Annotated in this window: 47 protein-coding genes (1 of these 47 only partly in view); 29 read left to right on the plus strand and 18 right to left on the minus strand. The window is 55.0% G+C overall.

Translation table 11 applies throughout. The features are described from left to right. The 6 genes in view from ATG98_RS13720 to ATG98_RS13745 are tightly spaced (at most 7 nt apart) and all read right to left on the minus strand, a layout consistent with a single transcriptional unit that may run on beyond the window. Positions 1 to 270 carry the 5' end (the start) of a BatD family protein gene (locus ATG98_RS13720; RefSeq protein ID WP_098423473.1) on the minus strand. It extends 1,209 nt beyond the left edge of the window, so the window shows 270 of its 1,479 coding nt (coding positions 1-270); it begins with the start codon at positions 268 to 270; the stop codon falls past the left edge of the window. Beyond that, positions 264 to 2,141 carry a VWA domain-containing protein gene (locus ATG98_RS13725; protein WP_098417752.1) on the minus strand — a complete coding sequence of 626 codons (1,878 nt, stop codon included), beginning with the start codon at positions 2,139 to 2,141 and terminating at the stop codon, positions 264 to 266. The genes ATG98_RS13720 and ATG98_RS13725 overlap by 7 nt, the downstream gene beginning before the upstream one ends. After that, positions 2,134 to 3,159 (minus strand): vWA domain-containing protein, encoded by a 1,026-nt coding sequence (locus ATG98_RS13730; protein WP_098423475.1) that lies wholly within the window; start codon positions 3,157 to 3,159, stop codon positions 2,134 to 2,136. The genes ATG98_RS13725 and ATG98_RS13730 overlap by 8 nt, the downstream gene beginning before the upstream one ends. Beyond that, positions 3,156 to 3,698, minus strand: coding sequence for a DUF4381 domain-containing protein (locus ATG98_RS13735; RefSeq protein WP_098423477.1), 543 nt, complete (start codon positions 3,696 to 3,698; stop codon positions 3,156 to 3,158). Before ATG98_RS13735 ends, ATG98_RS13730 begins: the two co-directional genes overlap by 4 nt. Continuing rightward, positions 3,695 to 4,684 carry a DUF58 domain-containing protein gene (locus ATG98_RS13740; RefSeq protein ID WP_098417755.1) on the minus strand — a complete coding sequence of 330 codons (990 nt, stop codon included), beginning with the start codon at positions 4,682 to 4,684 and terminating at the stop codon, positions 3,695 to 3,697. Before ATG98_RS13740 ends, ATG98_RS13735 begins: the two co-directional genes overlap by 4 nt. Before the next feature lie 7 nt (positions 4,685 to 4,691). Then, positions 4,692 to 5,666 carry an AAA family ATPase gene (locus ATG98_RS13745; protein ID WP_098417756.1) on the minus strand — a complete coding sequence of 325 codons (975 nt, stop codon included), beginning with the start codon at positions 5,664 to 5,666 and terminating at the stop codon, positions 4,692 to 4,694. Positions 5,667 to 5,877: 211 nt separating this feature from the next. On the opposite strand from ATG98_RS13745, the gene ATG98_RS13750 reads away from it, so the two are divergent. The 4 genes from ATG98_RS13750 (at position 5,878) to ATG98_RS13765 (ending at position 13,959) form a co-directional block, all read left to right on the plus strand. After that, positions 5,878 to 10,824: an NAD-glutamate dehydrogenase gene (locus ATG98_RS13750; RefSeq protein ID WP_098423479.1), complete on the plus strand. Its 4,947-nt coding sequence runs from the start codon at positions 5,878 to 5,880 to the stop codon at positions 10,822 to 10,824. 65 nt (positions 10,825 to 10,889) lie between these two features. Beyond that, complete coding sequence (gene can / locus ATG98_RS13755) at positions 10,890 to 11,570, plus strand: carbonate dehydratase (RefSeq protein ID WP_098417758.1); 681 nt, start codon at positions 10,890 to 10,892, stop codon at positions 11,568 to 11,570. A 14-nt stretch (positions 11,571 to 11,584) separates the two neighbouring features. Continuing rightward, positions 11,585 to 12,691, plus strand: coding sequence for a class I SAM-dependent methyltransferase (locus ATG98_RS13760; protein WP_098423481.1), 1,107 nt, complete (start codon positions 11,585 to 11,587; stop codon positions 12,689 to 12,691). Then, on the plus strand, positions 12,688 to 13,959 hold the full coding sequence (locus ATG98_RS13765; RefSeq protein WP_098423484.1) for a class I SAM-dependent methyltransferase: 1,272 nt from the start codon (positions 12,688 to 12,690) through the stop codon (positions 13,957 to 13,959). Before ATG98_RS13760 ends, ATG98_RS13765 begins: the two co-directional genes overlap by 4 nt. A gap of 75 nt (positions 13,960 to 14,034) precedes the next feature. Here ATG98_RS13765 and ATG98_RS13770 read toward each other — a convergent pair whose 3' ends face one another. After that, complete coding sequence (locus ATG98_RS13770) at positions 14,035 to 14,649, minus strand: riboflavin synthase subunit alpha (RefSeq protein WP_098423486.1); 615 nt, start codon at positions 14,647 to 14,649, stop codon at positions 14,035 to 14,037. A gap of 146 nt (positions 14,650 to 14,795) precedes the next feature. Here ATG98_RS13770 and ATG98_RS13775 point away from each other — a divergent pair, with 146 nt between their 5' ends. The 5 genes from ATG98_RS13775 to ATG98_RS13795 all read left to right on the plus strand — a co-directional run bounded on the left by ATG98_RS13775 (position 14,796) and on the right by ATG98_RS13795 (position 19,334). Continuing rightward, on the plus strand, positions 14,796 to 15,707 hold the full coding sequence (locus ATG98_RS13775) for a hypothetical protein (RefSeq protein WP_323807752.1): 912 nt from the start codon (positions 14,796 to 14,798) through the stop codon (positions 15,705 to 15,707). A gap of 111 nt (positions 15,708 to 15,818) precedes the next feature. Beyond that, entirely contained in the window at positions 15,819 to 16,502 is a 684-nt protein-coding gene (locus ATG98_RS13780; RefSeq protein WP_098417763.1) for a TetR/AcrR family transcriptional regulator, read from the plus strand. Between the two features lie 38 nt (positions 16,503 to 16,540). Beyond that, positions 16,541 to 17,041, plus strand: a complete 501-nt coding sequence (locus ATG98_RS13785; RefSeq protein ID WP_098423488.1) for a L,D-transpeptidase — start codon at positions 16,541 to 16,543, stop codon at positions 17,039 to 17,041. Positions 17,042 to 17,143: 102 nt separating this feature from the next. Then, the gene (locus ATG98_RS13790) at positions 17,144 to 18,574 is read left to right on the plus strand and encodes a mechanosensitive ion channel family protein (protein WP_228706141.1); all 1,431 of its coding nucleotides are present in this window, start codon (positions 17,144 to 17,146) and stop codon (positions 18,572 to 18,574) included. Further along, a complete protein-coding gene (locus ATG98_RS13795) occupies positions 18,558 to 19,334 on the plus strand; it encodes an S-methyl-5'-thioinosine phosphorylase (RefSeq protein ID WP_098423490.1) in 777 nt (258 codons plus the stop codon). The genes ATG98_RS13790 and ATG98_RS13795 overlap by 17 nt, the downstream gene beginning before the upstream one ends. A gap of 22 nt (positions 19,335 to 19,356) precedes the next feature. On the opposite strand, the gene ATG98_RS13800 is transcribed toward ATG98_RS13795, so the two are convergent. Together ATG98_RS13800 and mfd are read right to left on the minus strand one after the other, a co-directional pair. Then, positions 19,357 to 20,010, minus strand: a complete 654-nt coding sequence (locus ATG98_RS13800) for a CsiV family protein (RefSeq protein WP_098417766.1) — start codon at positions 20,008 to 20,010, stop codon at positions 19,357 to 19,359. Further along, entirely contained in the window at positions 20,007 to 23,516 is a 3,510-nt protein-coding gene (gene mfd, locus ATG98_RS13805; RefSeq protein ID WP_098423492.1) for a transcription-repair coupling factor, read from the minus strand. The genes ATG98_RS13800 and mfd overlap by 4 nt, the downstream gene beginning before the upstream one ends. A 267-nt stretch (positions 23,517 to 23,783) precedes the next feature. On the opposite strand from mfd, the gene ATG98_RS13810 reads away from it, so the two are divergent. The 10 genes from ATG98_RS13810 to sthA all read left to right on the plus strand — a co-directional run bounded on the left by ATG98_RS13810 (position 23,784) and on the right by sthA (position 34,211). Next, on the plus strand, positions 23,784 to 25,187 hold the full coding sequence (locus ATG98_RS13810; protein WP_416376599.1) for a glyceraldehyde-3-phosphate dehydrogenase: 1,404 nt from the start codon (positions 23,784 to 23,786) through the stop codon (positions 25,185 to 25,187). Positions 25,188 to 25,544: 357 nt separating this feature from the next. Further along, a complete protein-coding gene (locus tag ATG98_RS13815; RefSeq protein ID WP_098417769.1) occupies positions 25,545 to 26,891 on the plus strand; it encodes a Na(+)-translocating NADH-quinone reductase subunit A in 1,347 nt (448 codons plus the stop codon). A 3-nt stretch (positions 26,892 to 26,894) separates the two neighbouring features. After that, positions 26,895 to 28,103 (plus strand): NADH:ubiquinone reductase (Na(+)-transporting) subunit B, encoded by a 1,209-nt coding sequence (locus tag ATG98_RS13820; RefSeq protein WP_098423494.1) that lies wholly within the window; start codon positions 26,895 to 26,897, stop codon positions 28,101 to 28,103. Then, positions 28,096 to 28,899 (plus strand): Na(+)-translocating NADH-quinone reductase subunit C, encoded by an 804-nt coding sequence (locus ATG98_RS13825; RefSeq protein WP_098423495.1) that lies wholly within the window; start codon positions 28,096 to 28,098, stop codon positions 28,897 to 28,899. The genes ATG98_RS13820 and ATG98_RS13825 overlap by 8 nt, the downstream gene beginning before the upstream one ends. Before the next feature lie 2 nt (positions 28,900 to 28,901). Beyond that, a complete protein-coding gene (locus ATG98_RS13830) occupies positions 28,902 to 29,567 on the plus strand; it encodes an NADH:ubiquinone reductase (Na(+)-transporting) subunit D (RefSeq protein WP_018402966.1) in 666 nt (221 codons plus the stop codon). After that, on the plus strand, positions 29,567 to 30,175 hold the full coding sequence (nqrE, locus tag ATG98_RS13835; protein WP_007348651.1) for an NADH:ubiquinone reductase (Na(+)-transporting) subunit E: 609 nt from the start codon (positions 29,567 to 29,569) through the stop codon (positions 30,173 to 30,175). The genes ATG98_RS13830 and nqrE overlap by 1 nt, the downstream gene beginning before the upstream one ends. A gap of 37 nt (positions 30,176 to 30,212) precedes the next feature. Next, positions 30,213 to 31,439 (plus strand): NADH:ubiquinone reductase (Na(+)-transporting) subunit F, encoded by a 1,227-nt coding sequence (nqrF, locus tag ATG98_RS13840; protein ID WP_098417772.1) that lies wholly within the window; start codon positions 30,213 to 30,215, stop codon positions 31,437 to 31,439. Between the two features lie 23 nt (positions 31,440 to 31,462). Continuing rightward, complete coding sequence (locus ATG98_RS13845; protein ID WP_098417773.1) at positions 31,463 to 32,512, plus strand: FAD:protein FMN transferase; 1,050 nt, start codon at positions 31,463 to 31,465, stop codon at positions 32,510 to 32,512. Positions 32,513 to 32,524: 12 nt separating this feature from the next. Continuing rightward, positions 32,525 to 32,764, plus strand: coding sequence for a (Na+)-NQR maturation NqrM (nqrM, locus tag ATG98_RS13850; protein ID WP_098417774.1), 240 nt, complete (start codon positions 32,525 to 32,527; stop codon positions 32,762 to 32,764). Between the two features lie 55 nt (positions 32,765 to 32,819). Beyond that, entirely contained in the window at positions 32,820 to 34,211 is a 1,392-nt protein-coding gene (gene sthA, locus ATG98_RS13855) for a Si-specific NAD(P)(+) transhydrogenase (RefSeq protein ID WP_098417775.1), read from the plus strand. A 5-nt stretch (positions 34,212 to 34,216) separates the two neighbouring features. On the opposite strand, the gene ATG98_RS13860 is transcribed toward sthA, so the two are convergent. The 4 genes from ATG98_RS13860 to dusA form a co-directional block, all read right to left on the minus strand. Then, positions 34,217 to 35,014 (minus strand): glycerophosphodiester phosphodiesterase, encoded by a 798-nt coding sequence (locus tag ATG98_RS13860; protein ID WP_098417776.1) that lies wholly within the window; start codon positions 35,012 to 35,014, stop codon positions 34,217 to 34,219. Beyond that, positions 35,011 to 36,138 carry a 3-deoxy-7-phosphoheptulonate synthase gene (locus tag ATG98_RS13865; RefSeq protein WP_098417777.1) on the minus strand — a complete coding sequence of 376 codons (1,128 nt, stop codon included), beginning with the start codon at positions 36,136 to 36,138 and terminating at the stop codon, positions 35,011 to 35,013. The genes ATG98_RS13860 and ATG98_RS13865 overlap by 4 nt, the downstream gene beginning before the upstream one ends. Positions 36,139 to 36,205: 67 nt before the next feature. Further along, positions 36,206 to 37,174 (minus strand): transaldolase, encoded by a 969-nt coding sequence (gene tal, locus ATG98_RS13870; RefSeq protein ID WP_098417778.1) that lies wholly within the window; start codon positions 37,172 to 37,174, stop codon positions 36,206 to 36,208. Between the two features lie 118 nt (positions 37,175 to 37,292). Then, positions 37,293 to 38,258, minus strand: a complete 966-nt coding sequence (gene dusA / locus ATG98_RS13875) for a tRNA dihydrouridine(20/20a) synthase DusA (protein WP_267283864.1) — start codon at positions 38,256 to 38,258, stop codon at positions 37,293 to 37,295. A 409-nt stretch (positions 38,259 to 38,667) separates the two neighbouring features. On the opposite strand from dusA, the gene ATG98_RS13880 reads away from it, so the two are divergent. The 6 genes from ATG98_RS13880 to ATG98_RS13910 all read left to right on the plus strand — a co-directional run bounded on the left by ATG98_RS13880 (position 38,668) and on the right by ATG98_RS13910 (position 46,745). Beyond that, the gene (locus ATG98_RS13880) at positions 38,668 to 38,865 is read left to right on the plus strand and encodes a helix-turn-helix domain-containing protein (protein WP_018405284.1); all 198 of its coding nucleotides are present in this window, start codon (positions 38,668 to 38,670) and stop codon (positions 38,863 to 38,865) included. 2 nt (positions 38,866 to 38,867) lie between these two features. Further along, positions 38,868 to 41,693, plus strand: coding sequence for an SNF2-related protein (locus ATG98_RS13885; protein ID WP_098423497.1), 2,826 nt, complete (start codon positions 38,868 to 38,870; stop codon positions 41,691 to 41,693). A 19-nt stretch (positions 41,694 to 41,712) separates the two neighbouring features. Beyond that, positions 41,713 to 42,957 carry an RNA-binding domain-containing protein gene (locus ATG98_RS13890; protein WP_098423499.1) on the plus strand — a complete coding sequence of 415 codons (1,245 nt, stop codon included), beginning with the start codon at positions 41,713 to 41,715 and terminating at the stop codon, positions 42,955 to 42,957. A gap of 74 nt (positions 42,958 to 43,031) precedes the next feature. After that, positions 43,032 to 44,441: a DUF6880 family protein gene (locus ATG98_RS13895; protein ID WP_098423501.1), complete on the plus strand. Its 1,410-nt coding sequence runs from the start codon at positions 43,032 to 43,034 to the stop codon at positions 44,439 to 44,441. Between the two features lie 442 nt (positions 44,442 to 44,883). Further along, a complete protein-coding gene (gene tnpA / locus ATG98_RS13905) occupies positions 44,884 to 45,291 on the plus strand; it encodes an IS200/IS605 family transposase (RefSeq protein ID WP_036185953.1) in 408 nt (135 codons plus the stop codon). Beyond that, complete coding sequence (locus ATG98_RS13910; protein ID WP_098423503.1) at positions 45,288 to 46,745, plus strand: transposase; 1,458 nt, start codon at positions 45,288 to 45,290, stop codon at positions 46,743 to 46,745. Before tnpA ends, ATG98_RS13910 begins: the two co-directional genes overlap by 4 nt. Before the next feature lie 16 nt (positions 46,746 to 46,761). On the opposite strand, the gene ATG98_RS13915 is transcribed toward ATG98_RS13910, so the two are convergent. From ATG98_RS13915 to ATG98_RS13925, 3 genes are all read right to left on the minus strand, one after another. Further along, positions 46,762 to 47,079: a YkoF family thiamine/hydroxymethylpyrimidine-binding protein gene (locus tag ATG98_RS13915; protein ID WP_098417783.1), complete on the minus strand. Its 318-nt coding sequence runs from the start codon at positions 47,077 to 47,079 to the stop codon at positions 46,762 to 46,764. Between the two features lie 116 nt (positions 47,080 to 47,195). Then, entirely contained in the window at positions 47,196 to 48,629 is a 1,434-nt protein-coding gene (locus ATG98_RS13920) for a phospholipase D family protein (protein ID WP_228706143.1), read from the minus strand. After that, on the minus strand, positions 48,626 to 48,901 hold the full coding sequence (locus ATG98_RS13925; protein WP_179888154.1) for a hypothetical protein: 276 nt from the start codon (positions 48,899 to 48,901) through the stop codon (positions 48,626 to 48,628). The genes ATG98_RS13920 and ATG98_RS13925 overlap by 4 nt, the downstream gene beginning before the upstream one ends. 373 nt (positions 48,902 to 49,274) lie before the next feature. Here ATG98_RS13925 and ATG98_RS13930 point away from each other — a divergent pair, with 373 nt between their 5' ends. Then, complete coding sequence (locus ATG98_RS13930; protein WP_098417784.1) at positions 49,275 to 49,826, plus strand: hemerythrin domain-containing protein; 552 nt, start codon at positions 49,275 to 49,277, stop codon at positions 49,824 to 49,826. 43 nt (positions 49,827 to 49,869) lie between these two features. On the opposite strand, the gene ATG98_RS13935 is transcribed toward ATG98_RS13930, so the two are convergent. Both ATG98_RS13935 and ATG98_RS13940 read right to left on the minus strand, forming a co-directional pair. Then, positions 49,870 to 51,081, minus strand: coding sequence for a DUF4236 domain-containing protein (locus ATG98_RS13935; RefSeq protein WP_098423505.1), 1,212 nt, complete (start codon positions 51,079 to 51,081; stop codon positions 49,870 to 49,872). An 8-nt stretch (positions 51,082 to 51,089) separates the two neighbouring features. Next, the gene (locus ATG98_RS13940) at positions 51,090 to 52,034 is read right to left on the minus strand and encodes a 5'-nucleotidase (RefSeq protein WP_098423507.1); all 945 of its coding nucleotides are present in this window, start codon (positions 52,032 to 52,034) and stop codon (positions 51,090 to 51,092) included. Positions 52,035 to 52,197: 163 nt separating this feature from the next. Here ATG98_RS13940 and ATG98_RS13945 point away from each other — a divergent pair, with 163 nt between their 5' ends. From ATG98_RS13945 to ATG98_RS13955, 3 genes are all read left to right on the plus strand, one after another. Further along, positions 52,198 to 52,659 (plus strand): hypothetical protein, encoded by a 462-nt coding sequence (locus ATG98_RS13945; protein ID WP_179888156.1) that lies wholly within the window; start codon positions 52,198 to 52,200, stop codon positions 52,657 to 52,659. 139 nt (positions 52,660 to 52,798) lie between these two features. After that, on the plus strand, positions 52,799 to 55,930 hold the full coding sequence (locus ATG98_RS13950) for a DUF3427 domain-containing protein (protein WP_098424453.1): 3,132 nt from the start codon (positions 52,799 to 52,801) through the stop codon (positions 55,928 to 55,930). Beyond that, a complete protein-coding gene (locus ATG98_RS13955) occupies positions 55,864 to 57,609 on the plus strand; it encodes a class I SAM-dependent methyltransferase (protein WP_228706145.1) in 1,746 nt (581 codons plus the stop codon). The genes ATG98_RS13950 and ATG98_RS13955 overlap by 67 nt, the downstream gene beginning before the upstream one ends. The last annotated feature ends 62 nt before the right edge of the window (positions 57,610 to 57,671 follow it).

Below are 57,671 nucleotides of genomic sequence, written 5' to 3' on the forward strand. Positions count from 1 at the left end.
CGGTTCCGACAGTTCGCCGCGGATGAGCTCATTGTTAAAGTACAGTTGTACCGTTAGCAGCAGCTGCTCCTGCACATAAAGTTCGGCTTTGTCGGTGGAGAGCTCTATAAAGCTCTTCCGCGCATCTGCAGTTGGGTTTTGAGCCCACGCCGGTAATGCCAGCAGGCAAAAGGTGATGATGAAGAGCCGACCAAAGCCCCGGTAATCCCTGTAACCGCCATAATCGTGCCGCCGCAACGGCGTCGAGAAGTTACTGTGTTGCTCTACCATGGCGTATCGCCTCTGTCTGCTGGTGTCTGCCGTTGCCGGTATTGCTGAAGGAATTTCTGCTGCAATAGACCGCCAGGGTCGTCTGGCACCCGCCTTAAATACTGCTCTTGGCTCTGGCTCAGCGGTGCTTCACGGGTATCTGCCGGGGCCTGTTCCGGGCCAGGCTCACTCTCGAGCTCATTCTCGGGCCCACTCTCGGGCTCGTTCCCTGATTTTTTATCAAGTTCGGCATCGAGCTCTGAGCTATCGCCGTTGTTGTCAGATTGCTGATCGCGCCCGTTTTCACCTTTTTCCGGACTCTTGGAGCTCCCGGAATCTTCGGAGTTCTCTGCATTCTCGGGATTTTCGCTGTTCTGTGGCTGCCCGTCCTGGCTGTCAGAGCCCGAATTCTGCTCGGATGACGGATCTTGCTGTTGACCTTGTTCTTGCTGCTGCTCCTGTTGTTGTTTCTGTTGCTGGAGCAAGTCGGCAACCAAGGCTCGGTTGGCAAGGGCGTCCGGGTGTTGGGGCTGTAGGGTGAGTGCCTGGTCGTAGGCGGCAATGGCCTGCTCCAGCTTGCCCGCTTGGGCTAAGGCGTTACCCCGGTTGTAGGCGCCGTCGGCTCCGGGCGCTTCGGCGAAGCGCTCACCGGCGGCCTCGAACTCGCCGTTGCGATAGAGCGCTGTGCCTTGCCATTCGGGCGCTTGCAACTTCTCTGCGGCCTGCTTTGGGTTCTGCTCGATCAGCGCTGGTGCGCGCTGATCTTCACGCTGCCACAGCTCGCCCCAGCTAAAGGCTTGCGCAGGCTGCGGCAGGGTAGGCAGCAAGGCCAGGGCGAACAATGCTAAAGCGCCGCGGCGCCAGATCAGCAGCAACAAGGGGAGCGCCAGCCAAAGTAGCCAGTAGCCGTCTTCCTGCCACTGTGACTGTTGGCGTGTTTTTGCAGGATCAAGCTGTGCTGTATCGGCTTTGGTGAAAGCCCCGTTTAAGCCACTGACTGCCAGCTCGCTCAGGTCACGGCCATCCAGCGTCAGGGTCGCGCTTCTGCCGCCATTGGCGCCCGCCAGCTCGGCCAATGCCCGGGGCGCTGCCTGACTGATCACAATGCGGTCGCCGTCGCGTATAAAACCGCGCTCGGCCAGGGGGATCGGGCCACCGGCGCGGGTACCAACAGTGAGGGTGTCGAGTTGGAAACGGCTGCCCGCTAACAGCTCGGTAATAGCCTGGCGGTAACGGGGCTGCACGTCGTCTGTGATTAACAAAATACGGCCGTTGCCCGGTGCTCCGCGGTCGAGCAGCTCCATGGCTTTGCCCACGGCCAGATCGGCGCGGTTGCCTGCGGCCGGCATCATCAGCGGGTCCAGAACGGCGAGCATGGATTCGGTCGTGGCGCTGTCGTCACTTAAGGGCGTTACGCTGTGAGCATCTGCGGCGTAAACCACCAGAGCTGTAAGGCTGCCTTGGCGCGCGGCAAGAATGTCGCGAATTTTGCGTTTGGCCAGGGTCAGTCGGTTGGGCTGCACGTCGGTAGCCAGCATCGACAGTGACAGGTCCAGCACAATCACCAGGCTGCTAGTGGGCGGCGCCGCGGGGCTTGGCGCCTGGCGCCACACCGGGCCGGCCAGGGACAGGCTGACCAGCGAAAACGCCAGCACGGCTGCCAGCGGGCTGGCGATCCGTGGCATTCTTCTTCGCACTTTTTGCTGGCCATCGGCACTGTGTGTTGGCTCTGGCAGCAGCGGTGCCAGAAGATGCCGGGGTATCAGTGCCGACCAGCCGCTGTCTCCGTCACCGCGATGCCGGGCAAGCCAGTACACCAGTGGTGTGGCCAACAACAGCAACAGCCACCAGGGCCGCAGCCACTGTAACTGCAAAATCATCAGCTCAGACATAGGGCTGTTTCTCTGTTTCGGAGCCGTGGCGAAGCGGTTGTTGGCGTCGCTTTTGATAGCGGCGAAACAAAAGTGCAAACAGCCATAGCATTATGGCCAGCGCCGCCGGCCAGACATAATGTTCGCGCACCGGTCGGTAAAACTGGCCTTCTTGAACGGCCGGTTCAAGCTGATTGATACTGGCGTAAATACCGGAAAGCTCGGCCAGATTACGGGCGCGAAAATATTGGCCGCCGGTTTGCTGCGCCATGCGCGTTAGCAGGGCTTCGTCCAGATCCCGCGATGGATTGCGCTGCAGCAGTCCGGTTATGGCGCTATCCGCTCCGGCGCCAATGCCGATGGTGTAAAGCCGCACAGCACTGGCCTGTGCCAGCTCACTGGCTTTGTCAGGGGTTATTTCGCCGGCGGTGTTGGCGCCGTCGGTCAGCACAATGGCAACTCGTTGCTCCAGGGGCCGCTCGCGCAGGCGCTTCACCGCAAGCCCAACGGCGTCGCCAATGGCGGTTGCGTTCCCGGCCATGCCCAGGCCAGCTTCTTGCAGCAGAATATTTACCGTTGTTCGGTCAAAGGTCAGGGGTGCTTGCACATAGGCCTGACTGCCAAACAGAATCAGACCCAGGCGATCGCCCCGGCGCTGGTCAATAAACTCGGCCAGCACCTGCTTTACCGCTTGTAACCGGTTAATACGCCGGCCCTGGCGCACCATATCCGGCTCGTCCATGCTGGGTGAAATGTCTACCACCAGCATCAGATCGCGGCCGGTTGTCGGCAGTTGCCGGGCATCGCCCACCACTTGCGGTCGCGCCAACGCCAGCACCAACAGCAACCAGCCCAGCAGTGTCAGCAAACGCAGCCATAAAGGGTTTTTGGCGCTATGGGTGGAAACCCCGGGCATGCCGGCTAACCAGTGCCCCAGGGGCAATACCGGTGCCTGCACCGGGCGGGCTTCGCGGCGCCGCCAAAACAGGGCCAGCGGCAGCAAAGCCAGCACCAGCACCCAGGGATAAGCCAGTGTCATGGCGCACCCCGCAGTTGTTTTTTATGGTTTTGCAGCCAGCGCCCGGCAAAGGCCAATGCCTGCTGCGGGTCGCAGCTGCTGTGGGGCTGCCAGCAGGCGTTCACCAGAGTATTAACCAGTTCTGCTTCAACGGCGTTATCGCTACTTTGTTGCAAAAACGCAACCCACTCGTTACCGCTGAGGGCGGCGACCGGTTGCTGTGGGTAGCTGTCACGGGCCGCACGCTTCAGTAATGCGTTAAGCTGGCTGAACCAGGCGGGGCTATTTTGCGTCTGCGTCTGCGATTGCAATTGAGCCCGCAGTGCCGTCAGTTCCCGTTGCACGGCTTGCCAGCGCCGGTTACGCCGCTGCCAGTGTCGCCACCCGCGCACGGCCAACACCAGGCAGACTGACCCCACAGCGGCCAGTAACCACCAGCCGGGGGCCGGCGGCCACCAACCTGAGCTTTCGGGTAGATGAATATCGCGCAGCTGTTGCAGCGCGTCGGCGGCATTGTTGGCGGCGATGTTGGCGGTATTGATGGTGTCAGGGCTGTTCATCCCAGGCGGCCTCCGCCGGCCATCAGCGCACGCAGTGCCAGGCGCGGATGTTCGCCAGTAGAAACATCAATGCTGTTTACTGCCGCCACGCGCAGGCAATGTTGTAACCGCTCCTGGTGTTGATTCATGCGCCGCTGCCAGGCCAGGCGAAACGCGCTATCGCCGGCGTCAAACCACAGCGGCCCGGCGGCGCTGGCCACCGCAAACTGGCCGTGCGGGGGCAATGCCCGCTCCAACGGATCACTGATTTGAACGGCGCTGACGCTGTTGTGCTGGGCCAGCTTTCCCAGCAGGCCAGCGCTGTTTTCGCTCAGCTGGATAAAGTCACTGATGATGAAAATCCGGCTGCCGGTGCGCGCAACGCGACAGGCTTCGGCCAGCGCATTATCCAGCGAACCCGGTTGTGCTAGCGGCGCGCCTGGGTTGGGGTGAAAATGACCGGGCTGGTGTTGTAGGCGGGCAAGGTTGTCGAGCAATCGCAGCACCGAGGTTTTGCGTCGTGCCGGGCGCTGGAGCGCTAACAGCTGGCCGTTGAACACCAGGCCGCCCACCCGGTCGCCGCCAAAAAGCGCAACCCATGCCAGCATGGCGGCAGCTTGGGCGGCGCGCACCTGTTTGTAGGCGCCGGTGCTGGCGAAGAACAGCGACGGGTTCAAATCACACAGCAGCAAAACCGGCCGCTCCCGTTCTTCTTCGTAGATTTTTGTGTGGGCCTGTTGCCGCCTTGCGGTTACTCGCCAGTCAATGGCGCGAATGTCGTCCCCTGGCTGGTATTGCCGCACTTCAGCAAACGCCATGCCGCGGCCCCGCTGCGGCGACGCGTAAGCACCGGCCTGGCGGCTGCGGGTGGCCTTTGCCGAGGGCAGCCGCAGCGTATGGGCTTCTGCCTGCAGCTTTACCAGCGCAGTCAATGGCAACGCGATGTCGTGCGCTGTGTTGGCGTGCGCGGCAGAGACCGACACATTGGATGCGTTACCGTGAGTCATGGGCGGACTATGCCGTTACCGGCAGACATTCTAAGAGTCGCCGCAAAAAATCGTCGGTGCTGATGCCCTCAGCCTGGGCGTCGAAGTTTAGCAGCACCCGGTGGCGCAGCACGTCAAAGGCCACATTGCGGATGTCGTCCGGGGTTACATAGTCGCGCCCATCAAGCCAGGCCTGGGCGCGGCTGCAACGGTCCAGTGCGATAGTGCCACGCGGGCTGGCGCCAAAACTGGCCCAGCGCGCCAGTTCCGGGCTTAGCTCTGCAGGCTTGCGAGTGGCTAGCACCAGTGCCAATAAATAGTCCTCAACGGCCTCTGACATGTGTACGTCGGCCACTTGCTGGCGCGCTGCAAACACCTTGCTGGCACTGACCCGACGGATGACAGTTGCCGCAGGCTGGCGAAAGTCGCGGCGCGCCAAGTGCAAAATCTTGCGCTCGGCGCTGGCGTCCGGATAGTCAATCAACACGTGCATCAGAAAGCGGTCGAGTTGGGCTTCCGGCAGCGGGTAAGTGCCTTCCTGCTCTATCGGATTCTGCGTCGCCATCACCAGAAACAGCGGTTCCAGCGCGAAGGTGTTCATGCCCACGCTGACCTGGCGTTCGCCCATGGCTTCCAATAGCGCCGATTGCACCTTGGCCGGGGCGCGGTTTATTTCATCGGCCAGTACCAGGTTGTGAAACACCGGGCCGCGCTGGAATTCGAAAAGACCGGTTTCTGCGCGATAGATCTCGCTGCCGGTCACATCGGAAGGCAACAGGTCAGGGGTGAACTGGATGCGATGAAAGTCGCCTTCAATGTATTCAGCCAAGGTTTTGATGGCGGTGGTTTTCGCCAGTCCCGGTGCGCCTTCCACCAGCAGATGGCCATCAGCCAGCAGAGCCATCAGTAGGCGGTTAACCAGGGTTTTTTGGCCAATAATACGGGTTTCTAGCTGGCTCTGAAGATCCAGAAAAGTCTGCTGTAGTGATAACTGCGATGACATAGGTAAGGCACTCGTGACCGGTAACGGTAAAAGACAGCTATGCTACAACAATCGAACCAATAACGAACTGATAACGAAATGATAAGTAGTTGCCGTAATTTTTCGGAGATGCCGGCAAAAATCAAGCGCTTGGCATATCCTAGTGCGACAACAACGGCATAAAAACGATATAAAAACCAGCTCCATCGTTCACACGAACCAGAGGTACGCTATGAATGCGCTGACAGTGGCCAGTAAGGAACAATTTTTTTCTCAGCTAGAAGAGGCGTTTGGCGAGAAGATTGCCAAAACGGAAGCCACCCGAATCAGTGAATTTGCCCGCCAACATTACTCGCAGATACCTCTGGAAGAACTGGTCAATCGGCGATTTTCAGATATTTATGGCTGCGCAATGGCGGCGTGGCAGTTCCTGCGCAAACGCGGACAAGACGAGACCCCGGTTTCAGTGTTCAATCCGGATCTGGAAAGCGATGGCTGGGCATCGACCCATACGATGATCTTTATCATTCACCCAAACATGCCGTTTCTGATTGACTCACTGCGTATTGCCATCAACCAGCGCGAAATTGGTACCCATTCCATTCAGCACGCGGTGCTACAGATCAGCCGCGATAAAGATGGCAAATTGGCAGATCTGCATGGCAAAGATGCCAACGGGGCGGCACCGGCTGAGTGTGCTCAAGAGGCGTTTATTGCCATTGAAATTGATCGTCACAGCGCGCCGGAAGAAATGGCCGAGCTGGAACAGGTGCTGCAGAGCGTATTGCACGAAGTCCGCATTGCTGTGGGTGACTTCCCCCGGGTGAATGCCAAAGTGATCGAAAGTCGCGAGGAACTGGAGCATTCCGCCGGCGGTATCAGCAAGCAGCAGAAGAAAGAAGCCCAGGCGTTTTTGACCTGGCTGCAAGAAGATCATTTCACGTTTCTGGGTTACGACGAGTACGATTTTGTAAACGACAAAAACGGCGTGGAAGTGCGCCGGGTAAAAGACTCGGAACTGGGCATATTGCGGGTGACCAATGAACGCCCCGCGTGTGTGCGCTTAAGTGAGCTGCCCAATCGCACCGGTCAGGAAATGACCCGCACTGACGATGTGTTTATCTTTGCTAAATCCGCCCAGCGCTCACGCGTTCATCGCCCGGCCTACCCGGACTACATTGCCATAAAACGCTTCAACCAGAAGGGTGAAGTGGTGGGTGAACGGCGCTTTCTGGGCCTTTATACCGCTCGAGTGTACAACGAGCGGCCAGACCAGATTCCACTGATTCGCCGCAAATTTGAAAGTGTGATGGCGCAGTCTGGCTTCCCCCGTGACGACTACACCGGCAAAGAGCTTGACCAAATTCTGACGGTGTTGCCCCGTGACGAGCTGTTCCAGCTCAATACCGAAGAACTGCTGCGACTGGCCACGGGTATACTGTACATTCAGGAACGTCGACGCATTGAACTGTTCATGCGCGAAGACGTGTACGGCCAGTTTGTGTCTTGTCTGGCCTATTTCCCAAGGGACATCTACAACACCGAGCTGCGTCTGAAAGTCGAGCAGGTGCTAGTAGAAACTCTGGGCGCAGAAGACGTTGAATTTGTCACTTATTTCTCCGAATCGGTTCTGGCGCGGGTACAGTTCACCATTCGCGTGCCGCCTATGGAAAACCGCCAGCTGCCACTGGCCGAGATTCGACAAAAGGTAATCGGGCTGGCGCAGTCCTGGAGTGACGGGCTGCTAGAAGCTCTTACCGAAGCTTGGGGCGAAGAGAAGGGCAGCGAGATGAAGCGTAACTGGAGTGCTGGTTTTCCCGCCAGTTACCTGGAAATGTTTTCGCCACGCCGTGCCGCCATTGATCTGGAATACGTCGCCACCGCCGCCAAAACCGACGACATGGCCATGAGTTTCTATCGGGCGCTGGAAGAAGACGACAGCACCATTCACTTTAAATTGTTCTATCCAAGCCATCCGGTACCTTTGTCAGACGTGATGCCGGTGTTCGACAACTTTGGCTTCCGCGTGCTCAGCGAACATCCTTTTGAAATGACCAGCCGCAATGGCGAAGTGGTCTGGCTGCACGACTTCACTCTGCGCTCGGTTTCCGGTGCTACGATTGACCTTCAGCGTTTGCGCCCGCTGTTTGACGAACTCTTCCGTCGCGTGTGGCGCGGTGATGCCGAGAACGACGCTTTTAACCGCCTGATGAAATCGTCTTACAAGAGCTGGCGCCAGATTGCGCTGCTGCGCACCTATGCCCGTTACATGCGCCAGATCCGCTTTTCCAACAGCCAGACCTTTATTGCCAGAACCCTGTTCCACCACAAGAACCTGACCGAAGTTCTGCTGGCCTACTTTGAGGCCCGCTTTAATCCGGATAACGGCTACAGCCCGGCCAAGCGCGAGGCTACGCAGCAGAAACTGCTGGTGGAATTCAACGCCGGGCTGGAACAAGTAGAAAACCTGAGCGAAGACCGGGTGTTTAAGCTGTATATAGAGCTGATTCACTCCACCCTGCGCACTAATTATTACCAGCCCGACGAGTCTGGTCAGCCCAAGTCTTACATCAGCGTAAAGTTGGATCCGACCGGCATTCCGGACATGCCACTGCCGATTCCGATGTTTGAAATATTCGTCTATTCGCCGCGCGTAGAAGGTGTGCATCTGCGTGGTGGTAAAGTGGCGCGCGGAGGCCTGCGCTGGTCGGATCGTTTTGAAGATTACCGTACCGAAGTGCTGGGCCTGGTAAAGGCGCAACAGGTAAAAAATGCGGTGATTGTGCCGGTGGGAGCGAAGGGCGGTTTTGTTGCCAAGCAGCTGCCGAAAACCTCTAACCGCGAGGCCTTCCAGGCCGAAGGCAAAGAAGCGTACAAAACCTTTATTCGCGGGTTGCTGGACATTACCGACAACTTGGTGGACGGCAATATTGTGCCACCGCTCAGCGTGGTACGCCAAGACGCAGACGATCACTACCTGGTGGTAGCTGCCGACAAAGGCACCGCCACATTCTCTGATATCGCCAATGGCCTGTCTGCCGACTACGACTTCTGGATGGGCGATGCCTTTGCCTCTGGCGGCAGCAACGGTTATGACCATAAAAAAATGGGCATTACCGCCCGCGGCGCCTGGGTATCGGTAGAGCGACACTTCCGCGAAATGGGTATTAACCCGGCGGATGACGAGTTTACCGTGGTGGGCATTGGTGACATGGACGGTGACGTGTTTGGCAACGGCCTGCTGAGCTCGGAAAAAACCCGCTTGGTAGCGGCGTTCAACCATATCCATATTTTTATCGATCCGTCTCCAGACGCAGCCAAGAGTTATAAAGAACGCCTGCGCCTATTCAAAATGCCGCGTTCGGCCTGGACTGATTACAACAGCGAGTTGATATCCGCCGGTGGTGGCGTTTTTAGCCGCAGTACGAAATCCATTGCGCTGAGCCCCGAAATTAAAGCCCTGCTGGGAATCAAAGCAGACCGGGTGCCGCCCAACATGCTGATTGCCCACATCCTCAAAGCGCAGGTAGACCTGCTATGGGTCGGCGGCATTGGCACTTATGTCAAAGGGGGCGGTGAAAGCCACAGCGATGTCGGCGATAAAGCCAATGACGGCGTTCGTATCAACGGCGCCGACCTACGCTGCAAGGTGGTTGCTGAAGGCGCTAACCTGGGCCTTACCCAGCGCGGCCGTATTGAATATGCGCTCAGAGATGGGCGCTTGAACACCGACTTCATTGACAACTCCGGCGGTGTGGACTGTTCAGACCACGAAGTGAATATAAAGATTCTGCTCAATCGCTCCATTGTAATGGGCGATTTGACCTCTAAACAGCGCAACCTGCTGCTGGAGGACATGACCGAAGACGTGTCTGCGCTGGTGCTGAAAAACAATTACCGCCAGACCCAGGCCCTGAGCATCGCCAGCGAAGATGCTCCCAAACGCATTGAAGAATGTCGTAGGCTGATGAACTCCTTAGAGGCGGAAGGCAAACTTAACCGCGAGCTGGAGTTTTTGCCCGACGACGAGGCCCTGAACCAGCGCAAGCAGGCGGGTAAAGGCCTGACACGGCCGGAACTCGCGGTGTTGATTGCGTATGTAAAGGCAGACTTAAAACAGACCCTGGTGGCCAGCAACCTGCCTGATGACCCGCTGTTGGTGGGGGAAATGTACAAGGTGTTTCCGCGGGAGCTTAATCGCAAATTTGCCGACGAGCTGGGCGAGCACCAGCTAAGGCGGGAAATCATTGGTACCCAGATTGCCAATGATATGGTCAACCACATGGGCATCATTTTTGTCGACAGCATCAAACAAGCGACCGGCGCCGATTCGGCGCAGATAGCCCTGGCCTGGATTATTGCCCGCGATCTGTTCCGCGTTGACACCTGGTGGGACCGTATTGAAGACCTGGATTTCCATGTAAGCGCTCAGCTACAGATAGAACTGATGCAAGAAATGATGCGGCTGATGCGGCGCACTGTGAAATGGCTTTTGCGTAATCGCCGCGCCGAACTGTCGATTGCCCATCACATTGAGCGCTTTGCCGACAGCGTTTGGGCTATTACCGCGGGCCTGCCAGACTACCTTAACGGACAAACCCGTAAACTCTGGCAGAAGCGCCATCAGGCTCTGATAGATTCCGGAGTGCCGGAAGACCTGGCGCCGGTGCTGGCCGGTACCGACTATCTGTATTCGTCGCTGGGTATTATCGAAGCCCAAGAAGCGACAGACGTGCCATTGAAAACCGTGGCCAGCTTGTACTACGAAGTCAGCGAGCGTTTGCAGCTGAACTGGTTTGCCGGCGCCATCTCGGCGCTGGTGCCAGCCAGCCACTGGCAGTCGCTGGCGCGGGAAAGTTTCCGTGAAGACCTGAACTGGCAGCAGCGGGCGCTGACCACCGGCGTGCTGCAGCAAGTAGGCGAGCCGGATGATGTGGCCCTGTGCGTGGACCAATGGATGGCCCGTCACCAGCCGATGATTGACCGCTGGCAGGAGATGTTGGTCGAGTTGAAACGTAGCCCCGAGCCGGAATATGCCATGTTTTCGGTGGCCCTGAGGGAATTGCTGGATTTGGCGCAGACAACCCTTCACCAGACAACTCTTCACCAGGCACCGGCGGAGCACCAGGCGCCAGCTGAACCTGCAGAAACGGCAGAAACGGCTTCTGATGTGAACTAGGTATTGATTAACGGGAGCAATTCCCGTTCAATCCTTCGCCTTAACTTACAAATCGGAGCGGATAGATGGGGCAGCTGGATTATTTACTGGACAAGAACCGGGCCTGGGCGGAGAACATCAAGGCACAGGACCCACAGTTTTTTGATCGGTTATCAAATCAGCAGGCCCCGGAATATTTGTGGATTGGTTGCGCCGACAGCCGGGTGCCGGCCAATCAGATTGTAGACTTGATGCCCGGCGAGTTGTTTGTGCACCGTAACGTGGCCAACGTGGTGGTGCACACCGACTTTAACTGCCTGTCGGTGTTGCAGTTCGCGATTGACGTATTGAAAGTGAAGCACATTCTATTGGTGGGTCACTACGGCTGCGGCGGTGTTAAAGCTGCCCTGCTGAACGAGGGCTTTGGCCTGATTGCCAACTGGCTGCGCCACGTGCAAGACGTGCGCGATCGTTACCGGCACATTCTGGAACCCATCATCAGTGTGCAAGACCGCGCCGACCGCCTGTGCGAATTGAACGTGATTGAACAGGTGGACCACGTGTGCCAGAACAGCATTGTTCAGGACGCTTGGAAGCGTGGCCAGGACTTAACCGTGCACGGCTTCGTGTACGACCTTCGTGACGGCATAATGCGGGATATGGGCATACCCATATCCAACGCTGCCGCCAGCGAGCATACCCGCCAGCAATCGGTGGATGAAATGGTACTTCGCCCGGTGCGCTCCGGCCGCCTGATTAAAGCCTGAATTACGGAACGCCCATGTCTGCATTACCGAATTCCCACGAAGCGCTGCTTCGTAATCGCTCCTGTCTGACCGGCAAGGTCGCCCTGCTGGGCGCTATTGCGCCGGATTTACTGACCGAACTGGCAACCTTGGGCAGCACTGGCCTGGCCATGACCGAACACGCCGGATACGCCCAGGCCCTGGAGCAGGCAGGCAACTGGCCGGTGGCCTTTGGTTATGACTCCCCGGCTCTGACCGCTGCCGCGTTTGATTCTGTTGTGGTGTTTTTGCCCAAGGCCCGCGCCGAGCTGGATGTGCGGCTGTCGCTGGCGCGTTGGCTGGTGCGCCCTGGTGGCCGCCTGCTGGTGCTAGGGGAGAAAAAAGAGGGCATTGCCGGCGCGGTAAAACAGCTGCGCGAGGCCTTGCCTCAGGTGCACAAGATTGACAGTGCGCGGCATTGCCAGGTGTGGTGTGCAGAAGACGTAACACCGCTTGCGCACTTTGCCATCGCTGATTGGCTGGATTGGAGCCAGGTCAGCGTTGCCGGCCGGGACCTAGAGGTAGCAGGCTTGCCCGGTGTGTTCAGCCGCGGCGAACTGGACTCGGGCACAAGCCTTTTGCTGGAAACCCTGGCCAGCAACCCTTTGACCACCCTGTCGGTGCGGGCGGCGCCGGGTATACCGCCGACGCGGGCCGGCATGGCCCTGCGAGTTCTTGATTTTGCCTGTGGCGCCGGGGTTATTGGCGCCTGGCTGCAGACGGGCGAACGCACTGACCTAAGAGCAGACCTAAGCGTTGACGCCGTAGACGTGCAGTCCCAGGCGCTGCTGAGCGCCCGCGCGACTTATGACCGAGTGGGTGCCCGGGGCGAAATTATTGCCTCTGACGGCATTGCGGGGCTAGACGGCCGTTGGCAGGCGGTGGTGTCTAACCCGCCGTTTCACAGCGGCGTGCGCACTGACATGACCATGACCGAGCGTTTCGTGCGCGACCTGGCCAGCCACCTGGAACACGGCGGTGAGTTGCGCCTGGTGGCCAACAATTTTTTGCCTTATGAGGCCCTGATTCGGCGTTGCATCGGTCCCGTTGAACGCCTGGCGGAAAACAACAAGTTTACGGTGTACCGGGCCTTTCGGCAGTGATATGGCCGTTAAACCTGGAGCGTGTGGCGCCTGCGCCAACGCCTGATGAGGCCGTGCGGCCAAACGCCAACACGGCCAGCCTTCAAGCCTGGGATGCAGCGGATGAACTGCTGCTGCAGCAGGCCACCCATTGGGTGGAGAATGAGTGGCTAGAGGATAAACAGCCGGCGGGCAAACAACATCCGCGGGTGCTGGTGGTGGATGACAACTTTGGTGCTCTTACACTAGGGCTATGGGACTTGCAGCCGGTTACCCTGGCCGACAGCGCGGCTCTTGGGCCGGTGCTGGCACACAATCTTGCTTTGAATCCACCACTGCAAAGCAATCTGAGGGATCGGCCCGTGCCTCTGAGCTGGTGCGACGACCCGGTGTTGGCGCCGGAGACAGCAACGACAATGGCAACAAACAGCCCGCACAGCGCCTATAGACTGAACGGTCTGTTTGATCTGGTGGTCATGCGTATTCCCCGCTATGGCGACTACCTGGCCTGGCTGCTGCGACGGGTAAATGCCTTGCTGGCAGACGACGGCGTGCTGCTCGCTGGCGGCATGATAAAACACCTGCCAGACCGCAGTGTGGATGTGTTTGCCCAGGCGGTCGTTACCGAAAAGGTATGCCCGGCGCGCAAAAAAGCGCGGGTGGTGATATGCCGCAAAGGGAGCGCAGAGTTAACAAATTGGACCCCTGCGTGGCTGGGCTACTCGCTTGCAGCGGGCGCTGAAGCAGCAAAAGCACGGAGCGTAGTAGCGCTGCCGGCGGTGTTCGCCCGCGACAAGCTGGATATTGGTACCCGGGTATTGTTGCCCCATGTTACGCAGGCCGCCGCCGCTTTGGCGCCCGGTGCCCGGGTGCTAGATCTGGCCTGCGGCAATGGCGTACTTGGCCTGGCAGCGCTTGCGGCTAACAGCCACCTTGAGCTGACTTTCAGCGATGTTTCCAGCCAGGCTGTGATCAGTGCGGCTGCGAACGCGGCCCGCGAATTCCCCCGGAGCACATTTTCTTTCCGTCATGCCGACGGCATTTCTGCAGACGGAGGCGAGTTCGACCTGATACTGCTGAACCCGCCGTTTCACGAGGGTGGGGTAGTGGGTGACCATATTGCCCTGGCGCTGTTTGCCGCCGCCCGCCGCCATCTTCGCCCCGGCGGACGACTGTTGCTGGTGGGCAACCGGCATCTGGGATATCACCGCAGCCTTGGCCGCTTTTTCCCCCAGGTGCGCCAGCCAGACGCCACTCCCAAATTTGTGGTGCTTGAAGCCAGCCGTTAAAGCCAGGCGTGTGCCAGTCGATCACCGCTCTCGGTTACGCCCTTTGATTTCATCTTTCGAAATCACACAACGGAATTAAACGGCAGGGCGGTCATAACCCAGGCGTGCCAGAGTATCGACAATGGTTTGGGTTTGGCTGTCGATTTCGATATTCACGCTTTGGCCCACGCTGGCTTCACCAAATACCGTGGCGCGCAGGGTTTCCGGAATCAGATGCACGTTGAAGCGGTTTTCCTGCACTTCGCCAATGGTCAGGCTGGCGCCGTTAATGGCAATGTAGCCCTTGGCAAATACATAGTGGGCCCAGGCTGCTGGCATTTCAAACCATAGGCTGACGTTGTTTTCGCTGCGCACAATATCAACAATCTGCGCGGCAGTGTGAATGTGGCCAGACAGCAAGTGCCCGCCGATTTCATCGCCAATGCGCGCCGCGCGTTCGTAATTCACGAGGCTGCCAGCCATCAGGTCGCCCAATGTCGTTAGGCGAAGGGTTTCCTGCATGGCGTCAAAATACAGCACATTGCCTTGCTGGCGGGTGACGGTCATGCAGGTTCCGTTAATGGCGACCGAGGCGCCGATAGTTACGCCTTCGGCTTTGCCGGCGGGCAAGGCGATGGCGAACGTACTGAGCCCTGGCGCAGTGATAATGTCTTCAATGGTCGCAATGCCCTGAATAATGCCTGTAAACATGGGGAAAGCCTCGTGCGGTTAAGATGACGTAGCATACGATGGGCCAGAATAACCAGATGACGCCAGGGGAACAACGCGCACCTCAAGATTCTGCCGCCCACGCCGTTAGTATGAATAAGTTCATACACTTTCAGACGGAATTGCTCATGGCCCAGAATACTGGCACCCAGGCACCGGCACCGGCGTCGTCAGCCGCAGCGCCCGCGGTATTGCGCCAAGGCCGGGCGGCAGACCCGGCGCCGGCCGTGGCGGACAAGGCTGTGGCGGTTGCGGGCCAGGGCTCCCAAAACACCACTCAACCGTCCACCGGCCCAAATGAAAGCGCCAAGCAGCCGTCTGACGTAATGGCTGCCGATGCTGAGGGCAGCCGCGATGCTTCCCCTGGTAGCAGCCGTGATAAAGCGGCCAACCGCCAGCGCCAGCTGCGTTTGATGATGCGCCAATGTGACCGGGTGCTGCTGGCCGATTATGACTTGCTGGCGATGGAGAAATGGCCGGACAACGCCCGGATTTCCGCTGCGCGAAGGCGCCGGGATCTGTGGTTGCTGGCGGTGTTTGTTGCCGCTGTGTTGTTCGTTGGCGGCGTGCTTGGCGTCTTACCGGCCTGGTTGGGCGGTACCGGTTTTGGCGCGCTTGTGACTACGTTGCTGCTGGCACTGCCACCGGTGCGCAGGGTATTCAGTTCACGCCCGTCACACCGGGAGCTAGTGCAGCAGCGCGGGCAAATGCTGCGGGACGCCAGGCGCCATGTGGCGCATCTAGAGGGGGCCGATGGGCTGGTGTGGCAGTGCCAGCGCATGGCGGCGTTCAACCCTGCGCTGGCAAGTCACAGCTTTTCGCGATTACGGGAAGCATCGGAGAAGCATATACTAGTGGGGCAATTAACCGAGCGCAAATACGTGCGCCTGTATCTGTTCTATCTGGTAGAGGCCGACAAAGCGTACCAGAGGCTGCAACAGGCGTTTCTGGACAGCCGCCAGCAGGATTTGGAGCAGAGCCCGTTAGAGGAAGTGGCGGAAGGAAAAGCGGGGACAGATTTGAAATCTGTCCCCAGTTAAATCTGTCCCCGGTTAGTCGTGGGTCACGGTTGACGACAGCACTAACTTGACAAGTTGATTTCTCAAACGTATGTTTAAAACATACGTTTATTGCTGGAGTCAGGATTTACAATGGCGCAATCAGATACTGTAGATCGCATTCTGGACGCAGCGGAAGAATTGTTCGCCGATCGCGGATTTGCTGAAACATCGCTGCGGATGATTACCAGCCGGGCAAAAGTGAATCTTGCCGCCGTGAATTATCATTTTGGCTCCAAAAAATCCCTGATACAAGCAGTTTTTGCCCGCTTTCTAACACCTTTTTCGGCCACCGCCGAAGCTGCGTTTGACGATCTGGAAAAAAGTTGTGATGGCAAAGCGCCAACGTTAAACCAGACCCTGCGTGCTTTGACCGAAAGCGCGGTGCAAATGCCACAGCGCAGTGAACGCGGCATTGCGATCTTCATGCGGCTTCTTGGCCTGGCTTATACCCAGTCGCAGGGGCATTTGCGAAAATTTCTGGAGCAGGAATACAGCGAACCTTTCAGCCGTTTCATGCGCTTGTTGAAAGAAGCTACGCCAGAGCTCTCTGCGGTAGATCGCTACTGGCGCATTCAGTTTATGCTTGGCGCCACCGCTTTCACTATGTCCAGTAACGAAGCCTTACGTGATATTCTGGTCAACAAGATGGGCGTAGAAACCAGCGTGCAGGAAATTGCTGCGCGGCTGGTGCCGTTTTTGGCGGCCGGCATGCAGGCGAAAGACCCAATGCTGACGCCTATGCCCTGCGACCAGGAATCACTGGCTGTGTTTTAATCAGCCAGTGCCGCCACTGAGCCTGAACGGAGCCTACTGTGGTTATCGGCGATTCTGCTGTCAGCCATCTGCTTATTGATATTGCCCGTCAGCGTCTGCAACTGTTTGACGGCTCTTCTGTGTGCGTGGGTGATTATTCGGTGTCTACGGCGCGTAACGGTGCCGGCGAATGTGATGGCAGTGGTTGCACGCCCCGGGGCCAACATTATATTCGCGTCATGATTGGCGCCGGGCAACCACTGAACAGCGTATTCCGTGGCCGCCGCCCAACCGGCGAAATCTACAACCCCGAACTGGCCCTGGCCCACCCCGAGCGTGACTGGATACTGTCGCGCATCGTATGGCTGTGCGGCCGGCAGTGGGGCGTAAATCGCGGCCCCGGGGTCGATACTTTTCGCCGCTTCATATACATTCACGGCACTCCTGACACCGAGCCGATGGGCACTCCGTTGTCCCACGGCTGTGTGCGCATGCGCAATACAGACCTGGTGACGCTGTTTGCCAGATTACAGCCGGGAATGCCGGTAATGATCTGTTAGTAACTGTTTATAAAAACCATTTTTCTAGCGTGCAATTTTTTTAGAAAGACGACTGGGGCAGCAACGTGAACGCGTTCTTTGATTTTGAATTTGAGGGTTCCCATGATTAAGGAAGGCATAATTATACTAAATGGCTGGATTGAGGGCTTCGAGCTGTTGTCTTCCGGCTGGCGGGCAGGGGTGATTATTTTTGCTCTGGTGTTTGGTACAGCCCTCGTTGCGTACATTGCTAACCGCGTGATCAGCGCTTTGGAGCACAGATTTTCTCAAACCAAAAATATCTGGGACGACGCCCTACTGCACGCTACTCGTCTGCCGCTGGTGGCGTTTGTGTGGTTGCAGGGGGTCTATTGGGCGGCAGAAATAGCCCATTATTATTCCGAGGCTGACGTTTTCAAGGCAAACGATTCGCTGCTGGACGTTGGCTTTATCTGGGTTGTTGTGTGGGCGCTGCTGGGCCTGATCAAACAGATTGAGCATGTGGTTGTGTCGCCGATCAAAATGAAAAAGCCGATGGATTTCACCACCGTCAACGCCATCAGTAAGCTTTCGCGGCTGGTGGTGATCATTACCGCGGCTCTGATTGGCTTACAAACCCTGGGTTTTAGTATTTCCGGTGTGCTGGCGTTCGGTGGTGTGGGTGGTATTGCCATCGGTTTTGCCGCTAAAGACCTGCTGGCCAACTTTTTTGGCGGTTTTATTATTCACCTCGACCGCCCGTTCAAAGTAGGCGACTGGATACGCTCGCCAGATCGCAATATTGAGGGCACGGTAGAGCAGATCGGCTGGCGTATGTGCACCATCCGTACGTTTGACAAACGCCCGCTTTACGTACCCAACGCTACGTTTACCACCATTGCGGTAGAAAACCCGTCACGTATGTCGCACCGCAGAATCAGTGAAACCATTGGCGTACGTTATAGTGACATAGACCGGGTAACCGACATTGTCAGTGATATTCGCTCAATGCTGAAAAATCACGACGAGATCGAAGTCAGCCAAACGCTGATTGTGAATTTTCTGGCGTTTAGTCATTCCACGCTGGACATCATGGTGTACACCTTCACAAAAACCCGCGAGTGGGTGAAATATCACGAAGTGAAGCAGGACGTGTTGCTGAAAATCAGCGACATTATAGCTGGCCATGGCGCCGAAGTGGCGTTCCCGACCCAGACGCTGCATGTGGCTGATAGCATTAAGCTGCAGCATCTGGAGAACAATTCCGGTCGTGACCAGGGTCGTACCCAAGACGGCGATTGGGCCAGCAACGAGGCCGGTGAGCGTTCTCTGCGTGATGACTCCGAAGGCAGCGAGCAAGACGCTGCTAACAGCGACAGCGACAAACACAGCACCGGCAACCGTGAAGGTGCCCAAGACAGGGTGGCTGAAGATACCGAAAGAGCCCGCAGCGGCCGCCCGGGCAGCAATCAGCCGCAGCGTGAACAGGTGGATTCACAAAGCCATGCGCAGGAGGGTTCCTCGAAGGGGCATCTTGAGGAACCTCTGGAGGGAAGTCATGCAAAACGCCGCTGAAAACCCCGTCGGTATCATCGGTGGCACCGGCCTGACCGCTCTTGAAGGTTTGCAGATAACCGGCGAGCAGAGTATGGCCAACCCATGGGGTACGCCTTCTTCAGCGCTTACCAGTGGGCTGTTGAGCCAGCAGCGCGTGCTGTTTCTGGCCCGCCACGGTAACCCGCACCGCATACCGCCCCACCAGATTAACTACCGCGCCAATGTTCAGGCGCTGTTTGATGCCGGCGTGCGCACCTTGGTGGGCGTTAACGCTGTGGGCGGCATACACCCGGATATGGGACCGGCCCACATTGTCATACCGGATCAGCTGATTGATTACACCTGGGGCCGCAGTGGTACGTTTTTTGAGGGCGAACTGGATAAGGTCACCCACATTGATTTTACCTGGCCTTACAACGAGCCGGCGCGGGCGATTTTGATTGAGCAAGCGGAGCGTCTGGGACTGAGCTTTTCCAGCCACGGGGTTTATGGTGCCACCCAGGGGCCACGTCTGGAAACCGCTGCGGAAATCCGCCGTATGGAGCGTGATGGCTGTGATCTGGCGGGTATGACAGGCATGCCGGAAGCGGCCCTGGCAGCAGAGTTGGGGATGCGGTACGTCAGTTTATGCCTGGTGGTCAATTATGCAGCAGGTAAAACCGACACGGCGATCACCATGGCGGATATTCAGCGCGCGATTGATGACGGTATGGTTGCCGTGAAAACCCTGCTACAGGCTTCTGTTGCCGGGCTTGGAGCCCTGCAGGCGAGAGCCTGAGCAGTGTCTGGGCGCTAGCGGCTCAATCCTCGATTTTTGCGAAATAGATCAGCACGCCTATGGTGGGGGAATCCAGAAAATGGATTTCGCTGCTGCGCATGCGGCGGGTTTCACGAATCCAGGTCAGCAGCTGCGGTTCAGCCTGAGCGCCGGGCTGCGCGGCCGAGGCGGCATCTTGCCAGTGGTTCAGGTGCGCTTCCACATGTAAAAAGCGTTTGCGATCGATTTTTATATAACCTTCCACGTCGCGCTGCCGTGCCTGCGGCAACCAGTCGCCAACGGCCACCGCCAGGCGTTCGCCACTGTAGTTCTGCGGGAAATCTTCGAACCAGCCGGCTTTGGCCAGAATGCGGAAACGGCCGCTGTTGGTCAGCCGAGCGGCTGCGCTGTCCAGATAAAGGCTGTTGGCCTGGTTTAATGAACTGCGCGGCCCACCGCCCTCGGGCGTTACCCAAAGCGCCTTGTTAATAACCGGCGTGGGGGTAACCTTCTGCCCGCTCATGTTCTCGACCAGATTTTCAGGCGCAATAATGCGTTCCAGAATGACAAATTCCGCGCGATAGCGATCACTAGCCTGGGCCAGAGGCGCGCCCACTATCAGCGTGAAAACAATCAGCACGGCCATCGTAAAAGGTGAACCCGGGTGTTTACGCAAGTCAGTTTCTCCAACAGTCATCGGGGCCGGCCTGAGGATTTGACCGGTGCCAGTTCATCGAACATAGCGGCAATGCCATCAAGCTTACCATCGGTTGAGGTGTCGTTCAGCCGGAAACGGAAACTGTTGGCGCCGTCCAGGCGATACTCGCCGGGGTCGGATTGCATTTTCTTAATCAGCACCAGTGGGTCTACGCTGGTGCTGTTGCCAAATTCCAGTCGCGCCCATTCCTTGCCAGCGTCTACTTTAATAACGCCCAGGGCCTCGGCACGCATGCGTAGCGCCGCCTGGCGCATCAGATTTTTGGCCGGTTGCGGCAGCAATCCAAAGCGGTCAATCATTTCTACCTGAAGTTCTTTTAATTGTTCATCATTGGCAACGCTGGCAATGCGTTTATACAACATCAGCCGGTTATGAACGTCTGGCAGGTAATCGTCCGGAATCAGCGCCGGGATGCGCAAATTCATTTCGGTGCCGTGGCTCAGTGGCAGCTCGGCGTTCGGTGTGCGGCCTTCACGAATGGCTTTTACCGCTTCGTCCAGCAGCTGCATGTAAAGGGTAAAACCAATGCTTTCGATTTGCCCGCTCTGTTCCTCGCCCAGAAGTTCGCCGGCGCCGCGGATTTCGAGGTCTTGGGTGGCCAGCATAAAACCGGCGCCCAAATCCTGGGCTTCAGAAATGGCCTCCAGGCGCTTTTTTGCATCGGAGCTAATGGCTTTCGGTGGCGGGGTAAGCAGGTAAGCGTAGGCTTGATGGTGGGAGCGGCCCACCCGGCCTCGCAACTGGTGCAGCTGGGCCAGGCCGAATTTGTCTGCGCGCTCGATAATAATGGTGTTGGCGGTGGGCACGTCTATGCCGGTTTCAATGATGGTGGTACACACCAGCACGTTGAAGCGCTTGTGGTAAAAGTCCTTCATGATCTGTTCCAGATCGCGTTCGCGCATCTGGCCGTGGGCCACGCCAACGCGGGCTTCGGGAATCAGTTGGCGCAGGTCTGCCGCGGTTTTTTCGATGCTGGTCACGTTATTGTGCAGAAAGTACACCTGACCGCCACGCAGGATTTCCCGCAAAATCGCTTCTTTCACCATGGGTTCGTCGCGCTGGCGCACAAAGGTTTTTACCGACAGCCGCCGCGCTGGTGGCGTTGCAATAATGGACAGATCGCGAAGGTGGCCCATGGCCATATTCAAGGTGCGGGGGATGGGCGTGGCGGTCAGGTTGAGCATATCCACTTCGGCCCGCAGCGCTTTTAGCTTTTCTTTTTGCTGCACGCCAAAGCGGTGTTCTTCATCAATAATCACCAGGCCCAGATTCTTGAACCGAATGTCGCCCTGCAGCAGTTTGTGGGTGCCAATCACGATATCGGCTTTGCCGTTTTCCATGGCCTCCAGCGCTTTATTGGTCTGGCTGCCACTGCGGAAGCGGCTGAGCAGCTCGACATTAACGGCGGTATCCGAAAAGCGGTCGCGGAAAGATTCGTAATGCTGCTGCGCCAGCAGGGTAGTGGGCACCAGTACCGCCACCTGTTTGCCCGACCAGGTCGCCACAAACGCGGCGCGCATGGCCACTTCGGTTTTGCCAAAGCCCACATCGCCGCAAATCAAACGATCCATCGGTCGTTCGCTGGTCATGTCTTCCAGCACCGCCATAATAGCCACTTCCTGATCCGGTGTTTCCTCGAACGGGAAGCCTGCTGCAAAGGTGCGGTAGGCTTCCTGGGGGTTCTCGAAGCTGAAGCCTTTGCGGGCTTCGCGGCGGGCGTACACGTCTAAAAGCTCGGCGGCGGTGTCGCGGATTTTCTCCAGCGCTTTTTTCTTGGCGTTGTTCCAGCGATCGGTGCCCAGCTTGTGCAGCGGCGCGTGTTCGGTGTCGCTGCCGGCGTAGCGTGAAATCAAATGCAGGCTAGACACAGGCACATACAGCTTGGAGCTGCCGGCGTATTCCAGCATCAGAAATTCGCTGGCTTCCCCTTCTACGGTGATGGTTTCCAGACCCTGATAGCGGCCCACACCGTGGTCAATATGCACCACTGGCGAGCCGATACGCAGTTCCGAAAGGTCGCGGTAGCCGTCGTCGTTCAGCTCAGTGGGCTTTTCCCGGCGCCTGCGCTGCAGCACCCGCTCACCAAAAAGTGCGGTTTCGGTGATCAGCGCCAGTTGCCGGTCTGGCAGCACCAGGCCCTGTTCCATAGGCGCGATGGTAATGCCCAAGCTGCATTTCGGACTGTCCAGAAAACCTTGCCAGCCCTCCAGCGCCTGAAGTTGCAAGGATTGCTGGGCCAGATTATCGATCAGCGCTTCGCGCCGGCCAGACGATTCGGCGCAAATCAGAATGCGACCGTCGAATTCGTTGATGAACCGTTTCAAGCGCCCGGCAGGGTCTGCTGCGCGCCCGTTCATGGCGATGTCTGGCAGTTCGCGGGCGGCGCAGTTCACACTGCCGTTGCCATCGTCGGTTGCGGTGCGTGTGGTTACCCGTGGAAACTGCTTGAGCAGCCCGAACAGCTCGTCCTGCTGCAAAAACAGCCGGGCTGGCGGCATGATTGGCCGCACGCGGTCGTGGCGGCGATCTTCATAACGGTTGCGGGTTTCGCTGTCGAACTGCTGCACCGATTCGTTCAGGCCATCGGCGGTGAATACCCGGGTACTGGCTGGCAGGTAATCAAAAAGCGTGGCGGTGGCATCAAAAAACAGCGGCAAATAATATTCAATGCCCGGTGATGTAATGCCCTGACTGACGTCCTGATACACAGGCGCGCTTTTGTCGGCGCTGGGAAATTGCTCGAACCAGCGTCCGCGAAACGCCGAACGGGCTTCTTTGTCCCAGGGGAATTCAAACGCCGGCAGCAGTTCTACCTGCTGGATGCGATCCACCGAACGCTGGGTGTCCGGGTCAAAGGTGCGTAGGGTTTCAATTTCGTTGTCGAACAAATCAATGCGGTAGGGCTGGCTGGCGCCCATGGGGAAAATGTCCAGAATGGCGCCGCGCACAGCGTATTCACCGTGCTCGTAAACGTTGTCGGCATAGCGATAGCCGGCCGCCTCGAGCTGCAGGCGCCAGCTGTTGATGTCCAGCGACTGGCCGACTTCTAACAGCAGGGTGTTGCCCTGCAGATAATTTACCGGCGGTAACCGGTGCATCAGGGTACGCGCAGGCACCACAAGCACGCCGTGTGCGGTAGAGGGCAGGCGGTGCAGGGTGCGAATGCGGCGGGAAATAATATCCTGATGGGGCGAAAACTGGTCGTAAGGCAAAGTTTCCCAGTCTGGCAACGACAGCAATTCCAGGCCATCGGCGCTTATGGCCGGGCCATCTTCTTCAGGTGCCAGGCCCAGAAAAAACCGCATTGCCTGCTCCAGGCGAATGGCATCGGCGGTGCTGCGGGTGATCACCAGGGTTAACCCTTGATGGCTGCGCGCGCTTTCACAGATGGCCAGAGCGTCACTGCTGCCGTGAAGCTGACCCCAGACACGATGGTCGGCAGGCTTTTTTGGAAACTCGGGGGCAAGCAGGGGGGTGCTGGTCATGTTGGGAAATGTGCCTTTTTCGAATTCGAGAGCCGGTAAATAAGCTGGCCATTCTACCGCTGCAGTGCATGGGGGGTCGAGTGGCTATAAAAACAGGCGTTGGATTTGCCGTAGGCGGCGTTAAATTGGATAATACCTCACCCGATTTTCTTCATGTCTACTTTGCATGCCCAAAACGTTTCTATTCAGAGGTCCTAAACCGTGAGCCACGAACAGATCCACCAGCACTTGTCGAACTGGACAGAGCGCGAATCTACCGCCGAAGCCATGATCCCGCTAATTGGGCGCCTGTACCGCCGTAACAATGTTGTTACGTCGGTTTACGGCCGCTCGGTAATTAATCAGTCAGTGATTGACATCATTCGCGCCCACCGCTACGTTCGGCAGGTAGAAGACAGCGAGTTGTCGGTACACGACACCCTGCCCATTCTCCAGGCGATGGATGCCATGGAGCTGGGGCGTGGCCACGTAGACATCGGCAAGCTGGCGGTCAAATTCCGCGCCATTGGCGGCGACCTGAACGAGTTTTTGACCCAGGAAATCGGATCTATCGCGGGGTTGTACGCTTCCCAGTCGGAAGAAGATGCCCAGAATGACACCAAAGATATAGTGCTTTACGGTTTTGGTCGTATCGGCCGCTTGCTGGCCCGTATTCTGATTGAAAAAGCCGGCGGCGGTAACAATCTGCGCCTGCGCGCCATTGTTGTGCGCCATGGCGGTGCCGAAAACGATCTGGAAAAACGTGCCAGCCTGCTGCGCCGCGACTCCGTACACGGCCCCTTCAACGGCACCATCCGTGTCGACGCGGAAAACTCCGCGCTGATCGCCAACGGCAACTTTATCAAAGTTATTTACTCCGCCGGGCCAGACCAAGTGGACTACACCCAGTACGGCATCAACAATGCCATTGTGATTGATAACACCGGCATGTGGCGCGATGAAGAAGGCCTGGGCCTGCACCTGAAATCTAAAGGCGTCAGCCGCGTCATGCTGACAGCTCCAGGCAAAGGCGACATCAAGAACATCGTTTACGGCATCAATAATGACTGGATTACTGACGACGACAAAATTCTGTCGGCAGCCTCTTGTACCACCAACGCCATTACCCCGGTGCTGAAGGCTATCAATGACGAATACGGCATTGAAGATGGCCACGTAGAAACGGTGCACTCTTACACCAATGACCAGAACCTGATCGACAACTACCACAAAGGCAGTCGCCGCGGCCGCAGTGCGCCGCTGAACATGGTAATTACCGAGACAGGCGCCGCCAAGGCGGTGTCAAAGGCGCTGCCAGAACTGAAAGGCAAGCTGACGGGTAATGCCATTCGCGTGCCCACGCCGAACGTCTCCATGGCGATTCTGAACCTGAATCTGAAGACAGAGGTGGATGTAGAAAGCGTTAACGAATACCTGCGTGACATAGCGCTGCACTCCGAACTGCAAAAGCAGATTGACTTTGTAAACTCCACAGAAGTGGTGTCGACCGATTTCGTTGGCTCGCGCCACGCCGGTATTGTGGACGCCCAAGCAACGATTGCTGCCGGTAAACGCCTGATTCTTTACGTTTGGTACGACAACGAATTCGGCTACAGCGCACAGGTTATAAGGGTTGTTAGCCAGATGGCTGGCATCAACTATCCTATTTTCCCCAAGCGCGCTCGCGGCTGAGTCGGTCGTTCTGGCTCTCGGGTCAGTGCTTGATGAGTGAATAAAAGCCCCTCCAGCTTTTGCTGGCGGGGCTTTTATTTGGCGCGGTTCAAACACGCCCTCTTTACTTGAAGCAACAAACCGGTGGGCCTTTGCTGTGGAAATGCGGGCCCCGACTCTCTATAATTAGCGCGATTTTGGATATGTCTGACGCCCGCTTCTTATCCTTCCTCTGCCACCGGTCTGTGCTAGCGTAACGCCAACCGCCTTACGGCAAGCCACTTAACACCAAACCGGTGAGGTATGTGCAGGGAATTCGAGGTAATGCGTCTGGCGTGGTAAATACATCGAATAGTTTCTGATGATTGGATGAGGCTAATGATAAAGATCACAAAAGGCCTGGATCTTCCCATCAGCGGCGCCCCCGAACAGACCATCACCGACGGCAAACCGATTCGCCACGTGGCACTTGTCGGCTTTGACTATAACGGCATGAAGCCGACGATGGTTGTGAAGGAAGGGGATCGCGTTAAACGCGGCACGCTGCTGTTTATGGATAAGAAGACCGAAGGCGTTCGTTACACCTCACCGGCAGCGGGCGTGGTGAAAGAAATCAACCGTGGTGACCGTCGGGTTTTCCAGTCGATTGTCATCGAAATTGATGGCAATGAGGCGGAAATCTTCGCGCGTTACAGCGAAGCCGATATTGCGGGCCTGGAGCGCCAGCAGGTTGTTGATAACCTGATCGAATCCGGGTTGTGGGCGACGCTGGTAACGCGTCCGTACAGCAAAGTGCCGGCTATTGACTCCGCGCCTCATTCAATCTTCGTGTCGGTGATGGATACCAACCCGCTGGCCGCAGACCCTACCATCATCATTGCCGAAAACAGCAAGGCCTTTGAAAACGGCCTGAGCATTATTGCCAAGCTGACCACCGGCAAGGTGTTTGTAACAGGTAAGCCGGGCTCAAACGTGGCAGTGCCCAAGTCTGATGCTATTGAAGTCAATCAGTGTGACGGCGTTCACCCTGCCGGTAACGTAGGCACCCATATTCATCACCTGGACCCGGTATCGCTCAGCAAAACTGTGTGGTCTGTGAATTACCAGGACGTGATTGATATCGGCAAGCTGTTCGTCACCGGTGAACTTCCAATTGAGCGCGTTGTCTCAATAGGTGGCCCGAAAGCTCTGAAGCCTCGCTTGGTTCGTACACGTTTAGGAGCCAGTCTGGTTGAATTGTTGGATGGTGAAACCGAAACCGACTGCGAACTGCGTCCGATATCGGGCTCAGTGTTTGGCGGTCGACGGGCCGAAGGTACCTGCGCCTACTTAGGGCGTTTCGCCAATCAGGTGTCGGTGCTGGCTGAAGGCAATAGCCGGCACTTCATGGCCTACCTGTCGCCGGGCGTTAATAAATTCTCGACAATGAACATCTACCTGTCAAAACTGATCGGTGGCAAACGATTCAACTTCAATACCAGCACCAACGGCAGCGAGCGAGCAATGGTTCCAGTGGGCGCTTACGAGCGCGTCATGCCGTTGGACATATTGCCAACCCAGCTGTTGCGGGCACTCATTGTCGGTGACACGGAAATGGCCCAGAAACTGGGCGCGCTGGAACTGGATGAAGAAGATCTGGCTCTGTGCACCTTCGTGTGTCCGGGTAAATATGAATACGGGCCAATTCTCCGAGAGAACCTGACCCGCATCGAGATCGAGGGCTAAGTTATGGCTATCCGACAGTTTCTCGACGGAATCGAGCATCATTTTGAAAAAGGCGGTCGTCACGAGCGTTGGTACGCGCTCTACGAAGCGGTAGACACCATTTTCTACTCGCCCAGTTCGGTCACCAAATCCACATCTCACGTGCGTGATGGCATTGATCTGAAACGCATCATGATTACGGTGTGGCTGTGCACTTTCCCGGCCATGTTTTTCGGCATGTGGAACATCGGCTTTCAGGCCAACAGCTACCTGGCTACCAGTCCGGAGGCTTTGGTCGGAGACGGCGGACTGCGCACCTTGTTTATCAACGCTTTTGCGGTAACCGGCGCGGGTGCTGGCTTGCTGGATAATTTCATCTACGGTATGGCCTACTTTATTCCCATCTACGTGGTGACCTTTGTGGTTGGCGGGTTTTGGGAAGTCATGTTTGCCACCGTGCGTCGTCATGAAATCAACGAAGGCTTTTTCGTAACCTCGATTTTGTTCGCGCTGATCTTACCGCCTTCCATACCCCTTTGGCAGGTGGCTCTGGGCATTACCTTCGGTATCGTCATCGGTAAAGAAGTGTTTGGCGGAACCGGCAAAAACTTCCTCAACCCGGCGCTGACCGGCCGTGCTTTTTTGTACTTCGCCTACCCGGCGCAGATCTCCGGTGACACGGTATGGACAGCGGTTGACGGTTTTAGTGGTGCGACATCCCTGAGCTGGGCTGCCAGCGGCGGTGTTGAAGCTCTGGAAAGCCAGATTGGTTGGGCGAGCGCATTCATGGGCACTATTCAGGGCTCTATGGGTGAAACCTCGACCCTGGCTGTGCTGGCAGGTGGCGCTGTGCTGCTGATCATGAAAATAGCCTCTTATCGCATTGTTGGGGGCGTGTTGCTAGGCATGATTGCCACCTCGCTGTTAATGAATGTGGTGGGATCAGAAACGAACCCAATGTTTGCCGTGCCGGCCTACTGGCACCTAGTAATTGGTGGCTTCGCCTTTGGCATGATGTTTATGGCCACAGACCCGGTATCGTCTGCCATGACTCACACCGGCCGCTGGTGCTTCGGCATTCTGGTGGGCGTGATGACCGTTCTGATACGTGTCGTAAACCCGGCCTTCCCCGAAGGCATCATGCTGGCGATTCTGTTCGCCAACCTGTTTGCCCCGCTGATGGACCACTACGTCGTTCAGGCCAATGTTAAACGGAGGCTCGCCCGTGGCTAAAGCTAAAGAAACAGTCGCCAGAACGTTAATGGTCGCTTTGGTACTGAGTATCGTGTTTTCAGTTATCGTCTCGACCGCCGCAGTAATGCTGCGCCCGGCACAGATCAAAAATCAGAACTTGGACATTAAAACCAATATTCTGGCGGCCTCGGGCATGTTGCCGGAAGCTGCCAGTGCCGAGCAGATCGAAGATATCTTCACCCGCTTTGATGTTCGCCTGGTGGATTTGGATTCTGGCGCCTTTGTCGAGCCTGAATCGGTCAATGTGCAAGACCCGATGAAGTACGACATGTACAAAGCTGCGTCTAACCCGGATATGTCCACCAACATTCCTCCCAAGGAAGACCTGGCGGGCATCAAGCGTCGCCCTAACGTAGCCAAGGTCTATCTGCTGCGCGAAGGCGACCAGGTGAAGCGCGTTGTACTGCCGGTTCACGGTTATGGTTTGTGGTCCACTCTGTATGGCTTTGTATCCCTTGAGGGCGACTTGAACACCATCGAAGGTTTGGGCTTTTATGCCCACGCAGAAACGCCGGGCCTGGGTGGTGAGGTGGATAACCCTCGCTGGAAGTCCCAGTGGGTGGGTAAGCAGCTTTACGACGAAAACAAAACCGAGCCGCAGATCCGCCTGGTAAAAGGCGGTGTTGATGCCAATACTGCGAACAAGCAACACAAAGTGGACGCGCTTTCCGGTGCCACCTTGACCAGTCGCGGTGTGGAGCATCTTGTAAATTATTGGATGGGTGATCGTGGCTACGCGGCGTTCCTCAAGAAACTTCGTGAAGGGGAGGTCTGATCATGTCCGAAATGACCGCGAAACAAGTTCTGTTTGAACCGATTTTCAGTAACAACCCGATTGGATTGCAGATTCTGGGTATCTGTTCTGCGCTGGCGGTAACCACCAGCATGAACGTCACCATCGTTATGTGTCTTTCCGTTATTGCGGTAACCGCGTTTTCCAACCTGGCGGTATCGCTGGTGCGGGCACAGATTCCGAACAGTATTCGTATCATCGCCCAAATGACCATCATCGCTTCTCTGGTAATCGTGGTGGATCAGTTTCTGAAGGCCTACGCCTATGAAGTATCCAAGCAGCTGTCGGTCTTCGTTGGTCTGATCATCACCAACTGCATCGTTATGGGCCGTGCCGAAGGTTTCGCCATGAAGAACGGGCCTTGGCTGAGCTTCCTTGACGGCATCGGCAACGGTATGGGCTATTCGGTGATGCTGCTATTTGTCGCCTTCTTCCGTGAGCTGCTGGGCGCAGGTGCGCTGTTTGGCGTTACCTTGATGACACCAGTAAGTCAGGGCGGTTGGTACGTCCCCAACGGGCTGCTGCTGTTGCCGCCGAGCGCGTTCTTTATTATTGGCTTGGCAATCTGGGCCCTGCGCGCCTGGAAACCCGAGCAAGTGGAAGAGGCAGACTTCAAAATGTCCCGCCACACCCATAAGGAGGCCTTCTGATGGAACACTACATCAGTCTGCTGATTAAGGCTATTTTCGTTGAAAACATGGCTTTGGCCTTCTTCTTGGGTATGTGTACCTTCCTGGCGATCTCTAAGAAAATTGAAGCCGCAACCGGTCTGGGTATTGCCGTGGTGGTAGTTCTGACCCTCACTGTGCCGGTGAACAACCTGATCTACAACAACATCCTGCGTGAAGGCGCGTTGTCTTGGGCCGGATTGCCCAACACAGACCTGAGCTTTTTGGGATTGATTACGTACATTGGTGTAATCGCTGCGATTGTGCAGATCATGGAAATGGTTCTGGATAAGTACATACCGGCGCTATATGCCGCACTTGGGGTTTTTCTACCGCTTATCACCGTGAACTGCGCCATTTTGGGTGCAGCCCTTTTCATGGTAGAGCGCGACTACACCTTCGGTGAGAGTGTGGTGTACGGTTTCGGCGCCGGCGTAGGCTGGGCCTTGGCGATTGTGGCTTTGGCCGGCATTCGGGAAAAACTCAAGTACAGCGACGTACCGGAAGGCCTGCGGGGCTTGGGCATAACCTTTATTACTGTGGGTTTGATGTCATTAGGTTTTATGTCTTTCTCCGGCATTTCCCTGTAATTCACCCGGTGATTCGGATAAACGAAAGGGCGAGATCATGAATACAGAAATTATTCTCGGCGTAGTCATGTTCACTGTGATTGTTTTGGCGCTGGTTGCGATTATTCTTGCGGCCCGCTCCCAGCTGGTCAGTACCGGTGATGTGACCATTGAAATTAACGACGACCCCGAGCACACGGTGAAAACCGAAGCCGGTGGAAAGTTGCTGAATACATTGGCCGGCAGCGGTATTTTTCTGTCGTCTGCTTGTGGCGGCGGTGGCACCTGCGCCCAATGCAAATGTAAGGTTTTCGACGGCGGCGGCGCTATGCTGCCCACCGAAAAGACTCATTTTACCAACCGCGAAGAAAAAGAAGGCTGGCGCCTGTCGTGCCAGGTTCCGGTAAAACAGGACATGAAAATTGAAGTGCCGGAAGAGTTCTTCGGCGTTAAGAAGTGGGAATGCGAAGTGGTGAGCAACCACAACCAGGCCACCTTCATCAAAGAATTGATTCTGAAGTTGCCAGAGGGTGAAGAAGTTGCCTTCCGTGCTGGCGGTTATGTACAGCTGGAATGTCCGGCGTACGAAATTGACTTCAAGGAATTTGCGATTGAAGAAGAGTTCCGTGAAGATTGGAACAAGCACGATATTTGGCGCTACAAGGCCATCAACAAGGAGGACACGATCCGTGCTTACTCCATGGCCAACTACCCGGAAGAGAAGGGCGTACTGAAGTTTAACATCCGTATCGCCACGCCACCTCCGGGCACCGACCACAACCCGGGAATCATGTCGAGCTTTGTGTTTGATTTGAAACCAGGGGACAAGATGACCGTGATGGGTCCGTTTGGTGAGTTCTTCGCCAAGAAGACCGATGCGGAAATGGTGTTTGTGGGCGGCGGTGCCGGTATGGCGCCCATGCGTTCCCACATCTTTGACCAGCTCAAGCGCCTGAATTCCAAGCGCAAGATCAGCTTCTGGTATGGCGCACGTAGCGTACGGGAAATGTTCTACGTCGAAGACTTTGACGGCTTGGCTAAAGAAAACGACAACTTTGAATGGCACGTAGCCTTGTCTGATCCCCAGCCGAACGATGACTGGAGTGGTGACACCGGATTTATTCACAACGTGTTGTTTGAAAACTATCTGAAAGATCACCCGGCACCCGAAGACTGCGAGTTTTACATGTGCGGGCCGCCCATCATGAACGCATCGGTTATCAAGATGCTGAAAGATCTAGGCGTAGAAGATGAAAACATCATGTTGGATGACTTTGGTGGCTAATACAGGAGGCTAGTAAAATACCGATGCTATTCAACATGGTTAAACCCGCCCGGGCGGTTATGATCAGTGTGTTTTATGCACTGGTTGTGGCGGCCTTGGCGGGTTGTTCGTTTAAGCCGGAACAACAGATCTGGGAAATATCCGGGCCGATCTTTGGCACTCGTTACCACATCAGTGTGGTGATGGAAGAGGACCAGCCCAGGCTTCAGGAGCTTGCCGGCGGCATTGAGCAGGCTCTTGAGGGCGTAGACGCCGCCATGTCTACCTGGCGCGAGGATTCTGAGTTGTCACGCTTTAACGCGCTGCCAGATCAGTCCGATTGGACCGCGTTGTCAACACCCTTGTACACCGTGCTGCTAGAAGCAGAAGCGGTGTCCGCGCTTACTGACGGCGCTTTTGATATCACGATTGGCCCAGTGGTGAATCTGTGGGGCTTTGGCCCGGATGCGCGGCCAGACACAGTGCCAGACGACGCCACACTGGCTCGGGTATTGCGCGGCACCGGACACAATAAAATCCAATTGCGGTACCAGCCTCCGGGCATTCGTACCAGCGAACAGCAATACCTGGATTTAAGTGCCATTGCCAAAGGCTTCGGTGTAGACGAAGTTGCCCGCTACCTGGCCGCAGAGGGTGTTAGCGGGTATCTGGTGGAGATTGGCGGTGAAGTCAGCGTTGCCGGGCGCAAGCCCGATGGTTCGGCCTGGCGCCTGGCCATCGAAACGCCCGGTGAAGACGCAGAACAGGTAAACCGGGTGGTAGCCCTGGATAACCGTGCTTTGGCGACCTCTGGTGACTATCGTAACTATTACGAATTCAACGGGCAGCGTTATTCCCATACACTGGACCCACAAACCGGTAAACCGATTACCCACAATCTGGCGTCGGTGACCGTGATCGCGGAAAATTGTATGCGCGCTGACGCCCTGGCCACCGGATTTAATGTGATGGGATTCGAGGAAGCCATGACGTTGGCGGTTCGCGAAAACATACCGGCTTATTTTATCGTGCGCGGTGAGGCAGGGTTTGAGACCCACCACACTCCGGCATTTTCGTCGTTTATAACCCAGTAGCGGGAGAGCAGCATGGGTACCTTTATTCTGGTGTTTTTTATAGTGGTTCTGTTGGTAGCGGGCATGTCAGTGGGCGTCATTTTTGGCCGTAAACCGATCAGCGGCACCTGCGGCGGCATTGGCGCTCTGGGCATCAGTTCTTCTTGCGATATATGCGGCGGCAACACCCAGAAATGTGAAGAAAACAGCGAGCGCGTTGGGGTCGAGGCAGATAGCAGTCTGGGTTACGATGCCACCCGCCCTGAAAAATGAGCCGAAACAGGCAATAACGTACAATTTACGACCCAGATAAGGAGTTACTGCGGGTATGCCAGAGCATCATTACGACGTAGTGGTTATCGGCGCCGGCCCGTCCGGCGAAGGCGCTGCGATGAACGCGACGAAAAACGGCAAGCGCGTAGCCATTGTTGAAGACAAAAGAACCGTAGGCGGCAACTGTACCCACTGGGGTACCATTCCTTCGAAAGCCCTGCGCCACTCAGTCAAGCAGATCATCACGTTCAATACCAATCAAATGTTCCGCGACATTGGCGAGCCGCGCTGGTTCTCGTTCCCGCGTGTTTTGCAGAATGCTCAAAAAGTGATTGGCACGCAGGTCAAGCAGCGCACCCAGTTCTATTCCCGCAACCGTATTGATCTGATCAACGGCAGCGCCTCGTTTGTTGATAAAAACCAGTTGGAAGTACGCGGCAGCAAAGGCGTGGAAATCTTGCACTTCAAGCAAGCCATCATTGCTTCGGGCTCGCGCCCTTATTTGCCGCCAGACTTGGACTTCCGTCATCACCGTATTTATAACTCAGACACCGTTCTGAGCCTGTCTCACACGCCGCGCACCTTGATTATTTATGGGGCAGGAGTGATTGGTTCGGAATATGCCTCTATCTTTGCCGGGCTTGGCGTAAAAGTCGATTTAATCAACCCGGGCAGCCGCTTGCTGACCTTCCTGGACGACGATATTTCCGACGCCCTGAGTTATCACCTGCGCAACAATGGCGTTCTGGTGCGGCACAACGAAGAATACGAATCCGTAGACGGCGACGACCACGGCGTGGTGTTGTCACTGAAATCCGGTAAAAAAATTCGAGCAGACGCATTTCTGTGGTGTAACGGCCGCACCGGTAACACCGACAAGCTGGCGCTGGAAAAAATTGGCCTGCAAGCCAATAGCCGCGGCCAACTGGCGGTAGACGACCATTACCGCACCGAGGTAGAGAACATTTACGCCGTCGGCGATGTTATTGGCTGGCCCAGCCTGGCCAGTGCCGCTTATGATCAGGGCCGGTCTGCCTCCTCTGACATTGTGCAAGACGACTATTTCCGCTTTGTATCAGACGTGCCCACGGGCATTTATACCATTCCGGAAATCAGTTCGGTGGGTAAAACCGAGCGCGAACTGACCGAGGCAAAAGTGCCCTACGAACTGGGCCAGGCGTTCTTTAAGGACCTGGCGCGGGCGCAGATTACCGGGGAGCCGGTGGGCATGCTGAAAATTCTGTTCCACCGTGAAACCCGTGAAATTTTGGGTATTCACTGTTTTGGTGACCAGGCTGCGGAGATTATTCACATCGGTCAGGCCATCATGAACCAGAAAGGCGAAGCAAATTCCCTGAACTACTTCATCAACACCACGTTCAACTACCCGACTATGGCCGAAGCTTATCGGGTAGCCGCGCTGAACGGATTAAACCGGATTTTCTAGCGGTTTCAGTGAGTGCCTATGGCCTGCTGTTTGCCCGGTGCAGTGACATCGCTGTTGTCGGGCAGAGCCGATTGGTGACGGGTGCGATTGTCGAAGTAGGTTATGGTGCTGGTCGGGTAGTCGGTAATAATGCTGTCTACCCCCATTTTTTCCAGTCCCAGCATGTCGAAAATGCGGTTTACCGTCCACGCCGATACGTGCATACCCTTGCGGTGGGCATGCTCCACCAGCTCTTTGCTGAGCAACTTCCAGTTGATGCACAGATATTCCACTTCCAGGCGACTGGCAATGGTCATGGGCCGCGGAAATTTGCGTTCTGCCACCAGCCCCAGTCGAATATTGCGATCACGCCGGCGAATTTCCTTCAAAAAATGAACATCCGACGAAGTCACGGCCACTTTGTCATAAAGCCGCCGTGCCTGAATGATTTCCGTCAGCCGGTTGCTGAGCACGTTCATGCGCGGAGATTTATCGCTTTTTACTTCCAGTTGCAGGTGTTCAAGATCGTTAAACCGGTCCAGCAACTGGTCCAGGCTGGGGATGCCCACCGGGCTCGGCCAGGAACTGACGTTGCGGCGAGCGTCCATACCGGTCAGTTCTGCCAGAGTGTAATCGCTGACATTACCTTTAAATGTGGTTGTACGATTCACCGTTAAATCGTGTACCAGCACGGGAATGCCGTCTTTCGACAGCACCAGATCCAGCTCAAAATGGCGTATGCCCTGGCGATAGGCGTGTGCAAAGCCTTCCAGAGTGTTTTCCGGAGCCTCACCTTTGGCGCCGCGGTGTCCGTATACAATCATTTGGCCATTGAATCCTTCACAGTCTTATAAATTGCCTGGCGTTTTTTCCAGGTGTCGTGGCACAAGCGGATATCTTCAAGGTATGCCGGCAATTCGTTCATCAGCAGCGCTTGAGGGCCGTCTACCAGAGCTTTTTCCGGCTTCGGATGGAAATCTACCAGCACCATGTTAGCGCCCGCTACAACACCCTGTGCGGTGGCGTGCATCACCTCCAGAATGCCATCCGGCGCGCGGTCACGGCTGCCCACAGAGTGGGACGGGTCAATACACACCGGCATGCGGGTCAGGCGCTTCACGGTGGGAACATGGGCAAAATCCACCATGTTGCGGTGGGGCTGGCCCGCTTCGGTTTTCATGCCGCGCAGGCAGAAGATCACGTTGGCATTGCCTTCCGACGCCAAGTATTCCGCCGCATTCAAAGACTCGTTCAGAGTAATACCAAAACCACGCTTGAGCAGTGCCGGGTAGGTGCTCTGACGACCAATGGCTTTCAGAAGCTCAAAGTTTTGAGTGTTACGGGTGCCAATTTGCAGCATGACACCGGTAGGGCGCCCCAGCTTTTCCAGGCAGTTGTCGATCTCTTCAATGTGGCTTTCATGGGTAATTTCCATGGCCACCACCTTAATGCCGTGCTTGCCGGCTTTTTCAAACACCCAGGGCAAGCAGCCTTTGCCGTGGCCCTGAAACGAATAGGGGTTGGTGCGTGGCTTGTACGCACCCATACGGGTACACACTTCACCGTGCTGTTCCAGCGCCTGCATCATTTGCTCGACGTGTTCGGGCACATCCACCGCGCACAGGCCGGCAAAAATATTCAGATTGGACTGGTTAAAATCCACGCCGTTGTAGGTAAAGCCGTTTTGACGGTTGTTGTCTTTATGGCGTCCCAGAATCCGGTAATCTTCGGAAATGCGGATAGCCCGCTCGACCGCCGGCAGTGCTTCAATGTCTTCTTTATTGAGGCCCTTGGTGTTGCCTAGCAAATACACTTCGGTTAACCGCTGCGTCGCACCCTGAATTTCGTGAACGCGCACTGAAACGCCGGGTAAGTTTTCCAGAAAATTCAGCGTGATGCGATAAGCGTCGCTGTCCATCGGGGTGTCAGGGTGAAGAATGGCTAGCATGGTGTGTCCTCAAAGTTTATTGCGCAGCTTCCGCACGGTGCCGGGCTCGTCTTTAAGAGTTTAGAGCTCAGCCTATGGCTTCTGCCCGTTGGCGTATTTGCGCTTCCAGTTTCCGCTGGTCTGCCGCAAAAAGGCGAATGCCGTCTGCCAGCTTTTCGGTTGCCATGGCATCGTTGTTCGAGTCCCAACGGAACTGCTTTTCGTCCATGCGGCTGCGCTTGTCTTTAGAACGGGCACCAGCCGGGCTGAGCTTGCGCTCAAGCGAACCCGTGTCGTTCTGGAGCGCCTGCATCAGCGCCGGGCTTATGGTCAGCCGGTCACAACCGGCCAACATTTCAATTTGCCCGGTGTTGCGGAAACTGGCGGCCATCACCGCGGTGTTGAAATCGTTGGTTTTGTAGTAATTATAAATACGCTCCACTGACAGCACACCCGGGTCTTCACTGGCAGGAAAACTGTCGCGACCGCTGTCTGCCAGATGCCAGTCCATAATACGGCCAACAAACGGTGAAATCAGTGCCACCCCGGCCTGTGCACAGGCAACGGCCTGAGCGAACGAGAACAGCAACGTAAGGTTGCAGCGAATGCCTTCTTTTTCCAGCTGCTCGGCGGCTTTGATGCCTTCCCAAGTGGCGGCAATCTTGATTAGCACGCGCTGGGTATCAATACCCTGCTGGTCATAAAGCTCAACCATACGCCGTGCCCGCGACAGAGTGCCAACGGTGTCAAACGACAGGCGGGCATCTACTTCGGTAGACACCACACCGGGAACCAGCTTCAGAATTTCGCCGCCAGCCAGCACCGCCAGAATGTCGGTCGCCAAAACAAGTTGGTCTGCGCTTGCGCCGGCCTGGCGTTTTGCCGCTGCAATCGCTTTGTCGACCATCGGCTTATAAGCGTCAGATTCAACGGCCTTGAGCAGCAGCGACGGGTTAGTCGTGGCATCTTGCGGGCGCCAGGCGGCAATGGCATCCAGATCGCCGGTGTCAGCTACTACGGTGGTCATGGTTTTCAGTTGCTCAAGCTTGTTGCTCATTCGCGCTGGTGTCCTGCTACGTCGGTTACGTTGGTAAAGAAAGATTACGGCTGACTACAATAACGGGCCACCGCAGGCCGAACAAGACAACCAAAGGTTATTCAGCCATTAAATGGCATTACGCTTCGGTAAATACGGTGGCAATTCCCGTTTGTGGAACCTTGGCCAGGGCCTCGCGCAAAACATCTAGCCCGGCGCCCGGTTTGTGGGCATTTTCGCTGATGTAACGGCGGAATTGGCGCCCACCCGGAACACCATGGAACAATCCGAGCATGTGCCTTGAAATATGGCCCAGATACACACCGCGCGCCAGTTCTTGTTCAATAAACGGATACAAGGCTTCCAAAGTGTCATGACGGCTAACAGTCTTTTCCGGCTCGCCGAAAAATTCGCTGTCTACTTGCGTCAGAATCCACGGGTTATGGTACGCCTCGCGGCCCAGCATAACGCCATCGGTATGGGCCAGATGCTGGTGGCATTCATCCACGGTTTTTATGCCACCGTTAATGATGATTTCCAGCTGCGGATACTTGGCTTTCAAGCGATACACCCAATCGTACTTCAACGGCGGCACATCGCGGTTTTCTTTCGGGCTCAGCCCTTCCAGAACCGCGATACGGGCGTGAACAATAAAGGTTTTACAGCCCGCGGCTGCCACCGTCTCAATAAACCCGCACAGCTCATCCCAGGATTCGCGGCCATTAATACCAATACGGTGTTTCACCGTCACCGGAATGTCTGTAGCTGCCTGCATCGCTTTAAAACCTTCAGCCACCATATCCGGATGGCCCATCAAGCAAGCGCCGATCATATTGTTCTGCACCCTGTCACTGGGGCAGCCCACATTCAAATTCACCTCGCTAAACCCGAACTGCTGCGCCAGCCCGGCACAATGCGCCAGTTCGCCGGCATTGCTGCCACCTAACTGCAACGCCAGCGGATATTCTGCCGCGTTGTGATGCAAAAAACGCTCGGTATCGCCGTGAATCAAAGCGCCGGTAGTGACCATTTCGGTGTACAGCAGTGCGTGCTTGCTGAGCTGGCGCGCCATGTAACGATAATGCGGGGTTGTCCATTCCATCATTGGCGCAACGCAGAAGCGGCGGGAGGGTTCCGCGCTGATTGGCTTAGGAGCTTGAACGAATTTTGCGGTGTTTTCTGAAGGCACGGTAATACTCACTTCCTGCTGGATGTTGCCTGCTTTTTGAGCTGCCAATTCTATCAGGAAAGTGGTTTCGTTGGTTCACTGGATTGGGCCGGGTGCCACCGTAGAACAAATCGTTAACCTCATCCCAAGCCTCCGCAGTATCTGGTTGAGCGCGTATCGTCTGACTGTCGTATCCTTGCAACGATATCTGATCGACCCGCCAACCCTGTTTTGATTTTCCTCACTGGTGGCTCGGAACAAACGGTGCGAGCGAATAGTCCTCTAGACTTGGGTCGCTAACCGGAAGGCGCTATACTCCAAAAACTGTGAAATACTGGTAAAAACAATGAAAAACAATCAAACGGACCAGATTATGACTCTGGAGGAGCTGGCGAACTATTTGAAGATCTCCAAATCGACCGTTTATAAACTGGCTCAGGAAGGGCGTATACCAGGGCAAAAACTTGGCAAACAATGGCGCTTCGGAAAGCAGGCTATCGATGATTGGCTCAGTCACCAAGCCCGGACAGAGGGTAGAGATTGATCATGTTTACACCTCATCAAAGTGCCTACTTCGCGAACTGGCTTACCCAAACCGGAAAAGTTGAAAATCGGGTCTCCCGGGCGATGGCATCTGCTCGTGTTGATATGAATCCCCATCAGATTGAGGCAGCCAGGTTTGCCCTGAAATCCCCTCTGGAAAAAGGGGTTTTACTCGCTGACGAAGTTGGTCTGGGTAAAACCATTGAAGCCAGTTTAGTGATGGCCCAGAAGTGGGCTGAGGGTAAGCGGAATATACTTTTGGTCGTCCCAGCGTCACTTCGTAAGCAGTGGAGTCAGGAGCTACAAGACAAGTTTGAGCTGCCTTCAATCATCATTGACAGCAAGGTTGCCGCTGCACTCAAGAAAGAGGGCATCCACAACCCGTTCTCCCATGAATGCAAGATTGTAATCTGCTCATATGAGTATGTTGCGCGCCAGAAAGAAAAGGTGCAGCTCGTCGATTGGCATTTAGTAGTCTTTGATGAAGCCCATAAACTCCGCAACATCTATCAGAATTCAGGCAGTAAACGGGCGAAGACCATTGTTGAAGCGACTCAGTATGCCGATAGCCGCGTGTTGCTGTCGGCCACGCCTATTCAAAATAAGCTAATGGAACTCTATGGTCTGAGTCAGGTAATCGACGCCCATTATTTTGGTGATGCCAAATCCTTCCGGAAGCTCTACGTTAACCGTCAGAACGACAAACAAGCTCTGGAGGACCTTAAACAGCGGATAGAGCCCCTGTGTCACCGTACTTTGCGGCGTCAGGTGCAACAAGAAGGGGGCATCAGTTTCACTAACCGCTACTCTCTTACTCAGGACTTTACGCCTCTGCCCGAAGAGTGGGAGTTGTATCAGAAACTCTCCCATTACTTGCAGGACCCGAATATTCAGGCGATTAGCCATCAAGCAAAGCACCTGGTCAGTATGGGCCTTCGGAAGATCCTGGCTTCATCCTCCTTTGCTGTGGCCGATACGTTGAAGGGGATGGTCGAGCGCCTGAAAGACAAACAGTTGCTAAATGAAGAAGCTCTTTCGGACATCGAAGAAGCAGATGACTGGCTGGATGCTGAATTTGGAGATGATGAGACCCAGGCAACTACAAAAACAGATAGACTTCAGCACGAGATTGAGCAGTTAACGGAGTTTCAATCCTTAGCGCAAAACATTAGTGAAAACGCAAAAGGTAACGCCCTTCTGACGGTGCTTGAAAAGGCCATGGCGATGACTGAAAGCCTGGGAGGTCAGCGAAAGGCCGTTGTGTTCACCGAGTCATGCAGAACGCAACGGTATTTAAACGATTTGCTTGAAGGCAACGATTATCGCGGTCGAACGGTGCTCTTGAACGGGTCCAACGCAGACTCGCGCTCGAAAGCCATCTACAAAGAATGGTTGGAAGAACACCGTGGATCGGCGCGGATTAGTGGCTCAAAACCGGCGGATATGAAGGCCGCACTGGTCGATTGTTTCAAGAGTGAAAAAGCAGATATTCTTGTTTCCACCGAAGCCGGCGGCGAAGGTATCAACCTGCAGTTCTGCTCTGTACTGATTAATTACGACCTGCCCTGGAACCCTCAGAAGGTGGAACAGCGTATTGGCCGGGTGCATCGCTACGGCCAGAAAAATGACGTGGTCGTTGTGAACTTTGTTAACCGCAAAAACCCGGCCGACCAACGCGTGTTTCAGCTGCTTAACGAGAAACTCAAGTTATTCGAAGGGGTGTTTGGGGCGTCGGACGAAATATTAGGGGCCATCGAAGGCAACATCGACATAGAACGCCGTATCTATGATATTTACCAGAAGTGCCGAACAGACGCGGAGATTGAGCAAGAGTTCGATCAATTACAAGAGAGTCTAAAGGACATTCTGGACGTCAGAGAGGCTGAAGCCCGACAGACCCTGCTAAACGATTTTGACCGTGATGTTGTGGCAACGCTGAGAACACTGCGCGACGAAAGTAACGACTTTCTTCAGGAGTATGAGCGGGTCCTACTGGATTTAGCGAGAGCAGAACTGCCAGCAGCAATTTTCAATACCAATCATTTTGTCCTGGACGGCCAACGGTATGACTTAAGCTGGCCTCTGGTCGAACAGAACAACTCGGAATTCTTTCGTCTGCAAGCGACAAAGCATCATCTTGCCTGGGAGCTTGTCCGCAAAGCAAAAAGCTATCGGTTGGAGTCAGCGCATCTGATCTTTCAGTATGATCAAATGGAAGGCCAGTATGCTGCGCTAAAGGTGTATCTGGGCCAGTCTGGAACCTTGACCGCTTTTGAGATTCGCTTTTCTTATAATCGAGGAAAGGACGTAAAAAACCAACTGGTTGTTTTGGCGAAAACTGACTCTGGCGAGTTGCTCACGCCGGGAAATGCCGAGCACCTGCTCTTTGTTCCGGCGTATTCGAAGTCGTTGGAACGGATCATCGATGAAAATGAATTTGCCGACTATCAAGCCCAGGTGATTGACGAACAAACCCTCCAGACCGAAGCCGAACTTGATAACTATCTGGAGCAGGAGTCCGACAAGCTGGAGCGCTGGGCCGACGACCGGCGCAAAGTCTTGATGGAAACCGTGGATGAGCTGGCTGAAGACATTCATCAGCTAAAGAAAGCGTCGCGACAACTGGCATCCACGGCTGAAAAGATCCAGGCGAAAAAAGAGCTGAGAAAGCTGGAGCGCAAGCGAGACGATGCTTTGCATGAATACCACGAATCCAGAAAAGTCATTGAGCAAGAAGAAGACCGCCTGCTGGATGAGGTTGCCGAAAAGCTGGAATTGACCTGCGAGGTGAGAAATCTATTCACCATTCGCTGGACTCTAACTCATTGAGCCTTAACGAGACATCAAGATGGATCAGGAAAAACTCGTCAAAGACCTGTTGTTTCATATTCGCCTGGGCGAAGACTCCAGTATTGAATTCAAAGCCGTCACTTATGAGGGTGAACGGCCCAAAGATCCAAACCGGGATAAAATGGCCCATGAAATTGCCGCCTTCGCCAATGGCCAGGGCGGACGACTTGTGTTGGGTGTGGTTGACAAAACACGGGAAGTGGTGGGCATTGCCGACGAAAAAGTCGCTAAAACCGAAGAGTGGGTGGTCAACATCAGCCAGAGCAATATCAATCCTCCGGTCAGACTGGACACCCACCTGGTTCAGCTCCCGGACCATCGCGGTGATTTGAAAACGGTGATCTGTGTCGACATCTCAAGAAGCATCTCTGTACACCAAAGTGCGGGGCGTTACTACCAGCGTGTCGGCTCCACCAAGCAGGAAATGAAACCGGAAGTCCTTGCACGCTTATTTCAACAGCGTTCTCAGGCACGGCTGATCCGATTCGACGAAGCCCTGGTGCCGGGGACCCAAGTCGAAGATATTGATAAATCTTTGAAACAGCGTTTTTTGAAACCGAATACGCCCGAGAAAGAGCAGCTTCACAAGCTGCATTTGACCGCTAAAGACGACTACGACGAAGGCCTATCGGTCTGTGGCGTACTGCTGCTTACGCCTGATCCCACCCAGTGGTTGAACAATGCCTATGTCCAATGCGTGTTTTATAGCGGCACCGCGCGGGACGCGGAAGACCAGCTCGACGCACAGGATTACACCGGCCCCATAGACCAACAAATCAACGGTGCGGTGGATTTCGTTAAACGGAACATGCGCATAGAAGCCAAAAAACAAATCGGCCGGGTCGATATTCCGCAATACGATCTGGGGGCGATTTTCGAAGCCGTAGTCAATGCGGTTGCGCACCGAGACTACTCCATGACTGGTCGGCGTATCCGTTTACACCTGTTTGCAGACCGCCTGGAACTCTACTCCCCGGGCGAGCTTTCCAACAGCCTTACCATCGATGGTTTAATGGAGAACACCGTCACCCGCAACGAGGCATTGGTAAACTTGTTGAGTCGCTACTATCAGGCCCGGGAAGAGGCAGGCCGCCAGGCGTTGATTGAACGGCGGGGAGAAGGCGTGCCCAAAATCGTCCACCGCAGTACCGAGCTGAGCGGCAAGGAGCCCGAGTATCGCCTCATCGACGACCGTGAGTTACTGCTCACAATTTATGCAGCCAGCAAAGAATCCCGACGCTAACATTCTGTCATGCTATGTCGCCACACCGGAGCAAGCTAAGGCGCGATCGGAAGTGTAAGAGGAAAAATGCAGCTATGACATTGCAAGATCAGGCCAGCCAACTCAGCAAACCGGAACTGATCCGCCTGCTCAGTGCCATCTATGGCGTCGCGGATCATATCGACGACATTATCGACCGCCATCTGGCCATAGGCAGAGATGAGGAGCCGGGAGCCAATCCTGTGGTTCGAGTTCTGGCCTGCCAGATTGAGAAATTCCGGGATGATGATGAGTTTATCGACTATCGCGCCAGCACCGGATTCGCCAACCGGTTGGAGAGCGTTCTCGATGACATTGACGACCTACTTGGAACGGACGACCCTGCGGCGGCCCTAGAACTGACCGAGATGTTTTTGACGTTACCGGATACGCTCTTTGAACGAGTGGATGATTCCGACGGCAGCCTTGGAGGGGTGTTTCAGAAAGCCGTTAAACAGTGGCTTTTGCTTGCGGAGGGTGTCCGTGCTGCGAATTCGGAGGCGGAGTCGTGGGTTGAGAAGGTTCTGCATTACTTTCATAACAATGAATACGGTGTGTTTGACGACATCATCGCCGGGAGTAACACCCTGCTAACGGACCAGGAGTTTCAGCAACTGGCATGGCGGTTTGAAAACGAAGCAAGGCAAGCCGTGGAAGCTAGCAACACATCGCGCCATAACCACAGCGGCGCAACGGCGCTCCATGGCCTTCAGTCCGTGGCGGAGGCCTTGTCTGATATACATCTGTATGAAACGAGCATGTTACTTCGAAGCCCTGAGCCCAACACATTGCAGCTGGATTCCCTCATTCGTTTCGCATTGACGATCGGCGAACTGGATCGGGCCGAACACTGGCTGGAACAACCCCAGTGGCACAATGATCCTCGTCGGCACCGTTCCCTGCGTAACCTGTGGTTACAGCAAAAAGGCCAGACCGATCAACTCAAGCGGGAGTTACTGGACGCATTCCAACAGCGGCCAGACCTTCACAGCCTGGAAGCCAGCTGGCGGCTAGCCAGCGAACAGGAGCGGCGGCAACTGCGCCAGCAGGTGGAAGAAATGGCGGAACCGCCTGACGATGTGTACGACCGGGTGACGATGCTGATCACGGTAAACAGCCTCGACAAGGCCGCTCAGCTACTAGTTCATTACCATAACGATCTCAGATTCTACCATTACACCGCCCTTCAAACCTGGCTTCGCACCTTCGAAGCCAACGGCAATGGCCTGGCAATGGTTGTGTGTTACCGGGCCTTGCTCAGCGATCTGCTGGACCGGGGCTTCAGCCGGGCCTACCATCACGGGGTCCGTTACTTCCACCGGCTACTGGCGCTTGATAACGAAATCAATGATTACCACGGGTTGAGTGATGCCCAGTCATACATCCGCCACTTGCAGTCGAAACACGGGCGCAAATGGTCGTTCTGGAAAGAAGCAGATTACCCAGCCAAGCCTGAACAACCCTGATCGCTTGCAACGCTCAAATCACAGTCATTCCGATAAACACCAAGGAAAAGCGCAGTACCATGAGCAACCCAGACACCCAGATGAACTGTTTGGAGATGCTTGTCCCTATATCCTTCCTTCTGTTGTGCTTGTCCATTGTGGGTCTTATCGGCGTGACCCGACTCATGTGGTGTTCTATCGGGAGCGCACCATGGCTTGGTTGGCGCAAAATCTGGGGTTGAATTTCGAGATACCGGCCAAAGATGTGGCGCTTTTCCAGCAACAAGCCCGGTAGGTCCCGTGATCTGGCCTGTTGCTCTGCTATGACCGTGGCCGACGGTCTCCTTCTATAAAGTTCACCAAAAAAAAGCGGGAAGCCCCTAAATTCATTTATGGGGAGGGAAACGTCGCAAAAAATAGTATTTTAGGTTTAGTTAGTAGCTAATACGTGTATACTCTTTCCATGAGCGAATTTAAAGTAAGATACAAGTCAAACAACAACGTGGTGTATTCCTGTAAGTACCACGTTATTTGGTGTCCAAAGTACCGAAGACCCGTGCTTGTGGATCAAATAGAACATCGCCTAAAAGAGATTATACAGGACATAGCCAATAATCATGATTCTGAGATATTGGAGCTGGAGGTTATGCCCGATCACGTTCACTTGCTAGTCGAAGTTGATCCGCAATACGGTGTCCATAAACTGATCAAATCCATGAAGGGGGTTTCATCCAGAACGCTGAGAGCGGAGTTTCCCGCGCTCAAATCGCGCCTACCGACCTTGTGGAGCAATTCGTACTTTGTGAGCACCGTAGGCGGCGCTCCGCTTGAAATCGTTAAGCAGTACATTGAGAACCAGAAAAACGTATGAAACGCGCAAAAACCCCAACCTTTATTGTCGAACTGCCGCTGTCCGTGTGCGACAACACCGAACGGCAGCTTACCGCTCGCCTATTGGCCGGCACTCGACTGTATAACGCGGCGCTGGGCGAAGCCCTGCGACGCCTGGGGTTGATGCGCGAATCGAAGGCGTGGCAGGCGGCTAGAAAACTGAAAGCCAAAGAACGATCCGCCGCATTTGGTTCGGCCATTAAGGCGCATCATTTTACCTCAGCTTCGGTTTCCGCTTTTGCCACCGGCTGTAAAAATGCCGCTGGCCGGAAAAGCCGGTTAAGTGCGAACGAAACCCAGCGCATTGCTGAAACCGCGTTTGATTCGGCTGAGCAATACAGTTTTGGTAAACGCGGCCGCCCGCGCTTCAAGAACGCTAAACGACCGCTAAAATCCTTCACCGGAAAAACCAACAAAGCAGGCATTCGGTACCGCGCCGAACTGGGCGTGGTGGAATGGGCCGGATTGGTGATGGCGGTAAAATACCCACCAAAAGGAAAAGACGTTTGGCTTGAAAAAGCGCTGGAAGCTGCCACTAAATTCTGCCGGATTGTGTGGCGAACGGTCAAAGGAAAACGCCGCTGGTATCTCCAGCTTGCGCAAACCGGCCTAACGCCGGCTAAAGAAAAGAATACGACCCAGCCCGGACGAGAAGTGGGCTTGGATGTTGGTCCCTCTACCGTGGCCGTGGTATCAGAATCCGGTGCTGAACTGTTCAAGTTTTGCCCCACCATCAACCAACCCTGGAAAGAGATTCGCCGTATTCAGAGAGCCATGGATCGTTCGCGGCGAGCGACAAACCCTCACTGCTACAACGCCAATGGCACCTGGAAAAAAGGCGCCAGAGTCACGGTGGTGTCCAAGAATTATCGGGAGCTGAAACACGCACTGGCAGAAAGCGAGCGCAAACTGACCGATGAGCGAAAGCGTTCCCACGGAGAGCTGGGCAACACCGTAATGCATTTGGGCAACGTCCTCAAAGCCGAAAAACTGTCGTACAAGGCGTGGCAAAAATTGTACGGAAAAAGTGTCAAAGTCAAAGCGCCCAGTGCGTTCATGCAGAGGCTAAACCGCAAGGCTGAAAGCGCCGGTGGTCAACTTTTGGAACTGAATACCTGGAGCTTGAAGATGTCGCAGTACGATCATGTCAGCGGCGAATGCCACAAAAAACAACTCAGCGAACGATGGCATATTCTCGGCGGCAAAGCCGCCGAGATAACGGAAAGCTCCGTCATTGTTCAACGAGATATGTACTCGGCCTTTTTGGCCTTGTGCGTTGCCGAAAACGGACACCAGTCAAGCCAGTTAAATCATCGCTGGCCGGTTGTGAAGCAGCTACTAGAGAGGACGGGCTGGTGTCGTCAAATACAAATTGCGAGCGGCGGAACTCTTGTTCTTCCCACGGTAACTCCGTCGGAGCGATTCGTCTTTTAGAGTGGCGTCGGTTCGGCTACGGCCCGGAGGTGTAGCTTGGTGAGAGCCAAGCGAGAACCGGGAGACCCCGAACCATTTGGGCGCCATAAAACCCCCTAATTTCAATTATGGGGATGCTTAGGACAAACACGGCTTTTCCGTAGGTCTCGAATGACCATTTCATGATCTCTGAAAAAGCGCTCATTACGTCTTCAAATTCACCGAAGATCTGCGTACTCATCCGGTTGGCATGCACTTCCAGCCCACTGAGCTCGAGGCGTTTGACGATGTCTTTAACGGGCGCTTTGTAGTCGTCCGTCAAAGGGTAGTAGCTGATCTGCGCTGACAGGTACATAGGACCTCCATATCTTTGATAGTCGAAATGCTCTGACAGATACGTTGCTCCCCAGCGAAAAGGTTTTCAATGGGCGGGCGACAAAAGCGGGTTACCATCCGTTAAGGGAAGATGCGTCAGAATGTCGATAGCCCGGTTGCTTCCATCAACCGGTAACGCCAGTAGCGAAACTGTGAGTGGTCGGCATAAGCTTCATAAGGCAGACTCAGCACAGGAGTTGTGGCAGGCCCGGCTTGCCATTGGCGGTCAAAGAAGGCCTGGGCCTGCTCTATCAACGGGGTTTTAGTCAAGCCCCGAATGAGGATGTCAGTCTCAAGATTCAGGTCATTCAGGTTGCGACGAGTGAAGTTTGCCGAGCCCATCAGTAGCTGCCCCTGATCATTGGTGTCACGACGAATCAGCATCTTGCTATGGCACTGCTCACCATGGGTATTACACCAGCGGACGGGTATGCCGGCCCGAGTTAATTCCATCGCGACCTGGCGATTGGGAATGCCACTTTTTTCATGGCCGAAAGCTTCCTTGTTCGGGTCCAGCAAAGCCCGAACCTCGACGCCCCGGTTGTGAGCATCGATAAACGCTGTCACCAGTTCACGGTGGGAGAGGTAAAACATGGCCAGGTCCAACTTCGAATCTTGGCGCGCTGAATTAATCATTGTCAGCGCTGATTCGAGAATTTTTTGTTCCGTAACCACGCTGCCGACAGCGCTCTCATCCTGGCCGCCGAAGGTGTTGGGCGAAACGTCCGGGGCCAAGTTCAGCCTGGCATCGGAAAGTGCCAGCACGGCCTGCTCGCTGGCGAGTAAATCGTTCACCGCGGGGCCAGCAAAGCTCAAGGCCATATTGCTGTGCTTACTGCTGCCATCGTGAGGGTTGGCGGAGGTAATCAGGCCTCGGAAACGGTTGCCTTCATCCACGATCAGAACCTTGCGGTGGTTGGCCTTGAAATTCGGCAACGCCAGGTAGCTGCGCAAGGTGACTTCGCCATCATCCAGCAGATTTGGCAGCCAGCCAGAGGTATCCGAGTTTCCCAGCCACTGGCAACAAAGGCGCCAGCCCGCTGACCATATTGGGTTGGAATCTCTGAGCTGGCCGAGGGCGGTCTCTGTCACCGGGATACCAGCGTCCTTCAGACGCTCGAAATAGGGCGACTTGCGGCCTCCGTAAAAGGTATTCAGCGGATCGGTGATAACGACAATGCGGATATCCTCCACCTGCTGGCTGCGGGTTATCAGAGCGCTGGTCAATTGCTCCGACAGTGGCCGGTAACTTTCGTCGGGCCGGCTATCGTTGAACAGGAACATGTCCAATACGATCAGCTTTTCGGCCTGGGCGATCAGCCGGAAGATCTCATCAAAGATGGTGTGTTCTAGCTGTACACTGTCGCTGGCGTCCCGATAGGTCAGATCGGTAAACAACCGGGCATCAATTAAAGGGCGCTCAGGCCCTTGGAAACTCAGCCCTGGAGGCAGTGGTTTTAAAACATGGTATGCACCGATACCGGTGAGAATCAGAACAATCAACAGCAACAGAATTTTCAAAGATATCACTCGTGAATCGGATTAAAAAATGCCAGCAACTCGGCGATTACGGCTTCGGGTTTGCTAAAGCAACGGATGTATTCGGCCACCGTCTCGTCAGAAAGTACGGCTCCCGGTGCGCTCCAGTGTTTCAGTTTCTCAGTCAGATAATAACCCGGATCGGCGCCGATCAGGTGCTCGGGCAGGCCATTCGGCTGAATCAGGAAAAACCAGTGATAATAGCCGGTGGCAAAGTTCTGGTCCGTGTTGCGGAACATATGGAGAGTCGGTGCGATGTCCATTATACAGGCCTTTAGAACTCGATCAGGGTGGTCCAGCGCCATGCGTTGGGTAACCGTACGCCACCTGCAGTCGACTTGATGTGGCTTAGCGGCTGTTTAATGCCTGGATTCAAGTTTTCTTGTAAATTCAGCTTTTTATTACCGGTTAATTTCAAAAATAGGCGACAAATAGGCATCTTGTTCAGGAGCAAAGAGCAAGTTCAGATTTACGCCGCCCGCTGGCTCTGGTATTACAATAACTAACAATCCAATATGGATCCCGAAAGAATTACTCCTGAACAGGAACTGGCCATGGTGGCCTAATGTCTATTTTTGAATCTTACCCGCCAATAATGGGGGACAGCCGCTACGTACCAGAAGAGGAAACTTTATCATGGCCAGTCTTAACCAATTGCGTCGCGATCACGCCAGCATGGCTCGGTTGCTGCACGTACTCTTGATCAGGCACAAAAGCCTGACGCAGGGCGAGCGCCCAGACTTTCATCTGATACGTGAGGTGGTGGACTACATCCTCGAATACATGGACGGCTTCATAATGCCTTTGGAGCGTCTGCACAGCGAACACCTGCTGGCCAAGGCGCCCGAAGCCGAGGCGTTAAGCCATCGAATGGCCGATGATTACCAAGCCTTGCGTAAGCGCCTGAACCTGCTTTCCGAGACGCTCGATATGATCCTGATGGATCACGTGGTGCCTATGGAGCGCTTTATCGAGGACCTCAAAACCTATCTCGATGCCCATCACGCTTACTTAAAGGTCGAGCGTGAACAGCTGTTTCCATTCCTTCGTAAACATCTGACCGATGCGGAGCAAAAGGACCTACTCAAGATGTTGCCAGACAGCTCAAAAGCTAACCTGTCGCGGCTCCGGGAAGATCATCCAGAGCTTTATGCGGAGTTCAAGGCGGCGCCTTCGCCATTCGCTTGAGCACAGTAAAAGCCGGCGCCCTTTGGCGCTGGCGTTGATCACATCACCAAGGTTTGATAGCAGTGAAAATGCCTGTTTTTGTCATATCTCGTCGCAACTCGAAGGCTGCCAAAGCGGCAACCGGATCCACAGCTTGCAGATTACCAAAGTGAATACGGGTCCAGGCGCCACGGCCCACTTTCACGCTATAAATATACCTGTCCTCGGTTTGGCCAGTGTCGGCCCTGACCACCTGCGTAAAGGCCGACAGAATCACTTCCTCAACAGAAGGCGCGCACGCAAAACACTCACCAACCAACCGAATACCCATGCCATGCACATGAGCCATGTAGAGTTTTCGGGAGGCTGTGTCAGAAAGCTCTTTTACCGAAACGCCAATACCTCGCTCGTATACACGTAACTCGGTGGTGGGGAAGTCCTCAATTTCCGGTAAATCCACATCCAGCATCAACATTTTGCCATCCGCAGATAACTCGAATGACAGCTCCGTTTGCTGCGGCCAGTCAATATCCAGCATGTGATCGTCCAGCACAGATTCCATAGCAGCGGTGTTTCCCGTTCGTGCGCTTTGGTAAAGAGTAGCTCGGGCAAATTCACGTTGCTCAAGCGCTAGTTTTTCTTGAGTCCACTGCTCGTGCTGGTTTCGGTAAAGCTGGCCTTTGCGTTCATTTGAGCCTGCAAAGGCTCTGCGCCGGGTCGGGCAAAGGTAGGCCAACCAATCCAGTTTCCGTAGCGCCGGCGCTTGCGGTTCGGGTGCGTCAAAAGGCTCTGCCACCAGCGTGGGGAAGTGATCAGGCGCTGGAGTACCCCAGTGAATGCTGCTGATTCTTGCCATCATCCGGTTATGGCTATTCACCTGCTGCTGCAGAGTATCTTCCAGATGTTGCCGGGCGTATGTTTTTGCAACCTCCAGCGCCGCATCGCCAAGATAATTGCCATCGGCATCCAGAATGGCAATGTCGCCGGTTTTTGTATTCAGCTGTATTTGTGCAACCTCCTCCGCCATGGATGGAACTGCCAGCGATGGCACCGCCGGGCTTGTACTTCGGCCTTCGCCACCGGCTTTATTCAGCTTAAGCAGCCTTTTGCGATAGGACATCCCGGAACCGGGAATGCCCACATTGCCATAAAGCCCGTTTCGCCCCAAAGTGACATTGGCACCACGCACACCGGCAGAAACGCTAATGCCGCGCTTGCCAAGATTGAGCCGAACCCCGGGAAAGATAGAAACCGTTCTACGAAATCGAAATGCCATTTTGAGCCTTATTCTGACTGTGTGATTGTATGAATATTCGCCACCCCAAACGGAATGTGAACCATCGGAATATCCCCCGCATCGGATTGCAGGTGCGATCGTTGGTCATCAAAGAACATGTGGGGCTTTAGCACCTTCAGAATTCGGTCTTTTTCCATTCCACCCAGGAAGAAAACCTCGTTGGCATCCACGCCCCAGTGTTCCAAAGTTGTAATCACGCGTTCATGGGAGGGTGCATTGCGGGCGGTCACGATGGCGATCCTCAATACTCGTTGATAGTTGGGATCGCCCGTCACCGCCTGATCTTCCAGCTTTTGCAAGTGTGATAGCTTACGAAACAAATCCGCAAGCGGGCCGGGGCCGTGCGGGATTTGGGAACGGGACGTCTCGTGCTCCTGAAAATCCTCCAGCGAGCCGTCTTTGAATACCCGTTCTGAAGCGTCATCCGCAATTACACCATCAAAATCAAACGCTATGCGCAGCTCTGGGTCACCTTCATCATCCACCACTTTGCTGGGTAACACCGTACCAGCCGGGTGGCCGTAGTCTATCGCTTGCGACACATCGCTGGCATTGGCCGATAGAAACAGCGAGGCATTGAACGCTGGAATATAAGCATAGGGCGACTTGCCCTCCAGAAAGGCTGCGCGGCTAATGTCCAGGCCGTGGTGGTGAATGGAATGAAACACCCGCTTGCCGGTAATGACCGAATTTCGTGAAAGCAAGACCACTTCCACCGGGCACTGCTTCGGAAATTTCTGGTTCACACTCAAAAAACGTTTTACAAACGGAAAGGCAACGCCTTTTCGCAACGGCTTGGTCAGATGAGTTTCCTGATACTTCCGATAGGCTTTTTCACCTTGCTCGCGAAACACACGGTCGGAATTGGACAAATCAAACAGGGCGCTGGACGCCACAGCAATAACGAGCTTTTGTTCGATGGGGTAGGACATCGGCAGAGTGTTCCTCTTTTTGGCAGGTATCCGGGTCCAGATTTCTACGGCTTAAGATTATAGTGATACTGTGTAAGTATCAGTGCAATCTAACTTATCCGGCTCGGCAACTGGCCGTAACCGATATTAGTTTGTAGACCGTGGCCCCGAGCAGATAGAAACCGTGCACATTGCCCGCACTATGGTCGAAAGCGGAAATGCCTTGGCGGTAATGGGTAACCACGAGTACAACGCAGTTGCCTGGGCTACGCCCGATCCGCAAAACCCCGAACAATACCTGCGCCGCCGCACCGATAAAAACTGGAACCAGCACAAGGCCTTTCTGGAGCAGGTGGGCGAGGGCAGTGAGCTGCACAACAGCATGATCGAATGGTTCAAAACTCTGTCCGTTTACCTTGATTTACCGGAGCTACAAGCCGTTCACGCCTGCTGGCACCCAAAGTACATGAACATGATCGACCCGTTTACAGATGCCGGGCACTATTGGCTTAGGGGTGAGCCTGCGCCGCTGACGGAGCACATTGCTTGTTTGGATTACAGCGTGGCTGGCGGGGAAGGTGGGAAGTTGTGTGGGTATCGGTTTGGGGGGGAGACGCGCTTGAAAAAAGAGAACTTTGTTTTCTGAGGCTCGGCGAACCATCTTGGGAGTTAAGAGATACCATCAACAACTAAAACATCGCCACCGGGCTGAGCGTGACTAATTTTTGCAATCACGATGGATAACCCCAAAACGCTTTTGGCGTCACCAACAGGGAATGCAATTGATACAGCAAACCGGAATCTATGAGCAGCTAATCACAAAGCTCATCCAAAGCCGCTTGAATCGTGAAAAGTTCTACGTTGGAGAGCGACAGTTAAATAGCACAGAGGCCTCTGTGTGGCTGTCACGCTTTCTGTCTAATGTCCTTGAATTTGCCATTGACTCGGTACCCTCGGGCGATGACAGGTTGCAGGCGCAAATCGAGCTTTCCAACCAGTTACTGATGTGGCTAAAAGGGCAGATTCAGGACAATGGTTTTTTGGAAGAGAACCTCCTTGATAGCCAAGGGAAGATTCTGACCGCTCTGTATGAATTGGAAAACCCGGTTGCTTCGAACCTCAAGCAATACGTTGAAGATATTTTTCCTCTCACCGGGCTAACCCAGAGTGAACTGTTCTCGGGTAGCAACGCAGGCCTATCGCTGGAGTCCGAACTTAAGCGCGAGATACTGTCAGCAGACAGGATTTACTGGCTGGTATCATTTATTAAGTGGGCCGGGATTCGTATTTTCAGAAAAGAGCTGGAAGCATTCGCAGCCAGTGGCCGTGAGCTGAAAATCATCACCACCTCTTATATGGGAGCAACGGATGCAAAAGCCGTTGAGTATCTGGCCAGCCTGCCAAACACCGAAGTGAAGCTGAGCTACAACACCGAACGCGAAAGGTTACACGCCAAAAGCTACTTGTTCCTCCGGAGTACAGGCTTTCATACCGGTTACATTGGTTCATCAAACTTATCCCGTTCTGCGCTTACCAATGGCCTTGAGTGGAACCTGAAGATCACGTCTCAGGAAATTCCGCACATCATCAAAAAATCTCTCAGCACCTTCGAAACTTACTGGGCGTCGGACGAATTTGAGCGGTTTGATGGGCAGGCTGAGAGTGCCGAAAAACTCAAGCGCGCACTGAAACAGCAAAAAGGATTGGGTGAATTCAGCGTATCCCACTTTTTCGAGATCACGCCGTTTCCCCACCAGAAGGATATTTTGGAGCAGCTGTCTGTTGAAAGAGACGTACACCAGCGTTTTCGAAACCTTGTGGTGGCTGCCACAGGTACCGGAAAGACGCTGATCTCGGCGTTTGATTTCCAGCGATTTGTGAAAGCAAAACCGAATGCGAATTTTCTGTTTGTGGCCCACCGGGAAGAAATCTTGCGACAGGCCCGTGAAGCTTACCGGGGCGTATTGAGAAACAGCGCCTTCGGAGAGCTCTGGGTTGGCGGGCAGTTGCCCGATCATTACCGCCAGTTGTTCGTATCCATTCAAACTTTAAACAACCAGCTGGACCAGCTGAAACTGACTGAGGATTACTACGACTACATTGTGATCGATGAGGTACACCATATCGCCGCATCAAGCTACCGCGCGGTCCTGGAACACTTTACACCTTCGATACTTTTAGGGCTGACTGCGACACCCGAGCGGCATGACGGTGGCGATATTCTGTGCGATTTTGGGGGTGTCATAGCGGCTGAACTGCGGTTGCCGGAAGCGATCAACCGTCGCTATCTTTGCCCTTTTCAGTACTTTGGAATTGATGACGATACCGACCTTCGCACGATTCCATGGAGCCGGGGGCGCTACGATGTGGCGCAGCTCACCAACCTGTACACCCACAATCACAGTCGTGTGAACAAAATACTGCGCAGTTTGCGGGAAATCGTCACAGACATAACAAGTATGAAAGCCTTGGCCTTCTGTGTGAGCCGTGACCACGCAAACTTCATGGTTCAGCAGTGCCTGCTGAATGGCATAAAGGCTGATGTGCTGACCAGCGACAACAGCCATGAGCGGCAGCAAAAGCAGCAAGCCATCCGTTCAGGGCAGATCAACGTGTTGTGTGTGGTCGATATCTTCAACGAAGGTATCGACATTCCGGAAGTGGACACCCTGTTATTCCTGCGCCCAACGGAAAGTTTGACCATTTTCTTGCAGCAGCTTGGCCGCGGTCTTCGCCTTTCTGAGGGCAAAGAGTGCTGTACGGTTCTGGATTTCGTGGGTAACTCCCGGCCTGAGTATGATTTTGCTAATAAATTCAGGGCGCTGGTGGGTAAGTCTGAGCGTTCTATCACTGAGGAATTGAAACAAGGTTTTCCTCATGCGCCACTGGGTTGTCGGATTGAGCTGACTAAGAAGACACAAGAAATGGTGCTAAGCAACATACGCCAAGCCACTCTGACCATGAAATGTTTTGTGTCTCTGATTCGCCAGTTCCCCCAGCACTCAACTCAGACACTAACCCTGAAGAATTTTATAACGCACCATCCTCACATCGACCTGAATGAGCTGTATAAGCGCGGTAGCTGGTCCGAGCTGGTTAGCAAAGCCAAAGGCGAGGAGGTTGCTGATGACTTGCCGTTCAGACTGGCGAAAAAAGGGATCTATAGCCGAATTTTGACGTGCGACGATCATCAGTACTTGCTGTTCCTGAAAACGTTGTGTCGGGCTGGCTTTAGCTGGGACGAGGCCGATCGTCGTCGAGTGCTTATGTGCCATTATGATTTCTGGCAAAAAACTGGGCCAGACCTGGAGTTTGAGTCGCTGGTACAGAGCCTTGTTGAACTCAGTAAGTTGGGGCTAGATCGGGAGCTGGTTGACGTTCTCGATTGGAAATTGGCGCAGACGAAGCATGAGCAATCGGCCATGCCTGACTTGCCGGAAGTGCCACTGCGTTTACACGCACGCTATTCACGGGAGCAAATTCTGGTTGGGTTTGGTGCGACAACATTCGAGAAACAGCCGCCGTCCAGAGAGGGCGTTTTCGTGATTCAAGACCAGAATATCGAGCTTTTATTTGTCACCTTAGATAAAAACGAAAAACAATTTTCCCCGACCACCATGTATCACGACTACGCCATCAATGAGCGGCTATTTCACTGGCAGTCACAAAACAGCGCGCGGCCAGACCGAGGGCGAGGGCGGGACTATATTCACCACAGCAACATCGACAAGCGGCTCTTTCTGTTTGTGAGAGAACAGGCGAAAGATGAATACGGTCGCACGATGGGTTTTGTGAATTACGGTGAGCTTGGTTACGTATCCCACACCGGCTCACAGCCCATGAGTATCACTTGGAAACTGCGCACGCCGATGCCAAACTTCATGTGGCAACAGGCGGCAAAGCTGGCGGTGGCATGACGTACGCGCCCTACAACTTGAATGCCAAAAAGTTCTTCAACCAATACCAGTCCATAACCTTTGAACAGGTCCACAGCGACTGGCTGCCCCAGCTGGATGGCAAAAGCGGCTTGGCCCTGGACGTTGGTGCCGGAAGTGGCCGCGATGCTGCTGCTCTGGCAGATCGCGGTTGGGATGTGGTCGCGGTGGAGCCTGCGGCGGGTTTACGGGAACTTGGCCAGAACGCGACTAAAGACAAAAGCATTCAGTGGATAGACGATCAGTTGCCAGACCTTAATCAGGTTCGAAAACTGAGTTATCGCTTTAACCTGATTCTGGTTTCTGCGGTTTGGATGCATATCCCGCCAACCGCTCGTGAACGAGCGTTTCGAATTCTGGCTGAGTTGTTAGCGCCGGGCGGGATGCTGGTGGTTACGCTTCGGCACGGCCCTGGCGATGGTGAGCGTGTTTTTTACGATGTTAGCCGGGAAGAACTGGAGGCATTTGCCAAGCATCGGGCGTTGATTCCGGTTGCGTTGCCAACTGGGCGCAATGATGACGAGCTGAAGCGCCCCGAGGTTTCTTGGGAAACATTTGCGTTTCGGTTAGCGGACGATGGCACCGGTGCGCTGCCAACGGTTCGGCACATCATCGTTAATGACAATAAATCCTCGACTTATAAATTAGGGCTGCTTCGTGCCCTTGTGCGAATTGCTGACGGTGCGCCCGGCTTGGCGCTTAACCGTAGCGACGACTGGGTGGAACTTCCGCTTGGTGCAGTCGGGCTGTTTTGGATTATGCTTTACCGCCCTTTGATTCTGAAACATCACCTTAGGCAGGCACCCGGTGCGGGTGGGTACGGATTTGCCAAGGAAGATTTCTTCAAACTACAGGATTTCAGCCCTCTGGATTTCCGGGTAGGCATGCGGCTGTCAGCCGATGTCGCGCCGGTGGTGCTTCGTGCTGTTCGCGACGCTTGCGCCAATATCCTCAAGAACCCTGCACATTTTACAACCTGGCCCGGCAGTAACCGCCCAATCTTTGACGGTGGTTCGGCCAGAGTGACCATCAAGAACGAACCGGCGCGTCTGGACAAGGCAACGCTGTCGCAATTCGGTACTTTCCGCGTTCCCTCGTTTTTGTGGGACGCGTTCAGTCGCTATGCCTGTTGGATTGAGCCGGCGATTGTGAATGAATGGATCGGGTTGATGAGTGGCTGGGACGTGCGTTATTCCATGGATGTCTATCATCTGGGTTTGCAATGGGTTGAAGGCCGCCGCGATACGTCTGCTGTGCGTCAGCTTGTTGAGCAGCAGCTCCAGGCCGGCAAAGTCGAATGCATTTGGACTGCAAGAAACCTGAAGGATAAGCGGTTTGACGTGGACCACTGTTTCCCCTGGTCACGTTGGCAAAACAATGATCTGTGGAACTTGATGCCTTCAACTCATACCGCCAATGCGGCGAAGTCTGAAAAATTGCCTGCGGATTCGCTGCTGAAACAGTCACGCCCGAGGGTGCTGAACTGGTGGGATCAGGCGATACTTGGGTCGGTGCGTGAAGAGCAGTTCTTTTCAGAGGCGGAAGCGGCGCTTCCGCTACTTGGCCAACGCCGCACCGTCGAAGGTGTTTTCGAGGGAATGCTTCAGCAGCGTTTGAGGTTGAAAACGAATCTGCAGCTTGCGGAGTGGTTGGGGGTATGACTCAGGCAGGCGTGTGCTCGGATATTGAATGTTACTACTGATAAGAAACAAGATATCCTATA

This window comes from Marinobacter sp. LV10R520-4 (assembly GCF_002563815.1).
GTDB lineage: Bacteria > Pseudomonadota > Gammaproteobacteria > Pseudomonadales > Oleiphilaceae > Marinobacter.

What these genes read in the sequence shown, in the direction of transcription:
- ATG98_RS13725 (WP_098417752.1), bottom strand. Translation starts at nt 2,141, where the DNA reads ATGTCTGAGCTGATGATTTTGCAGTTACAGTGGCTGCGGCCCTGGTGG.
- ATG98_RS13730 (WP_098423475.1), bottom strand. Translation starts at nt 3,159, where the DNA reads ATGACACTGGCTTATCCCTGGGTGCTGGTGCTGGCTTTGCTGCCGCTG.
- ATG98_RS13735 (WP_098423477.1), bottom strand. Translation starts at nt 3,698, where the DNA reads ATGAACAGCCCTGACACCATCAATACCGCCAACATCGCCGCCAACAAT.
- ATG98_RS13740 (WP_098417755.1), bottom strand. Translation starts at nt 4,684, where the DNA reads ATGACTCACGGTAACGCATCCAATGTGTCGGTCTCTGCCGCGCACGCC.
- ATG98_RS13745 (WP_098417756.1), bottom strand. Translation starts at nt 5,666, where the DNA reads ATGTCATCGCAGTTATCACTACAGCAGACTTTTCTGGATCTTCAGAGC.
- ATG98_RS13750 (WP_098423479.1), top strand. Translation starts at nt 5,878, where the DNA reads ATGAATGCGCTGACAGTGGCCAGTAAGGAACAATTTTTTTCTCAGCTA.
- can (WP_098417758.1), top strand. Translation starts at nt 10,890, where the DNA reads ATGGGGCAGCTGGATTATTTACTGGACAAGAACCGGGCCTGGGCGGAG.
- ATG98_RS13760 (WP_098423481.1), top strand. Translation starts at nt 11,585, where the DNA reads ATGTCTGCATTACCGAATTCCCACGAAGCGCTGCTTCGTAATCGCTCC.
- ATG98_RS13770 (WP_098423486.1), bottom strand. Translation starts at nt 14,649, where the DNA reads ATGTTTACAGGCATTATTCAGGGCATTGCGACCATTGAAGACATTATC.
- ATG98_RS13775 (WP_323807752.1), top strand. Translation starts at nt 14,796, where the DNA reads ATGGCCCAGAATACTGGCACCCAGGCACCGGCACCGGCGTCGTCAGCC.
- ATG98_RS13780 (WP_098417763.1), top strand. Translation starts at nt 15,819, where the DNA reads ATGGCGCAATCAGATACTGTAGATCGCATTCTGGACGCAGCGGAAGAA.
- ATG98_RS13790 (WP_228706141.1), top strand. Translation starts at nt 17,144, where the DNA reads ATGATTAAGGAAGGCATAATTATACTAAATGGCTGGATTGAGGGCTTC.
- ATG98_RS13795 (WP_098423490.1), top strand. Translation starts at nt 18,558, where the DNA reads ATGCAAAACGCCGCTGAAAACCCCGTCGGTATCATCGGTGGCACCGGC.
- ATG98_RS13800 (WP_098417766.1), bottom strand. Translation starts at nt 20,010, where the DNA reads ATGACTGTTGGAGAAACTGACTTGCGTAAACACCCGGGTTCACCTTTT.
- mfd (WP_098423492.1), bottom strand. Translation starts at nt 23,516, where the DNA reads ATGACCAGCACCCCCCTGCTTGCCCCCGAGTTTCCAAAAAAGCCTGCC.
- ATG98_RS13810 (WP_416376599.1), top strand. Translation starts at nt 23,784, where the DNA reads ATGATCCCGCTAATTGGGCGCCTGTACCGCCGTAACAATGTTGTTACG.
- ATG98_RS13815 (WP_098417769.1), top strand. Translation starts at nt 25,545, where the DNA reads ATGATAAAGATCACAAAAGGCCTGGATCTTCCCATCAGCGGCGCCCCC.
- ATG98_RS13820 (WP_098423494.1), top strand. Translation starts at nt 26,895, where the DNA reads ATGGCTATCCGACAGTTTCTCGACGGAATCGAGCATCATTTTGAAAAA.
- ATG98_RS13830 (WP_018402966.1), top strand. Translation starts at nt 28,902, where the DNA reads ATGTCCGAAATGACCGCGAAACAAGTTCTGTTTGAACCGATTTTCAGT.
- nqrE (WP_007348651.1), top strand. Translation starts at nt 29,567, where the DNA reads ATGGAACACTACATCAGTCTGCTGATTAAGGCTATTTTCGTTGAAAAC.
- nqrF (WP_098417772.1), top strand. Translation starts at nt 30,213, where the DNA reads ATGAATACAGAAATTATTCTCGGCGTAGTCATGTTCACTGTGATTGTT.
- ATG98_RS13845 (WP_098417773.1), top strand. Translation starts at nt 31,463, where the DNA reads ATGCTATTCAACATGGTTAAACCCGCCCGGGCGGTTATGATCAGTGTG.
- nqrM (WP_098417774.1), top strand. Translation starts at nt 32,525, where the DNA reads ATGGGTACCTTTATTCTGGTGTTTTTTATAGTGGTTCTGTTGGTAGCG.
- sthA (WP_098417775.1), top strand. Translation starts at nt 32,820, where the DNA reads ATGCCAGAGCATCATTACGACGTAGTGGTTATCGGCGCCGGCCCGTCC.
- ATG98_RS13860 (WP_098417776.1), bottom strand. Translation starts at nt 35,014, where the DNA reads ATGATTGTATACGGACACCGCGGCGCCAAAGGTGAGGCTCCGGAAAAC.
- ATG98_RS13865 (WP_098417777.1), bottom strand. Translation starts at nt 36,138, where the DNA reads ATGCTAGCCATTCTTCACCCTGACACCCCGATGGACAGCGACGCTTAT.
- tal (WP_098417778.1), bottom strand. Translation starts at nt 37,174, where the DNA reads ATGAGCAACAAGCTTGAGCAACTGAAAACCATGACCACCGTAGTAGCT.
- dusA (WP_267283864.1), bottom strand. Translation starts at nt 38,258, where the DNA reads ATGATGGAATGGACAACCCCGCATTATCGTTACATGGCGCGCCAGCTC.
- ATG98_RS13880 (WP_018405284.1), top strand. Translation starts at nt 38,668, where the DNA reads ATGAAAAACAATCAAACGGACCAGATTATGACTCTGGAGGAGCTGGCG.
- ATG98_RS13885 (WP_098423497.1), top strand. Translation starts at nt 38,868, where the DNA reads ATGTTTACACCTCATCAAAGTGCCTACTTCGCGAACTGGCTTACCCAA.
- ATG98_RS13890 (WP_098423499.1), top strand. Translation starts at nt 41,713, where the DNA reads ATGGATCAGGAAAAACTCGTCAAAGACCTGTTGTTTCATATTCGCCTG.
- ATG98_RS13895 (WP_098423501.1), top strand. Translation starts at nt 43,032, where the DNA reads ATGACATTGCAAGATCAGGCCAGCCAACTCAGCAAACCGGAACTGATC.
- tnpA (WP_036185953.1), top strand. Translation starts at nt 44,884, where the DNA reads ATGAGCGAATTTAAAGTAAGATACAAGTCAAACAACAACGTGGTGTAT.
- ATG98_RS13910 (WP_098423503.1), top strand. Translation starts at nt 45,288, where the DNA reads ATGAAACGCGCAAAAACCCCAACCTTTATTGTCGAACTGCCGCTGTCC.
- ATG98_RS13915 (WP_098417783.1), bottom strand. Translation starts at nt 47,079, where the DNA reads ATGTACCTGTCAGCGCAGATCAGCTACTACCCTTTGACGGACGACTAC.
- ATG98_RS13925 (WP_179888154.1), bottom strand. Translation starts at nt 48,901, where the DNA reads ATGGACATCGCACCGACTCTCCATATGTTCCGCAACACGGACCAGAAC.
- ATG98_RS13930 (WP_098417784.1), top strand. Translation starts at nt 49,275, where the DNA reads ATGGCCAGTCTTAACCAATTGCGTCGCGATCACGCCAGCATGGCTCGG.
- ATG98_RS13935 (WP_098423505.1), bottom strand. Translation starts at nt 51,081, where the DNA reads ATGGCATTTCGATTTCGTAGAACGGTTTCTATCTTTCCCGGGGTTCGG.
- ATG98_RS13940 (WP_098423507.1), bottom strand. Translation starts at nt 52,034, where the DNA reads ATGTCCTACCCCATCGAACAAAAGCTCGTTATTGCTGTGGCGTCCAGC.